The sequence below is a fragment of the Pacificibacter marinus genome, from assembly GCF_018860505.1.
Taxonomy (GTDB): domain Bacteria; phylum Pseudomonadota; class Alphaproteobacteria; order Rhodobacterales; family Rhodobacteraceae; genus Celeribacter; species Celeribacter marinus_B.
The window spans coordinates 1-55,715 of sequence record NZ_JAHKPU010000009.1; the positions used below are offsets into that span (position 1 = coordinate 1).

Sequence of the window (55,715 nt, forward strand, 5' to 3'; positions counted from 1 at the left end):
GACACTTAGAAGGGCGTCCAAAGATCGCAGTTCACAGGTTCAGCTTGGATCACTACTTTGACCGAGGCGGAAGTCAAAATTTCAATGCCTCTCGTGACATTGGCTTTGCCAATGCACTGCCGGTAATAGATGGGCGGGGGCGATATCTGGGCAACATCTTCATCGAACGGCTGTGGCGTTCATTGAAGCAAGAGGCCGTCTACCTGCACGAATTACAGGATGGCTTCCAAGCCAAACGGGTGATTAAAGACTGGATCAGCTTCTACAACTCTGAGCGACCGCACACGGCTCTCGACAAGCGAACCCCAGACAACGCATTCTTTGACACAGAACGAACCCAGAAGGCGGCATGAAATCAACCCGATTACATCTTAGCTGAACCGCAAAACTGTCCGAATAAGTGGGACCACTTTATCTGCGGTCAAATGTGTTATTGTATATGCGCTAAAACCCTTAAAATCTGAATCAACCTTCATGCAATCGGCATTTTATCCACATAACCTGAATTAAATTCACTTGAAATCAGTACCTTAAAATTTTTATCAAAAATCGATATAAAATTATTTAAAATTCACCAATTTACCTGCCGTTATCTCCTCTGAGCCATGTTGTTTCTACGATGAATAAACGACGCATTAAGGAGGCAGAGATGACCAATTCTATTTCACTACAGGGCGGCTTTGACAGCCCATTATCTGCCGCGATAACAGAACGCGATCGAAACACCATGCAAATGGTGCGCGACGCGATCAAAGCAAAGCAGGTCATGTTAGCATATCAACCCATCGTACAAACGCTGCGGCCAGATCGCCCTGCGTTTTACGAGGGATTACTACGCGTTTTGGACAAGAATGGTCGCGTCATACCTGCACGCGAATTTATCGAAATTTCTGAAACGTCAGAAACAGGACGCGAGCTTGACTGTTTAGCCATAGAAGCTGGCTTGCAAACCCTGTTCGAGCAGCCCGATATGCGCTTATCTATAAATATGTCAGCGCGATCCATCGGTTATCCACGTTGGAAAGAAACATTGATGAACGGACTGGCGAAAGATGAAACCATCGCCGAACGCTTGATTCTAGAAATCACTGAAAGTTCGGCAATGATTATGCCCGACACGGTCAGCTTTTTCATGACCGAACTGCAGGCCAAAGGTATATCATTTGCATTGGATGATTTCGGCGCTGGATATACTGCTTTTCGATATTTTAAAGATTTCTATTTCGACATGGTCAAAATCGATGGAGCATTTATCCGTGACATTGCAAATACGCCAGACAACCAAGTACTGACTCAAGCGCTTATCTCAATCGCTCGACATTTTGATATGTATACCGTTGCAGAGTTCGTCGAAACGAAGGAAGATGCGGATTACCTTTCTTCCATTGGGGTCGACTGCTTACAGGGGCATTATTTCGGCGCGGCGACAATCGATCCTCTGTGGAAACACCACTCTGCACATAAAATTGCCAGCTAAACTGGATTTTTATAGCAAGTAAGGCGACCAGACCATTGATTATGATGCAGTCGCGGCATAGTCTTGAGTCGGGGAGTGCGCAACTTTATTGCAAAAAATACGCCTTACAGGCAATCTCCCTCTAAATATTTAGGAGAGATAGCACTATCATGACAAATGTCGTAATCGCCTCAGCCGCTCGCACCGCTGTTGGCAGCTTTGCCGGCTCTTTTGCCAATACGCAAGCACATGACCTTGGTGCCGCAGTCCTTGAAGCCCTAGTCGCACGCGCTGGTATTGAGAAAAACGAAGTCTCTGAAACCATTCTAGGCCAAGTTTTGACTGCAGGCCAAGGCCAAAATCCCGCTCGCCAAGCACATATCCTTGCTGGTTTGCCACAAGAATCCTCGGCATGGAGCATCAATCAAGTCTGTGGATCTGGTCTACGCACTGTCGCATTGGCAACTCAACATATTATGCTTGGAGATGCAGATATTGTTTGCGCTGGTGGACAAGAAAACATGTCCTTGTCTCCCCATGTCGCCAACCTTCGCGCGGGTCATAAGATGGGCGATATGCAGTTCATCGACTCGATGATCAAAGACGGCTTGTGGGACGCATTTAACGGCTATCACATGGGCATCACCGCTGAAAACGTTGCCAAGAAATGGGAAATTTCACGCGAAATGCAAGACGCCTTTGCTGTGGCATCGCAGAACAAAGCGGAAGCTGCGCAGCTGGCTGGTAAATTTGTAGATGAAATTATTCCATTCGCGGTCAAAACCCGTCGTAGCGAAACCATTGTAGACGCGGATGAATACATCCGTCACGGCGCGACACTTGAGAATATGCAAAAACTGCGCCCTGCGTTTGATCGTGAAGGCACCGTGACAGCAGGCAACGCTTCTGGTCTCAACGATGGCGCGGCTGGTGTTTTGCTAATGTCAGCCGAAAATGCCGCCAAACGCGGCATCGAACCACTTGCTCGGATTGCATCCTATGCAACAGCGGGTCTGGATCCCTCCATCATGGGCGCAGGTCCAATTCGTGCCTCACAAAAAGCGCTTGAGAAAGCTGGCTGGAAAGCGGCAGATCTAGATCTTGTTGAAGCGAATGAGGCTTTTGCAGCGCAAGCTTGTGCCGTGAACAAAGACATGGGCTGGAACCCAGAGATTGTGAACGTTAATGGCGGCGCAATCGCGATTGGCCATCCAATCGGTGCCTCTGGGGCGCGCATCCTCAACACCTTGCTGTTCGAAATGCAACGCCGCGATGCGAAAAAAGGTCTCGCGACACTTTGCATAGGGGGCGGCATGGGCGTCGCTCTGTGCGTTGAGCGCGATTAACAATGACATTCACTGCGCAACCGTTTTGCGCAGTGAAACTTTTTAAAAATTGAAACTTACTCGCCGAGGAGGGCACAATGGCTAGAGTTGCACTTGTTACAGGAGGCACACGCGGAATTGGCGCTGCTATCTCGACAAAATTAAAAGCTGAAGGCTACGAGGTTGCAGCGAGTTTTGCCGGCAATGAAGACGCCGCCGCAACATTTACAGCCGAAACAGGCATTCAAACATTTAAGTGGAATGTCGCGGACTATGATGCCTCAACAGCAGGAATCGCCGCCGTTGAAGCAGCCTTAGGTCCAATTGACGTTGTTGTTGCAAACGCGGGTATCACACGCGATGCGCCGTTTCACAAAATGACACCCGAGCAATGGCACGAGGTGATTGATACGAATCTCACAGGCGTCTTCAACACAGTTCACCCTGTATGGCCAGGTATGCGTGAACGCAAATTTGGACGCGTGATCGTTATTTCGTCGATCAATGGTCAAAAAGGTCAGTTCGCACAGGTGAACTATGCCGCGACCAAAGCGGGAGATCTGGGTATTGTAAAATCACTGGCCCAAGAAGGCGCCCGCGCAGGCATCACAGCGAATGCGATTTGCCCCGGCTACATCGCGACCGAAATGGTTATGGCAATCCCCGAAGAGATTCGGAACAAAATCGTCGCGGGTATCCCTGCGGGTCGCCTTGGCGAGCCAGAAGAAATCGCGCGCTGCGTCGCGTTCTTGGCAAGTGATGATGCGGGCTTCATGAACGGGTCTACGATTTCCGCGAATGGCGCACAGTTTTTCGTTTAAGTGAAAAGCCGCGTAATAATTTGGGTCGCCTAAGGGCGGCCCTTTTTGTTGACCTGCATATATTAAGCGGACATAGATCGAATTATGTCTCAACGCTCCGCAACCTTCATTGGATTCATCGCTATTATACTGTGGTCGATGCTCGCACTTTTCACAGTCGGCACAGATCCTGTGCCGCCCTTCCAATTGAATGCGCTCTGTTTTTCAATCGGCGGTATCATTGGACTGGCGTGGATTGCGACAACCAAAAGTTGGGCTGATCTTAAGGGCGTCCCCCTGTCGGTGTATGGCTTTGGCACGCTAGGCCTGTTTGGTTATCACTTTCTTTATTTCTCAGCCCTGCGCGCAGCGCCACCAGCGGAAGCTGGGCTAATCGCCTATCTTTGGCCTTTGCTGATCGTTTTGTTTTCAGGACTGTTGCCTGGCGAGCGCCTACGCTTGCTCCATATTGTTGGGGCAGTCATATCTTTCGTTGGCGCCAGCTTGATTGTCGCAGCAGGTGCCGAATTCGAAATTGAGAGCCTACTCGGATATGGGCTGGCACTGGCCTGTGCGTTTACGTGGTCCGCCTATTCCGTTTTGTCGCGGCGGCTTGGCGACATTCCGACAGCTTCTGTCACTGTGTTTTGTTTGGCAACAGCCCTGCTATCAGCCATCGCGCATGTATTTTTGGAAACCACAGCTTGGCCAACCGCACCTATAGGGTGGCTGTCCATCTTGGCGCTTGGAATGGGGCCTGTCGGAGCAGCGTTTTATGTCTGGGATATCGGGGTTAAGCACGGAAATATTCAAATTTTAGGCACTGCATCCTATGCTGCACCACTGATGTCCACACTTATACTGGTTGTATTTGGCGTCACTGATCCAAAGGGATCACTTATCTTTTCAGCTGTTTTAATCACGTTAGGCGCCGGCTTGGCAGCATATGCGAGCCGCCAAACCGATTAAAAAATCTATGCCGACAGGCGTGAAATTTCTTCTTTGAGACGGAGTTTTTGTTTCTTCATCGCTGCAACCTTAAGGGCATCGATACTTGGTGAACGTTGGGCACTTTCAACGGCATCAGCAAGGTTTTGGTGTTTTTTCTTCAACTCATGGATGTGGGAACTCAATGTCATTTCAAATCCTCTCTCTCGTGTTGACTGGCTCATTTTAAAGCCACACAAAGAGTGCAGCATATTTTTTGAGTCTTGTCACCTATCTGTTACGAAACATGTCAGTGAGCTGATATTGGCACGCAAAACCTTGCCAATTTCTTAATCATCCCAGCGCAAAGCCGCTGAATGTCGCAAAATAGATAACGCTTTTTCGCTGTAACTGTCGCCATCTCGTTCGTGACGCGGCCCATCATGCATGCGCAAAGGGGCCTCGAGCACGAAATCGGCACGCCCCAGTTTGCGCGCTTGAACGATGACCAAACGTGCACAACGGCCTGCCCGTGCTTGAATAGGACGCACCCGAACTGAACCAAGACGCCCTTGGAGCGCAGACAGAATATCAAGCAAACGGTCTGCCTTTTGGATCATGGTGAAATATCCACGCGGACCAAGCCTGCGAGATGCGACATCGACCCAAGTGTCCAAAGGTGTTTCACCGCTGACCGCGACATCCCGTCCCAAATCGTCGGATGCTGTGGATTTTTCTTTCAGGTAATAGGGTGGATTTGCGATAACATGGTCAAAGCGACGGTCGCGCACATGCAAAGGCAAAGCACGAATGTCAGCCTCGACAACTTCCATTTCAGCGTTGTTTTCTGCTGCATTTCGACGCGCCAGATCTGCATAATAAGGCTGAACTTCAACACCAACAAAGGTCATGCCCTTTACACGCGCATTGAGACAAAGCGAGGCTGCACCTGCACCGCAACCAAGTTCTAAAACGGATTGACCCACCTCACCTGGGGTGGCAGCAGCCAAAAGAACAGGATCAACCCCTGCACGGTAACCTCGCGCAGGCTGCCTAAGCTGCACCTGTCCCATCAAAAATGCGTCAACAGTCTCGGACCGGTCCGTCACTCAGGCTCCAACTCGAATTCATTATCGATAAGAATTTGACGCGCTTCAGCAAGATCATCATCAAGCACCATGAGACGGCGCGGCAATATGCCAACGGATCCTTCTAGCACGCTCATATGGACGTCCATTTCAAAGCAGTTTATATCGTCGCCAGCAAGCAGTGCTTTGGCATAGATGATTTTCATCGGGTCAGTTGTGCGTAAGAGCTGTTTCATGTTTCCGATTTAACGGCAGACTGTATGATTTGTCGAGTGAAGGACCTGAAGAATGAGCCTTGATAACGCAACTGTTAAGCCACACGAAAAATTGGCTGCGGCACTCGCCTCAGAATTGGCAGAGGTCAACACGCTCATCAAAGATCGCATGGCTTCCAAACATGCACCGCGCATTCCTGAAGTGACCGCGCATTTGGTTGAGGCAGGCGGCAAACGTTTACGCCCGATGCTGACACTCGCGGCAGCCAAAGCCTGCGGATATGACGGCCCCTATCACATTCATCTCGCCGCCACTGTCGAGTTCATTCATACGGCCACATTGCTGCATGACGATGTTGTTGATGAAAGCGCCCAGCGTCGTGGTCGCCCGACCGCGAACCTGTTGTGGGACAATAAATCATCGGTGCTTGTGGGCGACTATCTGTTCGCACGCTCATTTCAACTGATGACTGAATGTAATTCTATGCGTGTGATGCATATTTTGTCTGGCGCCTCAGCTACGATTGCCGAAGGTGAAGTGTTGCAGCTGACAGCAGCGCAAGATTTGGCCACGACGGAAGACATCTATCTGCAAGTTGTGCGCGGCAAAACTGCTGCGCTGTTTTCAGCTGCGACAGAAGTCGGCGGCGTGATTGCCGAAGCTGATCCCAAGATTACTCAAGCCCTGTACAACTATGGTGACGCCTTAGGCATATCGTTCCAAATCGTTGACGATCTGTTGGACTATGAGGGCACAGGCGAGACAGGTAAGAACGTTGGTGACGATTTCCGCGAACGCAAGCTAACGTTGCCCGTAATCAAGGCCGTGGCCAAGGCTGATGAGGCCGAGCGCGCGTTTTGGGTCAAAACCATCGAAAAGGGCAAGCAAGATGATGGCGATCTAGAGCACGCCATCATCTTGCTTAAAAAGCACGACACATTGGCCGCGACACGTCTTGAGGCACTGAACTGGGCTGAAAAAGCCAAAACAGCGTTGATCACACTGCCAGACAGTGACATTCGCCAAATGTTGAGTGACATCGCGGATTACGTTGTCGCGCGTCTGCGCTGAAATATCGGGTTAAGCAGGCAAGGTGCTCGCCGCCTTCACCCACCACCAAGGATTGCTTTGCGCAATCTGTGCCGCTGCGGCTTCAGCTTTAAACCGGTCTGGATAAATCGCAAAGCAGGTCGCCCCTGAGCCAGACATCCGCGTTAGCAAGACCTCGGGCGAAAGTGCCAAAGCCACCAGAACTGCGGCCACTTCGGGGGCAAGTTTCGCAGCTGGGCTTTGCAAATCATTGCGCTGCGTGCCCAGCCAATCTGTAAAGGCAAGACTGTCAGGCCAGTGCGGCAGCTCTTTGGGCATTGGATCATTATCTTTACGCGCCAACTGCGCAAAGACCGCAGGCGTCGACACTTCGACCCCGGGGTTGACCAAAACAAGATGCAACGATGGCAGTTTAACCGGCGTTAAGACATCACCAATGCCCTGCATGCGTGTCGATTTAGACGCCAGACACACAGGCACATCGGCACCAAGCAGTAAAACATGATCGGAAGTCATCTGGGGACCACCAAGGCGCATTGCTGCGCGAATCGTCGCCGCAGCATCCGCGGATCCGCCCCCTATGCCTGAGGACGGCGGAAGATGTTTATCCAACGACAACTCCATCGGAAAACCGCAAGCTGTTGCCGCCTTCACGACCAAATTACTATCCCCCAAAGGCACGCCCTGCGCAAATGGCCCCGTGACCGTAAGGCGCGTTTTATCGGCGACCTCTGCCGTGATCTGATCGCCAACGTCCACAAAAGCGACAAGACTATCAAGCATGTGATAGCCATCATGACGCTGTCTTGTCACATGAAGTGACAGATTGATTTTTGCTGGCGCAAAGACTTTAACCATCGGTAGGTGTCCGCGTTGGCTCTAGCCCCTCTTCGATCAAAACACGGTCCAATCCGATGGACAGCTTTAAACGTATGCGTTCCGCATCTTTTTCAGTTGGATCAAAGGACAACGCACGGTTCCACTGAAAGCGCGCCTCACGCGTGCGACCAACGGCCCAATACACATCCCCCAAGTGGTCATTCAAAATGGGATCAACGGGCAAAAGCGCTGTCGCCTTTTCCATGGGCGCCACGGCCCCCTCATAATCACGCAGACGGAACAATCCCCACGCCAAACTGTCGGTGATATACCCGTCATCTGGGCGCGCAGCCACAGCGGCGCGGATCATACTCATAGCCTCATCGAGGTTCTCGTTCATTTCAAGAAATGAATACCCCATGTAATTCAAAACCTGCGGTTGGCCCGGTTTCAATTCAAGCGCATGACGGAAATCGGCTTCGGCTTTGGCCCATTGATCATCTCGCTCATAGGCGATGCCCCGCGTGAACAGCAAAGGCCACTCGGCGGCTGTAAATTCAGTCACCTTAGACAGCGCGGTTGAATAGGCCTCGATCGCCTCATCATACATTTCTTCGCGCCGCATCGCATCGCCCAGTGCCGTATAGACCTCGGGCATATCCCTATGGGTTTTGGATAGGGCACGCAAAACCTCAAGCTCTGCATCCGATTTCCCCTCAGCACGCAACGCGGCAGCGCGGCCCAATTCAGCCATGTAAAATGTAGGCGATGCGGGGTCGATGACGCCATAGACTTGTGTGGCCAGATCGTAATGTTGCAAACGTTCCAGAATGCTTGCAACCCTCAGCGCGTAATCTGCTTTATCAGGCCGCAATTCCAACGCGACACGCGCGTATAAAAGCGTGTAACCATCGTCAAACCCGCCATTTACAGCATCTGTGACAGAACTAAAGACTTCGGCGATACCATCTTGTGCATTGGTCACAATATCAAACGGCACGCTTTCGCCAGATGCCAACTGGGCGTCAAGCGCAAGCACTTGTGGGTCGCGGGTCGGCCCGAACGCATCCCGTAGCAAGACGCGCGCATCATCATTGCGTTCTAATTGGCTGAGCATTTGCGCACGAGCGAAAACCACACCCCCAGTTTGCGGCATAGATGGATCGGACAATAACGCCAAGCCACTTTCAAAGTCGCCCACCAAAGCCAAGGCCAAAGCATGACTATAGGGGCCAAAGACTTGAAAACCATCATCACCTTTTGAAAAATCGTCAAACAGCTCCAGCGCTTCGCTCATCTGCCCCTTGCCCACATGGGCCCAAGCACGGCTCAACCCATCAACGATAGACGAAACGCCCTCGCCTGCATCGATGATGGTCAACAGCTTATCCCAGTCGCCAGCTTCAACATAACGGCTAAACAAGATCATCGCGGCAGTTTGGCTGGTCGGATCAATATCCTTGAGCATCGTCGCATAGCCAAGAGCATCGTCAAATGCGCCGACTGAAATTTTGGCTGCGATTAAGGTTTCCAATAAATCTGGGTTGCGCGGATCAGAGACAAGAGATTGGTTCGCATACTGAGCTTGTTCTTGGTAATCACGTTCCATCACAGCCTGACGCGTCGCCAAGTAAGACCCTGCATCAGCGAAACTCGCCGTGGTCGAAGACAGTGTCAGACCAACGGACAGGCCCATGGCGGCAAGTTTTAAAATCGCGAACTGTTTCACACGCATCTCCCTATGTGTTGACATAAGCCTAGCGCGCACATTCGGGGGCTGCAATGGATCGGGGGCCCGCAAAGGCCCCCTAAACTGTTCAATTAAACTATGTCGCGGCAAAACGCTTACATATTAGGATAATTCGGCCCATCCCCGCCCTGCGGTACGGTCCATGTGATATTTTGACTCGCTTCTTTAATGTCGCATGTTTTGCAATGCACACAGTTTTGGAAGTTCACAACAAACTTGGGATCTTGGCCTTCTTCCGTCAGATATTCGTAAACACCTGCGGGGCAGTAACGCGCGGCCGGGCCGCCGAAGATGTTATAGTCTGTTGAAACAGCAACAGCCGGATCTGCCAATTGCAAATGGCTTGGCTGGCTTTCCTCGTGATTGGTTGCTGCGAAAGACACGTTCGTCAAGCGATCAAAGGACAACACACCATCCGGTTTTGGATAGTCAATCATCGGGTAATCGCTGGCTTTACCCGTGCTTGCCGCATCAGATTTACCGTGTTTCACTGTACCAAACAGTGACGTCCCAAGGATCGTGTTGCACCACATATCAAAGCCCCCCAGCGCCAATGACGGGAACAAGCCTAACTTGGACCAGAGCGGTTTTACATTACGCACTTTTTTCAGGTCTTTGCCAACAGCGCCGCTGCGCAGCTCAGACTCGTACGCTTCAAGTGTATCGCCAGACCGCCCCTCTTTAAGCGCTGAAACAACAGCCTCAGCAGCCGCTTTGCCTGACAGCATTGCGTTATGATTGCCTTTGATACGCGGCACGTTCACCAAACCGACGGAACAGCCCAGAAGCGCCCCCCCGGGGAAGGCCGCTTTTGGCATCGATTGATAACCGCCTTCGGAAATCGCGCGCGCGCCATAGGCCACGCGCTTACCACCTTTAAGCAATTCAGCGATCATCGGATGATGTTTGAACTGTTGGAATTCCATATAGGGGAATAGGTTCGGGTTCTTATAGTTCAAGTGAACCACGAAGCCGATAAACATCTGATTGTTTTCAGCATGATACACGAAAGCACCGCCACCAGCTTTGCCGCCTAAGGGCCAACCCATTGTATGGGTCACTGTGCCCTCGACGTGTTTGGATGGGTCGATTTCCCAAATTTCTTTCATGCCAAGGCCGTGCTTTTGCACGTCGCGCCCAGCAGACAGGTCGTATTTCGCGATGACCTCTTTAGACAAAGACCCTCGCACGCCTTCAGACAGCAGCACGTATTTGCCATGCAATTCCATGCCCGGTTCTGAATCAGGGCCAAGCGTGCCATCCGCCTCAAGACCAAACACACCCGCGACCACGCCTTTAACTTCGCCGTTGTCGCCATAAATGAGTTCAGAACACGACATGCCGGGGAAAATTTCGACGCCCAATTCTTCGGCCTGCTCAGCCATCCAACGACAAACATTGCCCATCGACACGATGTAATTGCCATGATTGTTCATCAAAGGTGGCATAGGAAAGTTGGGAATGCGGATTTGACCAGCGGCACCGAGCATATAGAAGTTGTCGGTTTTCACAGGCGTATTCAGCGGTGCGCCTTTGGCTTTCCAATCAGGAATCAATGCATCAAGGCCGCTTGGATCAAGCACAGCGCCTGACAAAATATGCGCGCCCACTTCTGAGCCTTTTTCCAAAACAACAACGTTTAGGTCAGCATCGAGCTGCTTCAATCGGATCGCGGCGGATAGACCAGCAGGCCCCGCCCCAACGATAACGACGTCATATTCCATCGCTTCGCGCTCAATATTTGACATAAAATTGCTCCCTCGATCAGTCAATCGTTTGACCTTCCTATCCTTTAAAAGTGGGCATGGTCAATTTCTGGAAGGCCATTTTGTCCTTTATCAGCAATTATTTTTTGAACAATTGCCGCAAAGCAGCATAAAGCACCAAGACGCAGACGATAGATGCATAGCCATCCACCGCATAATGCCAGCCCGTATAGACCGACAAAAACAAAATCGTCACGGCAAAAGCAATCGCGACAGGCGCAAATAACCAGCTGCGCTCTGTCATATAAACCGCCCAAACTACGGCAATAGCCACATGCATAGACGGAAACGCGGAAATGGCCGCCCCGCCGGTATTCATGCCATCATCTGTAACAAGCGCCTCCCAAAGCCGCGTTTGTAAAACGTCCACAGAGGTTCCGGGGAATGTTAAATCTTTGAGCGATGCAATCATCGGCGCAAAAGCGTCACCACCATAAAAGCGATCAATGTAAATTGGCCCCACAGATGAAAACGCCGTGGCGATCACATTACCGATCACGATCCAAGCCAAAGCGTAGAGCACCAAAAACCGCGCCTTACGGTTCGGATCTTGATCACTCAACGCCAAAAACGCTGGAAATGAAAAGGCAAAAGCCCCCCAAAAACCTGAATAGGTCCGCACGGCACCATCCGTATCGATGTAAGCGCTCAACCGATGCGACAGTTCCCACGGCGCCACGCCGCCATGCAATGCCAGATCCCATTGCGCAAACATCCCATCAGCCCAATAAGGCACCAATACGGGAATGGCCCCCTTCATCACAGTGTAACCACACACCAAGGCAATCGTGGCGATAAACCCATATAGCGCCTCAGAAATACGCGTGGGGTGACGCACAACGTAGTAAATAAGAATGGGCGACAACCACAAAACCCATGGGCCAGCGCCCATATATTTAATCAGTTCGATGGCCAAGAAACCGATTACGGCCAGATGATCAAAGGAAAACCCATAAAGCACCACGGTCGTGGCAATAGCAAAGACAAGATAAAGAATGGAAAATCTCGCAAAAACAGTCATTTGATCTTGGCTCGCTCAGGATTGTTTACGTTTGATCGAAGTATTGTTCGCGAATGCGGCACAATTATGGAAAACAACACGGATTTTTTCCGCCGCTCGCGCCTCGTCAGCCGTGTCTGCTCTTGCAATCTGGGCGCGTTCGGGGTCTGGTGTTTGAACCAAATCAACAACCAGACGCACAGCACTTTTTGTTGTGACGTCTTTTTCGTGCGAATGAGTGCTATGGAAAAAATTCTAATGACCCGCGCAGGCCACGCCGCGCTGAGTGCTGAGCTCAAAAACCTCACATCAGTTGAGCGCCCTGCAATCATTCAAGCGATTGCAGAAGCGCGCGAACATGGCGATTTGTCAGAAAACGCTGAGTATCATTCAGCACGAGAGAAACACAGCTTCATCGAGGGCCGCGTTAAAGAGCTCGAAGGCATCTTGTCTTTGTCTCAAATCATCGACCCCCAAAGCCTGTCAGGCTCTGTTAAATTTTCTGCGACGGTTACGATTGTTGACGAAGACACCGATGAAGAAAAAACCTATCAAATCGTCGGCGAACACGAAGCTGACATTGAAAACGGTTTGCTGAACATCAAGTCGCCAATCGCACGCGCTTTGATTTCCAAAGAAGAAGGCGATAGCGTCGACGTTCGCACCCCCGGGGGCTTGAAAAGCTACGAGATTCTCAAAGTTGAATACATTTAGTCCGCAAGGGCTGTCTGCTTAAAATATTTCGCTGGGAGGCCACTTTGGCTCAAGACGGCAAACAAACCATCGAACTTGGCGTGTACACCCGCCCAGAAGATGATGCGCGCATCACGACGATTGAAATTATAGCTGGCACGTTGTCCATTATCTGGTTGGCAATGACAGCTGGTTTTTTCATCGTTGTCGACGGCGGTGACAACGAGTCTGACTTTGACAGCATCCACTTTGTCATGATGCTGATCGCTATTTTTATGCCGATCGCCATGATTTGGGTCGGCGCACTTGCCGTGCGTGCCTCTCGGACGATGCGAGATGAAAGCAGGCGTTTGCAGGCTGCTATTTCTGCAATGCGCCAAAGTTATCTTTCTGGTCAAGGCAGCGGTGCCTCTGCATCGGTTGAAAAAAAGCTCGAAGAAATCGTGGCAGCGCAGCGCAAAACGCAGACGACGCTGGCAACCTTTACCTCAACCCGCCCCCAAGAGACCCCACCCGAAGACAGACTTGCGATTGCATCGCCGGTCTTGGCCGAAGACCAAGCCTCATTGGCGTTGGGGACGCCATCAGAAAATCTGGCACCGCCCTTGTCTGTTGCAGACTTTATCCGCGCGATGAACTTTCCCGAAACGGCCGAAGACAAAGAAGGCTTTCGCGCCCTACGTCGTGCATTGACTGATCGAAAAGTCAGCCAGCTTATTCACGCCGCACAGGACATTCTGACCCTGCTCAGTCAAGACGGCATTTATATGGACGACTTGCGCCCAGACCGTGCCAAGCCAGAAATCTGGCGCCACTTTGCCAAAGGCGAACGCGGTCGCGTTGTGGCGTCTTTGGGCGGCGTGCGTGATCGATCCAGTTTGGCGCTGGCCTCAGGGCGGATGAAACAAGACGCTATTTTCCGCGATGCAGTACACCATTTCTTGCGCAAATTCGATAAAACCTTTGCCGAATTCGAAGCCACAGCTACGGACGAAGAAATCGCCGCTTTGTCGGATTCACGCACGGCACGCGCCTTTATGCTATTGGGTCGTGTCGCAGGGACTTTTGACTAGATCGATACAAATCGCCCCCCCCTTACGATACCACTGGCGATCAGATCGACCATTGATTCAGATACTTTTGGAAACAGACCATGCAGCAGCCCAATCACCGCAGGCCGTTCACTCAAGGCGTTTTAGACAGTCTGCCATTTTTTATCGTCATCGTGCCATTCGGGGTCTTGTTTGGCGTTATTGCCACCGAAGCCGGCATGAATTTGGCCCAAGTTATGGGCTTTTCCATACTGGTCATTGCTGGGGCGTCGCAACTGACTGCGTTACAGCTTTTGACAGATCACGCCCCGACCTTGATCGTTATCGTTACAGCCTTGGCCGTGAACCTGCGCATGGCAATGTATTCAGCATCCCTCGCGCCGCACCTTGGTGCCGCCCCGTTGTGGAAACGCGCTTTTGCCGCCTACGTCCTTTTCGATCAACCCTATGCCCTATCGACCATTGAATTCGAGAAACGCCCCAACCTCAGCACCGCAGACAAGCTGAGCTATTTTTTTGGTGCAGGTGTACCGTTGGGGCTAACTTGGTACATGGCCACGTTTGGCGGAGCCGTTCTAGGAGAAAAAATCCCTGCCGATCTTGGTGTTGATTTCGCCGTGCCCATCACTTTTCTAGCGGTTGTCGCGCCTATGCTTAAATCGTTGGCTCATGTCGCCGCGGCGACGACCTCCGTCGTCTTAGTGCTTGCGCTTAGTTTTATGCCTTACGGCACAGGCCTATTGGTGGCGGCTATCGCAGCGCTTGTGGTGGGCTCACTGGTCGAAACATGGGTTGAAACGCAAAGGAACACAAAATGATTGAGGCCAGCACCGCACAGATCTGGATCATCATCATTGCGATGGGGATCGGAACATATGTGATCCGGTTTTCATTCTTGGGATTGATCGGAAATCGAGACCTACCGAGCTGGCTCTTAAAAATGCTCAGGTTCACGCCTGTAGCAGTTTTACCAGGAGTGGTTGCGCCTATGCTGATCGGCAGTAACGCTGCGCATTCCGCAGACCCGCTGAGGTTGTCAGCGGCCATGGTCACACTTGTTGTGGGCTTGTTGACCCGCAATGTACTCTACGCGATTATTGCAGGTTTGGGTGTCTTTTTTGGTCTGGGCGCTTTGATCGGCTGATCAGTTGAGCCGCAAGTGCGGCGCATCTACGAAGTGACCGTTTTGTGCCGGAGAATCGTCAGAATGGGATATGGTTGTGACATTTGGCAATTCATCAAACCATGTCATCACCTTTTTGGGGAACATGGTTTGCGGCGCATCTTCAAATCCGGGCAGGCCTGCCAAAATGTCCGTAATGCTATCCGCACATTGCGCCTTAGCCACAGCACCATACGCTTGGATCCGCGCCAAAGCCAATTCTGCAACCTCGGGGCTAACCAGAACGGTTTGCTCGACCACATCGTAGGTCACACGAGCATGGTAATCGATGTAGAATGCGACGGCGGCATCTGACATGCCAAAGATCACATCGTTGCGTTCAGGCAGATGCGGGTGATTGAATGTGCCTGCAGGGTCAAACATAGCGCGTTGGGACGGCGCATTGACCATCAAGCCAGAATGCGCACCCGCACCAGATCGGGCACCAACAACTGTGAAAAGCGTGATCGCGCTTGGCCCATCGTGACGATAGACAGAGCGAGAAACTTCGGAATCGGGCGCCCAAACAGGCTCAGCCGCACCGCAAGCCGTCAAAACAACCGCTGCTAGAAACAACACCCCTAGCCGCAGACCGCGCAACGATCCACTCCCCACACGTTTACTCATACTTAGGTTCTGAAGATCGCGAGGAAAACCAACACGAGAATCGAGAAAACGCCAACGCGCGTTGACCACTTCATGAAGCCTTCAAAAGACTGTTCTTGAACGGAAATATCCATTTCACCGTGTTTATGTTCGGACATGTTCTTTGATCCTTATCGCTATTTTTGGAATGAATTAAAGGAAATGCACGCCTGTGTCACCTGCTCTTCGCATCCTGTGTGAACTTATGTCTCACTGTTGCTTTCCAGATCGTCGACCAAACGAAACCCAATACGCCTTGCAGCGACTTCTGGCTTTTGCTTTGGCAAGGCGCGCAGCATGACGTTCAATTGGGTCACGTGTTGCACAAGCTGGGTTTTGGTGCCCGCCTCGTCTGATCCATAGAATGTGACGAGATCCGGATCAAAAAATCCCATACCCTCGATGCGCAACGCGCCTGTGCTAGACCCCGTATAGCCCATTGCAATTTCGTGCTCACCATCGAGTTGTTCTTCGAAATTTTTGATATACAAAATCAAACGCTCATAGGCCCATTCCGCAGGGCTTTTTTGATCGACAGGTTTGCGAGACAAGACTGCCGGAAGGGGCTTTTGCTCAGGCGATTGAGGGGCGTCCGGATCGCTGTGAACCACCCGCGCACGCGGCATTGCAGCGGCTTCTGCAGCTTCGGCCGACGTTTGAATTTGATCTGTGTCGTTCATTTTGAATCCTTACGTTGCCATGCAATTGCACCATCCTCACGCAGGCTGCGCGTGACAAGCCCATTGTGATACAAATGCACGCAATGCGCCATGGCTTCAACCATAGCCAATCCGTATTCGCCACCTTTGATCTCGCGCTTAAACAAGGGCATGAAACACTCGCAAGCTGCATACGGTATTTCCAAAAACACAAGCAAGCGATCCAGCGCTGAGTGATGATTGGCAATCAATTGCGCAAGTCGCGCGGGCAATCCCATATAGGGCAACTTATGTCCCGTCAGCACCAACTGACTGCCCAGCGCATGGTTTTGGAACGCAGCACAAGAGTGCATCCACTCGCCCACAGGGTCAGCAAAAGGTTCTGTGGCACTGACGCCAAGGTTGGGCGAGATTGATCCCAAAAGTTGATCGCCGCCCAAAACAAGCGCCTGATCTCGTGACCAAAACGTCGCGTGCTCTGGCGCATGGCCATCGCCACAGTGCACGTCCCAAAGACGCCCGCCGATAGTTATTTCGTCGCCTTCTTTGATCCGCGTATATCCCAAAGGCAGGGGACCAACGACATCAGCGGTGTTGAATGGACGCTCGGCTATTCGCTTTGACAGAATATCCGGAGCCATACCGCAGGACCGCCAAAAGGCGATCATTTCAGGCGTTGGCGCGTCTTGCACATCAAGTTGCAACATACGGGCCATCAAATAAGCGTTGCGCGTCATCACAAGCTCTGCGCCATGCTCGGTCGCAAACCAGCCAGCCAACCCCACGTGATCTAAATGGTGATGCGTGACAATCAATCGTTTGACCGGCTTAGCGCTCAATGGTCCAGACAAAAGTTCGGCCCACAGACGGCGGGACAGCTTTGTGTCTACGCCTGTATCCACCACCGTCCAACCATCGCCGTCGTCCAAAATGTAGACGTTCACATGGTTCAAGGCGATCGGCAAAGGCATCCGCGCCCAAAAGACGCCCTGCGCCACCTCGATCACTTCGCCCTGTTTTGGGGCTTCAAATGGCATACGTATAGGTGCGGTCATCCAGCGCTAAGCTCATCCATAGAAAAGGCATAAAGGTCAGTCGCACCCTGGCGTGCCTGTGTCAACAAGGCGCCATGCTCAGGCAAAAGCCGTCGAATGTAGAAGGCCGCCAATTTGGTACGTTTGCCTTCGCCCTCTTCTGCGATGGCAGCCTTGAGGTGATAGTGCCCCCCCAAGACGCGTGCAAACGCTCGCAAAAACGGGACAGCGCCAGCAAAGCGATCATTCAACGGCAAGGCGATCATGGCCTCAACACCTTCGCGTAACGTTTCTGCGGCACTCCAAACCTCTTTGGCCAAACTGGGCATTTGCCCCCGAGCAGCTTCTGCAAAGCTTTCGATTTCATCTAAAATCGCAAAGGCTGCATCGCCGCCATCATTGAGTTTTCTTGACACCAAATCCATCGCCTGAATACCGTTAGTTCCCTCATAGATCGACGTGATCCGCGCATCGCGTGCATATTGCGCAGCCCCTGTTTCCTCAATGTAGCCCATGCCGCCATGAACCTGAACACCCATCTGCGCCACTTCATGCCCTATATCCGTCCCAAAGGCTTTGGCGATGGGAAGCAAAAAGGCACCTCTCGCGGCCAGATCGGCATCATCAAGCGCCATATCAAGCGCAACGCCGCAAGCCAGCGCGATTGAGCGCGCGACAAAAGTTTCAGCGCGCATTGTCGCCAACATCCGTCGCACATCCGCGTGGTCGCAAATAGCACCATTTTCGCCAGCCAGAGGCACGCCTTGCACACGATCTTGTGCATAGCTCAGCGCGCGTTGCGTTGCCGCTTCAGCCACGCCAACACCTTGGGCCGCGACGCCCAAACGCGCATTGTTCATCATCGTGAACATGCACTTGATGCCTTCGTGTTCGCGTCCGATCAGCCAGCCCTTAGCACCGTTATAGTCCATCACGCAGGTCGGTGACCCGTGTATGCCAAGCTTGTGTTCAAGACTGACAACGCTGACTGCATTCGCCTCGCCCAGACTGCCATCCGCATTAGGAACGATTTTAGGCACCATGAACAGAGAAATCCCTTTCGTGCCCTCAACCCCATCCGGCAATCGCGCGAGCACCAGATGGCAAATGTTTTCGGCGAAATCACTATCCCCCCAAGAGATGAAAATCTTTTGCCCTGTAATAGAATAAGTGCCGTCCGAATTGCGTGTTGCTTTGCTGCGCAATGCACCAACATCTGATCCCGCACCAGCTTCCGTCAGGTTCATCGTGCCGCACCATGACCCATCCATCAATTTGGGCAAATAGAGCGCTTTGATCTCGTCGCTGGCGTGATGCTCAAGCGCCTCAATCTGACCTTGTGACATCAAAGGATTGAGAGACAGCGACAGACAGGCCCCAGACAGCATATCATTCACAGCCGTCCCAATAGACAATGGCAATCCCATGCCCCCGTTCTCTGGCGAAGCCAACATACCGATCCAACCGCCTTTGGCGAGAGTTGCGAAACCATCTGCAAACCCAGGCGATGTTCTCACAGTACCGTTTTCCAATGTGGCGCCCTGCTGATCACCGCCACGATCCAATGGCGCGATCACATCACTGGCAAGCTTTGCCGCCTCAGACAAAATTGCTGCGGCAACGTCTAAATCAACACTGGCAAAGCGTTCCATGTCAGACAGACGCCCAAAGTCAACAACCTTGTCCAGAATGAACTGAAACTCATCGGCGGGCGCGCGATATGGCATGTGGATCTCCTGGGCGTGCCATCCTTGGCCCGACGACAAGCGTCAAGGGGAAGGCTGATATAAATGAACTGTGCACTTAACTGTACTCAACCTCACGGCCGCGACCAATCTGAACGCTGCGTCATAACTTTTAAGCGCGTCCAAATTCAGCAGACAAAAGCGCTGCACTGACACCCAAGGTTTCTAAAGCAGCGGCCCATTTTTGATCACCGCTCAGATCAAAAACGATTCGACTGTCCGCATCACAGGTCAGCCAAGCGTTTTGCGCAATCTCCGCATCGAGTTGCCCGGGTGACCACCCCGCATACCCCAAGCACAACAGGCGCTGATTTGGCCCATTGCCCTGTGCAATATCACGCAGAATGTCTTTCGAGGCCGTCATGGAAAACGTATCATCAACTGGCAAAGATGTATCGCCATCGCAGTAGTCCGTACTGTGCAACACAAAACCGCGCGCCATTTCAACTGGACCGCCATAGCACACATCCAAAACATCCATCGTCTCACTGGGCGAGATATCCAATTGTTCAAAAACATCTTTGGCGGAAATTTGCGTCGACACCTTGTTGATGATCAGCCCCATCGAGCCTTCATCAGAATGCGCGCATAAATAAACCAAGCCCCCCTCAAAACGAGTGTCTTGCAATCCGGGCATCGCGATCAAAAGCTTGCCGGTGAGGTCATGTGATAGTGTTTGAGCCATAAGATCAACTCACCCGATCTGGGCCGTAAGCGCAAGAGGATGACGATGGAAAAGGGACGATTTGAGCGACCCACGCGTATCTCTCTCAAATGTGAGTTTCCCGTCAGCACCTTCGAGGCTATATCATCCTCATGAAATTCAAATCCGCCCCCAGCCTTTTCGCACTCTCATTTGTCGCAGGTCTAAGCCTGTCAGGCCTCTCGGCCGTGGCCGATGAACCTATTGGAACAATGGCAGAGGTGACCCTTTTGCCAGGGTGGGGCATGAGCAACGGCCACTACATGGCCGCGTTGCGCGTCAAACTGGCCCCCGGCTGGCATACCTATTGGCGTGCTCCCGGTGCGGCGGGCATCCCCCCGCAATTCGACTGGACTGGCTCGCAAAATATCTCTGGTGCGCATTTTCACTGGCCGGTGCCTGACATCTACGAACAAAACGATATGCGTTTTCTCGGCTATGAAAACGAATTGATCTTGCCGATCGAATTCGCGACGTCAGACACAGGCACCCTCATCGTTAATGGCGAAATCATGATGGGTGTTTGTGAAGACGTCTGCATGCCCTACACCGCCCGTTTTCAAGGCGCGTTTGATATGGCGGCAGCGGCAGCCAATACCAGCAAAATTGAAACAGCCCTGAACAATCAGCCTAAACATTTGTCGGGGGTGCGCTGCGCAGCTGCCGCCATCGACGACGGGATGAAAATCACCACTACCCTGCAAGCGCCCCATTTAGGTGATTTGGAAATGGCCGTGGTTGAACATCCAGACTCAAGCGTTTGGGTATCGGAATCGATGCACACACGGACTGGTCGCACTGTCACAATTGAAAGCGAAATGGTCCCACCAGAGGCCGCGCCATTCTTCGTGGACCGCTCGCAACTGCGCATCACTCTCATCGGAGCAGGCGGCAAAGCCTATGAAGCACAGGGCTGCACAGGCTCTTAATTCATTTTTACAGCACGGTGATGCACCAATAAACCAAAATCATTTTGCCGCGATCTATTTGCGGCGCATGTGCTCATCAAGTCGCGGCAGAATTTGCACGAAATTGCAGGGTTTGTGACGGTAATCAAGCTGGAGCTTTAAAATTTCGTTCCATGCATCCTTGCAAGCCCCCGTTGATCCGGGCAAAGCAAATAAATACGTCCCCTTAGCAACCCCCCCCGTCGCGCGACTTTGCACAGCAGAGGTCCCAATTTTTTGCATCGACACGATCGTGAACACAGTTCCGAAAGCGTCGATTTCTTTCTCATACACATCACGGTGCGCCTCGACAGTTACATCGCGACCTGTCAGCCCCGTGCCGCCCGTTGAGATCACAACATCAACATCAGCGCGCTCGATCCACGCCGTTAGTTGGTCACGAATGAGAGGGCGGTCATCGGTGATGATGGCACGATCCGCTATGACATGCCCCGCCTCTTCGATCATCTTGACCAAAGTTGCACCTGATTTGTCGTCATCCAACCCGCGCGTGTCAGAGACGGTCAAAACGGCGATGCGCACTGGGATAAATTCCAAAGAAGTATCGAGTGTGGACATGCGTATTCTCGCTTGTGTTAATAATTCAGGTGAGGTTCGCAAGCTTGGCACGCAGATCCAAAAGGTCCGCCCAAGCCTCACGTTTGGCAATGGGGGTGCGCAACAGGTCACGCGGCGACATCATCGGCAAAACGGGCTTGCCCAACACAGTCTGCCAATTGCCCCGTAAGCGGGTGATCCCTGCGCGCCCTAAAACGGTCATGCAGGCGGCGTTGCCCATCAGCACAACCACATCTGGATTGGCCAGCTCGATATGCTTAAGTAAAAATGGCTTGAGCATCGCAATCTCTGTGGGACTTGGGTCGCGGTTTTCAGGTGGCCGCCATGGCAGCGCCGTCGTAATATACAGACCCTTGATAACATCCTCGGCTGCGCGATCCAGATCAATAGCGGCAAACATTTTGTCAAACAATGCGCCGACAGGCCCCGTGAAAGGCTTACCCTCAATATCATCTTCGCGACTAGGACTGTCCCCGACAACCATGACCCGCGCACCGACATTGCCGTCTTGAAACACAAGATTACGCGCCCCACGACGCAGGTCGCACAACTCAAAGCCCATCAGGGCCGATTTCAAATCATCAATCGAGGTGACGCCGCTGACAGCTTTTTGCGCTTCATCAACAGAATCAACCTCTGGGGCCTTAACCGGCGCAGGCGGCGTTTTCGCATCGACGGCTGCGGCAGGTTTGGGCATCGTTTGTGGCGTTTCATAACGATTCACAGGGGTTTCGCCGATGGCTTCGCTCACGCCAAGCTCGACTTGCCACTCTAACAGAGCATACGCATCCCAATAATCGATCTGAGTCTCCATACCCGTAAGCTACGCGTCCTTTGCACGAAGGTAAATCGCAAGAAAGCGCCAACGCAGCATTGCCGCACCCTTCGCGAGTTTCTATAAGCACTTCAGCGGCATTCTATCGTCGCAAAGCATTCACGGGGGCACCATGGCATTTCGGCAAAAACACCTTCTCGGCATCGAGCCCCTGCACCCCACAGAGATCACCACGATTTTAGATGTGGCTGACAGCTATGTTGACCTCAACCGCCAAGCCCACAAACATTCCGATGCTCTGGCGGGAATGACCCAAATCAACATGTTTTTCGAGAATTCCACCCGCACGCAAAGCTCATTCGAATTGGCAGGCAAGCGCTTGGGCGCGGACGTAATGAACATGTCAATGCAGGCGTCATCGATTAAAAAGGGCGAAACCCTGATCGATACGGCATTGACGTTGAACGCCATGCACCCAGACCTGCTGGTCGTGCGCCATCCACATTCGGGCGCTGTTGATTTGCTGGCTGAAAAGGTCAATTGCGCGGTCTTGAACGCAGGCGATGGCAAACATGAGCATCCGACGCAAGCTTTGCTGGATGCCTTAACCATTCGCCGTGCCAAAGGGCGCCTGCATCGCCTGTCCATCGCGATTTGTGGTGACATTGCCCATTCCCGCGTTGCGCGATCGAACTTGATTTTACTGGGCAAAATGGAAAACCGTGTACGCCTTGTTGGTCCACCGACTTTGATTCCGACTGGCATGAACGAGCTTGGCTGTGAGGTCTATGAAGACATGGAAGAAGGGCTTAAAGACGTCGATGTCGTGATGATGTTACGCCTGCAAAAAGAACGCATGGATGGTGGCTTTATTCCGTCCGAACGTGAATACTTTCACCGTTATGGTTTGGACGCAGCCAAACTGGCCCACGCCAAACCCGACGCGATTGTCATGCACCCCGGCCCTATGAATCGCGGTGTCGAAATTGACGGCAGTATTGCGGACGACATCAACAGGTCGGTCATTCAAGAACAGGTCGAAATGGGCGTAGCCGTGCGCATGGCCGCGATGGATTTGTTGGTGCGTAATTTGCGTGCTGAAAAAGCTGCGAACCATGATGGTGTGATGGCATGAGCGCCGCGCTCGACATAACAACAGCCCCACATCGTTCGGTTTGGATTTTTGCGATTGATCTACCTGACAGTGAAATTGATGCGTTTTCTCACGAAACAGACAACGGCAATGAGGGTCGCAACTGGCCACTGGGTGACGCGCTCGGCGTGACGCCCTATCCAGATCAGGATTTTGTCGAAGTCCTAGATTTGGAAGCCCTGCGCGCTTACGGGTTTTCCAATTACCTGACCGAAGGCAATGGGGTGGACATCGGCGATGACGCATCAATGCTGGACGCATTGACCGGGCATATTTTGTTGGTGTTTTCCCAAGGTGTTGAAAATGCCCAGACCGCATTTGTGCCACAAGCGCCTCTGAGCTTCGTTGCACGCTATAGTCAAGTGACGGAACATTCCTTGCATGAACCTTTGACCAGCGATGCAGCCAAAGGGCAATTGCCCCAAGGCAAGGCGCCAAAATCAGATGCCCGCATCGGCGGTATGGTGGCGACCTTTGTTTTGATTTTCTTGTTTATCTTTGTCGGCGTGTTCGTCTGGATGGCTGGATGATGACACAGCGCTCACCCGACCAATCGATCTGCATCTGCCCACATGACTGCACACTCCGATTCTGCATAAGAGGCCGCATATGAGTATCTTTATCAACGCCCGTCTCATCGATCCTGAAACACTCACCGACACGCTTGGCTGGCTGCATGTCGAAAATGGCGCGATTGCGGCGATCGGAACCGGTACAGCCCCAACTGACCTTTTGGGCGAGATCATCGATTGTGCTGGCAAATGTTTGGCCCCTGGGATTGTCGATCTTGGGGTAAAAGTGTCTGAACCGGGCGAACGTCACAAAGAAAGTTTTGCCTCGGCAGGTCGCGCGGCCGCCGCTGGCGGTGTCACAACAATGGTGACCCGCCCCGACACATTAAGCGCGATTGATACGCCTGAAGTTCTGGAATTCGTGGAACGCCGCGCCGCAACGGATGCTATTGTGAACGTCAAACATATGTCTGCATTGACCAAAGATCGCGCGGGCAAAGAGATGGTCGAAATCGGCTTTATGAAAGATGCAGGTGTGGTGGCCTTTTCCGATTGCGATCATGTGGTAGAAAACACCAAAGTTCTGCAACGCTGCATGACCTATGCGCGCTCTCTCGGTGTTCTTGTGATTGGCCATCCACAAGAACCGACATTGACCAAAGGCGCGGCAGCCACATCTGGTAAATTCGCATCCTTGCGTGGTCTGCCTGCCGTGTCGCCAATGGCCGAGCGCATGGCCGTGGACCGTGATATCGCTTTGGTGGAAATGACAGGTGTGAAATATCACTTTGATCAGCTGTCCACTGCGCGCGCTCTTCCCGCTTTGGAACGCGCTAAAAATAATGGGCTTGATATCACCGCGGGGGTTTCGATCCATCACCTGACATTGAATGAATATGATGTCGGAGACTACCGCACGTTTTTCAAAGTCAAACCGCCGCTTCGTTCAGAAGACGACCGTTTGGCTATGGTCGAAGCTGTAGCCTCAGGCCTGATTGATATCATTTCATCGATGCACACACCGCAAGATGAAGAAAGCAAGCGCCTGCCATTTGAGGAAGCCGCCTCTGGCGCTGTGGCCCTTGAAACGCTGTTGCCTGCGGCGATGCGCTTGGTGCACGCAGGTCAACTGACGCTGCCGGAACTGTTTCGCGCGATGTCTTTGAACCCCGCCAACCGTCTTGGTCTGGAGTGTGGGCGTTTGACTATCGGCGCGCCTGCGGATCTGGTTTTGTTCGATCCCGATGCGCCTTTTGTGTTGGATCGCTTTAAATTGCAGTCCAAATCCAAGAACACCCCATTTGATGGGGCGCGGATGCAGGGCAAGATCAAAGGCACATGGGTGGCAGGCGCCCGCGTTTTCAACGCCTAACTCCGTTTCACAATTAGGATAAACACATGACGATGTTCTTGCTGCTTTTCACCGCTGCCTTGGCTTATCTTCTTGGGTCAATCCCTTTTGGCATCGTCATGGCAAAGCTCTTTGGACTGGGGGATCTACGTGCCATCGGGTCGGGAAACATCGGTGCGACGAACGTTCTGCGCACAGGCAATAAGCTGGCGGCATTTTTCACGCTTTTGGGCGATAGCGGCAAAGGGGCTGCGGCGGTGCTGCTGGCACGGGCACTGATTGGCGAAGAGGGCGCTGGCACGGCTGCGCTTTTTGCGATGCTCGGGCATCTTTACCCTGTATTTTTAAAATTCAAAGGCGGCAAAGGCGTCGCGACATTCTTAGGCACGCTGTTGGCCTTGTCATTTCCCGTAGGCTTGGCCGCTTGCGCGACCTGGCTGGTGACGGCTGTGATCTTTCGATACTCAAGCCTGTCCGCACTGGTCGCCGCTTTGTTTGCACCAATTTACACCATTCTTTTTTATCACCAGCACGGCGCGATTTTAGTGGGTATATTGTCAGCTTTGATATTCTATAAACACCGCGAAAACATTGCGCGCTTGCGCGCTGGTAACGAGACAAAAATCGGTCAAAAGTAACGAGGAACTTATTATGGATTTTCAAACTGCAGTCAAAACCTGCTTCAATAAATATGCGACATTTTCAGGCCGTGCGAGCCGGTCTGAATATTGGTGGTGGACCCTGTTCATCATCGTCGCCAGTATCATTTTGCAAGCGGTGGATTTTGCCATTGGCTTTGGCGATTGGGGCTTGCTCAGCAACATTTTTAGCCTTGCGACGATTGTTCCATCCATTGCCGTGGCCGCGCGTCGTCTGCACGATGTAAACAAATCAGGCTGGTGGCAACTGTTAGTGATTGTCCCACTGGTCGGCTGGATCATTTTGCTGATCTGGGTCATCAAAAAAGGCAGCACAGATGTGAATCGTTTCGGTCCTGCTGTCGTGACTGTCAGCGATTTTGTTTCTGCAGACTAAATAAATCACATCGCAAAACACGCAAAAGCCCCGCACGTCGTGCGGGGCTTTTTTTATAACCGCATCACAGTTGATTAATAAGAATACTCGCCAAAAACACGTGTCGCGTCGCCGTTCCATTCGCCCTCAAATTTGGCGATCAATTCATCTGCTGGCGCTTGGCCTGAATCCAAGCTGTCTTTGAGAGCATTAAGGAAATGGGTTTCATTGGCAACCAAGCCACCAGCACCTTCGCGCGCACGCGCCACAAGACCCGCTTCGGAAATCGCTACCGTCTCGCGTGCCAGATCCATCATTTTAACGCCTTGCACTTCGGCTTGCAGACCATCGACGGAGGCTGCAACACGCAGCTCTTCGCGGAATTCTGGCGTCCAGTCTTTGGCAATATCCCATGAGGCATCCAGCGCGGATTGGTCATACATCATGCCAACCCAGTAAGCTGGCAGCGCACATAAGCGACGCCAAGGGCCGCCATCGGCACCACGCATTTCCATGTATTGCTTGATCCGCGCCTCAGGAAAGATCGTTGTCAGGTGATCGGCCCAATCAGACATCGTCGGCTTTTCACCAGGCAAAGCTGGCAGTTCACCTTTGAGGAAGTCACGGAAGGACATGCCCAGCGCGTTGATATATTTGCCATCACGGTACACAAAGTACATGGGCACATCGAGGGCGAAATCGGCATAGCGTTCAAAGCTCATGCCGTCCTCAAACACAAAAGGCAACATGCCGGTGCGACTGTCGTCCAAGTGACGCCAAATCCGTGAACGCCATGATTTATGGCCATTAAGTTTGCCTTCAAAGAAAGGCGAATTGGCGAAAAGCGCCGTGGCCACGGGCTGCAACGCCAAAGCCACACGGAACTTTTGCACCATGTCCGCTTCAGAGGCAAAATCAAGGTTCACCTGAACAGTACAGGTGCGGCGCATCATTTGAGTGCCTGCGGTGCCAACGGTGCCCATATAGGCGTCCATCAACTTGTAACGCCCTTTGGGCATCAACGGCATGTCGTCATGCGTCCAATGTGGAGCCGCGCCCAGACCAATGAATTTTGCGCCGATTTCATCAGCCACGGTTTGCACCTCGTGCAGGTGCGTATGCACCTCGCCGCAAGTTTGGTGGATGTTGTCCAAAGGCGCACCAGACAATTCAAGCTGACCACCAGGTTCCAAGGACACATTCGCCCCCTCTTTGGTCAAACCAATCAGGTGTTCGCCCTCAAAAACAGGGTTCCATTGATACTTGTCTTGCAGACCTTCAAGGATCGCTTTGATCGAGCGGTCACCATCATAGGGAATGGGCTTGAGCGTGTCTTTACAGTAGCCGAATTTCTCATGCTCTGTGCCGATCTTCCAATCTTGCTCGGGCTTACAGCCTTCGGCAAAATAATTGACCAAGTCATCATAGCTTTCGATCAGGCCGCCGCCGGATTGTGGAATGGACATATCGGGTCTCCGGTGGAGTTAAATAAGGTCTCTACAGTTGTGCGAACCGCCCCGCGAAGTCAATGCAGAGCAAGTGTGCGTTTTCGCCATATCACCACTGGCGATTTTGGCGTTTCCTTGATTTGCCTCAACATGCGTTCGGTTTCGATGCCATCAAGCGAAACAAACACGTCGAACAACTTTTCGGCATCCACCGCATTCAGCGGGATTGTCAGCGGGATTTGCCCCGAGGCTTCCAATTGCCAATGCGCGATACCTTTACCTGCGGGAATCAAAATCACCGATGTGAGCATTTCAATTTCCACCTGCCCGCCTGTGTAGGCAGTCAAATAACTGATAATACCCTCATCGATTTCAACAACACCAACCCCCTGCCCGCGCGAGGCAAAGCGGGCGCGCTGAAACGCGGCAAAGGCCAGAAATATACAAATAAGCGCAAGGCCAATGGCAAGCCAACGCATAAATCCAAAACTCGACATCGCCCACCACAGGCTCAAGACCATCAACCCCAAGGCAGCGATCACTTCACGCAGGCCCCAGATTTGCTCTCTCACTTCAGGGCGGATCATGACCAATCTCCCAGTTGTTGTTGCCAGACGGTCATCGCCGCCACCGCTGCGGTGTCAGCGCGTAAAATACGTGGTCCCAAAGACACAGGATGCGCATAGGGCAAGGCATGTAGTTTTTGCCGCTCCGCATCCGAAAACCCACCCTCAGGTCCAATCAGAATCGCCCATTTTTCGCCTTGAACAGCCCCCAAAACCTCAGCTATGCCAACAAGTGCCTCGTCGCAGAACATGATCTGTCGCGTCTCATCCCACTCTGCCAGCAAGCGATCAAGTTTGTGTAAATCGGTCACCTCGGGCACATAGGTCCCCCCGCATTGCTCTGCCGCTTCCAAAGCATGGGCTTGCAATCGGTCTTGGCGAATGCGTTCAGAATTGGTGAAATCCGTGTTCACAGGGATAATCTTGGCAGCCCCCATTTCAGCGGCTTTTTCAACAATAAAATCCGTACGGGCCTTTTTGATTGGCGCAAAAATGAGCCACAAATCGGGGGGCATTTGCAAAGGTTTGCTTTGTGCATGACAGATCAAAGCCCCGCCACGTTTGTTCGCGGTGGTGACCTCGGCCTGATATTCACCATCCACACCGTTGAACAGCGCGACAAATGCACCGATTTGCAACCGCATGACCGCAAAAAGGTAATTAGACTGGTCCTTATCGAGGGGAACAGTTTGCCCTTGGGACAAAGGGTGATCTACAAAGAGTCTGACTTTAGCTTGAACCATGGACAATACATATGACCGACAAAGCCCAAGCACCAGACCCGCAAGACGAAGAAATGTCAGGACAGGTTGCGGACGCCGTCAAAGGCAACTGGGTTGACAGCCGCGCCCCCGCTTGGACACGGCCCTATTTGCGCCTATCACGCGCGGATCGCCCCATTGGCACATGGCTTTTATTACTACCTTGCTGGTGGGGCGCGCTTTTGGCCGCGTCTATCACAGGGCAGCTAACGTTGCGTATAGTTTGGGTGTTGATCGGTTGCGCGGCTGGAGCTTGGCTGATGCGCGGTGCCGGATGCACATGGAACGACATCACAGACCGCGATTTGGATGCCGCAGTCGCACGGACCAAAAGCCGCCCCATCCCATCGGGGCAAGTCACCACCAAACAAGCCGCCATATGGATGGCACTGCAATGCCTGCTGTCCTTAGGTATTTTGTTGAGTTTTGGCACACTCGCGATTGTATTGGGGATTGTCTCTTTGATCCCTGTGGCGATTTATCCTTTTGCCAAACGCTTTACGTGGTGGCCGCAGGTGTTTTTGGGTGTCGCCTTCAACTGGGGCGCTTTGCTGGCCTATGCTGCCGTCGCAGGCGAGTTAACCGCTGCGCCTGTGTTCTTATATCTATCTGGTATCGCTTGGACGCTGTTTTACGACACGATCTATGCACATCAAGACAAAGAGGATGACGCCCTGATTGGTATAAAATCCACCGCGCGTCTTTTTGGCGATAACACGGCTGTTTGGCTTAAACGTTTCATTGTTGTGTCCGTTGTGTTGTTTGCCGGCGCCGTGATCGAAGCACTGATCGATGGATCGATTTTGTCTATACTGGTGGCGATTGGCGGCGCTTGGGCTATGGGCTGGCACATGACTTGGCAGTTGAGCAGACTTGACATTGACGACCCAGAAAAATGCATGGTGTTGTTTCGCTCAAACCGTGACACTGGACTGTTGGCTGCGCTGTTTCTTGCCATCTCTGTCTTCCTGTGATTGCAGCTTAGGCTCAGACGTCCTAAGACATTCACCAAATGCGATAAAATCGGACAGCAGCTCATGCGCCTTTCCTCTATACTTCCCATCCTCGGCGCCTTCAGCGGTGCTGCACTCTTGTCCGTCGGGGCAGCGGCCATTAGTGCGAATGCGATTCAACGCACATCGCAGAAAGCTGTATCCACTCAGCTTGAGCTTGAAGGCTTTGAATGGGTTGACGTTGATGCTGATGGCTTGCAGGTCATTTTAACAGGCGATGCACCAAACGAGGCCGCACAACTTGCTGCCCAGCGCACCGCAGGTCATGTGGTCGATGCAGCGCGCATCATGAATGTGATGACCATTGCAGAGCAGGACGCGACACCCGCTCCGCGCTTTTCCATTGAAATCCTACGCAATGATCAAGGCATTTCCTTGATTGGTTTGGTTCCAACGGCTTGGGATCGTGAAGAATTTATAGAGACGCTGAAAAAGGCTGGCGGCACCGGTTCTGTTGCAGATTTGTTGGAACATGCCGACTACACAGTGCCCGAAGATTGGGATGCGGTCATGCAATATGGCGTCGCGGCGATCAAACAATTGCAGCGGTCCAAGATTTCTTTATCCGCAGACCGTATCGACATCACGGCTTTGGCGGACAGTAAAGAACAACAAGCAAGACTTGAGCGATCCTTGAACGCGAGCGCCCCCAAAGACGTGGAAGCTTTGATCAACATTTCATCCCCACGGCCAGTGATCACGCCGTTTACAGCGCGCTTCTTGATCGATGAAGATGGCGCCCGCTTTGACGCCTGTACAGCTGAAACCCCCCAAGGCCACGCACGCTTGCTTGCGGCGGCTAAGGCATTGGGGGTTGAAAATCCAACTTGTGTAGTGGGCTTAGGCGCGCCGACCACAGCATGGGCCAGCGCAGTTGAAACTGGCATGCGTGCGGTTGAGCAACTTGGCGGCGGCTCTATCACGTTTTCCGACACTGATGTGTCGTTGATCGCGCCCGAAGGTACCAGCACCTCGACGCTTGATCGTGTTGCTGGTGACTTGGAAGCGACTTTTCCTGATACATTTTCGCTGCATGCCAGCGTGCCGCCAAGCGCGAACAATGAGGCCAGTGACGAACAACCAGAATTCGTCGTGCTGCGGTCCCCCGAAGGACAAGTGCAATTACGTGGGCGCATCACGACCGAACGCAATCGCATCGCAACCGAGGCTTTGGCCAGCGCAACATTCGGGTCACAAGCGGTCTATTCCGCGATGCGTGTCGACGACAACCTGCCACGCAACTGGGCCACCCGTGTTATGGCCTCTATTGATGCGCTCGGTCACCTCAACCAAGGCTCTGTCACCGTCACCGAAGACCTCATCTCTGTGCGCGGTGAAACAGGTGACCCCACCGCCAAAGCAGAAATCACGGGACTTTTGGCGTCTCGATTGGGCGATTCACAAACCTATGACATCACTGTGAATTACGTTCGAAAACTGGACCCCATTCTCAACCTGCCAACGCCGCAAAAATGTGTTGATGCTGCCAACCAAGCCATCTCTAGCGGTAAAATCGAATTCGCACCGGGTTCCACCGATGTTGATGACAGCGCCAGTGACACGCTTGACCGGATCGCAAAGGCACTTAGCGACTGTGAAGATATGCAAATGGAAATTGGCGGTCACACTGACAGCCAGGGCGGCGAAGAAATGAACCAGCAACTCAGCCAAGCGCGAGCCAATTCGGTACTGGACGCCTTGCTGGCGCGCCGCGTCACAGGGGTCAGATTCACCGCCAAAGGCTACGGCGAAATCGAACCGATCGCTGATAATGATACAGCCGAGGGTCGCGACGCAAACCGTCGGATTTCCTTCAAACTCATAGGCGAGCCTGCGACAGAAGACACGCCAAACGACGACAACACATCACCGGACACCAGCGCCGCACCAGAGACAAACGAGGAAAACAATGAATAGAATAGAACTTATCATCGCAACGGCGATCGTTCTTTTCATCGCCTTTTTGATGGGTTGGTTTACGCATTGGGTGATCCATCGCTTCGTACGTGTGGGTGACGCCGACATGTCTGACCTCGACACAATGGCGCAGCAATTACATGAAGCCGAAGAACAACGCGACCAAGCCGTGACCTATTACCAGCAGCGCGAAGCCGAGATGAGCAATCATCAGACGCAAACCGAAGCAGAGCTACGCGCCGCCATGGAGGGCCTGCGTGAAGCCCGCCATGAGGCCGAAGAACTACGCGCCTACATTGATCGCAATTCTGCTGAATAGAGCCAAGATTGTATCATAGGAAATGTGACAGGGCCGTCAGGTTACGGCTGTGGCTTACCAACGCGTTAAAGCATCTTCGTCACTGTCTTTTGCAGACACCCATTGTGCCACAGTCCCGTCTCGGCTGATTTCTTTTTTCCAAAAAGGCGCGCGGGATTTTAGGTAATCCATAAGATACTCGGCGGCCTCAAAGGCCTCGACCCGATGCCGCCCCGCTGTTGCCACCATCATGATTTGCTCACCCACATGCAGCTTGCCATAGCGGTGAATTACCAAACAATCGGTCAGCGCCCAACGCATTGCTGCCTCATCTGCAATCTTAGCAATCGCCCGTTCGCACATGCCAGGATAGTGTTCAATTTCGAGGCAATCCAGAACGCCTGTGTCATCGCGAACAAGCCCCGTAAACGTCACCGTGGCGCCAGTGTTGGCCGCTTGCCCAAATCCTGCCAGTTCTGCCGCAAGATCGAAATCATCAGATTGAACACGAACTTTCATTGCTTATCCGCCTGTCATCGGTGGGAAAAAGGCGACCTCGCGCACGCCAGCCAAAGGCGCATCAAAGTCAACGAGTTCTTGATCCACAGCCACGCGTAAAGACTCCAAATCCGCAAACGCAAGATCATAGCGCTCTTCGCGGGCTTTCAATTCATTCACGAGATCCATCACGGTTTCGGCCGTGGTTTCGATTTGCTCAGACGGTAAGCCGATGCGTTCACGCACCCATGCAAAATAGACAACATCAATCATCACGCATCCTCAGATAAAAATGGCATGGCTTTGCGCAAATAATCGACTCCCGTGATCACCGTCAAACACGCCGCGATCCACAGTAAAATGATCCCGCCGTTGTAGGACAAGATCGTTCCATAATAACTGAAACGTAATCCTGTTTCGTCAGATAACTCGCCGGCCATAATGGCATCAATCGTCGCGCCATCCATGCCGAATGAGCCCATGCCAAGGTAATGCGAAAACACCCCAAAAGAAAACAGCACCGCAATGGCGACCATCTGGGCCGTGGTTTTCCATTTGGCCAATTTTGTCACTTTCAACAACCCCGCCGTTTCCCCCAAAAATTCGCGCAATCCAGACACAAATGTCTCGCGCAACAAAATGAAGGCGGCTGGCAAAATGATTAAGGGATTAGGACCAAAGTTCATCGCCAAAACTGCAATCGCTGTGATCACCATCGCCTTATCAGCAATGGGGTCCAGCATGGTGCCGAACTTGCTCATTTGGTTCCACTTGCGCGCCAGATAGCCATCGAACCAATCGGTGATGGATGCGCCAGCAAACAGGATCAAAGCCACCCAATCTGAAAAGGGGTGCGGCAAAAAAATAAAGGCGATCGCGACGGCAGGCGCGCAAAGCAGCCTGAAGACGGTGAGAATATTAGGGATGTTCCATGTCATAAGACTACCTTTACCTGTTCAATCGCCTTCATGGAAGAAGTCATAAATAGTTTGGGCCACCTTACTCGAAATTCCGTCTACTGCGGTCAGATCGGCCAAATTGGCATTGGCCACAGCTTTCGCGGACCCAAAATGCGCCAACAGCGCCCGTTTTCGGGTCGCGCCAACACCGGGCACACCGTCCAGCGGATTGGCAATCAGCGCCTTGGACCGTTTGGCGCGGTGCGTGCCGATCGCAAACCTGTGTACTTCATCACGGATACGCTGAATGAAATACAACACTGGATCGTTGCGCTGCAACGCTATGGGGCGCTTGCCCGTGCGATAGAATTCCTCTTTGCCGTGGTCGCGAAACTCGCCTTTCGCCACGCCGACCATCGCGATATCAGCCACACCCAGATCGTCCATGATTTCTTGCACCGCAGACACCTGCCCCGCGCCGCCATCGATCAAAAGCAGACTGGGCCAAGTGTCGCCTTTACGCTCGGGGTCATCTTTCAACAAGCGCTGGAACCGGCGCGTCAGCACCTCTTTCATCATGCCAAAGTCATCACCTGGGGTCAGCGTATCGTCTTTGATGTTGAACTTGCGGTACTGGGATTTGATAAACCCGTCTGGCCCCGCGACAACCATTGCCCCAACAGCGTGTGCGCCTTGGATATGAGAGTTGTCATAGGCTTCGATACGCGTGGGCACCTGCGGCAAATCAAAAGCCTCGGCGACCCCTTTGAGCAAACGGGCCTGCGCGGCACTCTCGGACACTTTGCGTCCAAGGCTTTCACGCGCATTGCGCAGAGCAAAGCTGACAAGATCAGCTTTTTCGCCCCGTTGCGGGACTATAATTTCGACCTTTTGACCCAGCTTGTCAGTGAAGGCTTCTTGCAGCAATTCGCGGTCTTCTATGTCATGCGACAGGATGAGTTGCTTTGGCGGTTCTTTTTGGTCGTAGAACTGCCCCAAAAAAGCGGTCAAAACCTCGCTTGCATTATTGTCAGCTGCGACACGTGGATAGAAATCTTGGTTGCCCCAGTTCTGATTGGCGCGGATGAAAAACACCTGAACGCAGGCCTGCCCGCCATCCATATGCAAACCGATCACATCCGCCTCGGTCACGGTACGCGGGTTGATTCCTTGGGCGGTTTGCACTTGGGTCATCGCCTTGATGCGGTCGCGCAAGGCTGCCGCGCGTTCAAATTCCATATCGTCAGACGCGGCTTGCATCTGCGCCGCCAGACGTTGCTGCATGCCCTTGTCTTTGCCTTGCAAAAACTTTTCCGCATCCGACACCATCTCAAGGTAATCCTCTTTCGAGATTTTGCCGACGCAAGGCGCGGTACAGCGTTTGATTTGATATTGCAGACAAGGCCGCGTGCGCCCTTCAAATTCACTGTTGGAACAATTGCGCAACAAGAACACCCGTTCAAGCTGGTGCAGAGTGCGGTTCACAGCACCCGCAGACGCGAAGGGGCCATAATAGGCAGCTTTGCGGGATTTCTTACCGCGATGCTTTGAGATTTGTGGGAACTCGTGATCCTTGGTGACCATAATGTTCGGAAAGCTTTTGTCATCGCGCAACAGCACATTGTAGCGCGGCTTCAATTGTTTGATCAGGTTCTGCTCAAGCAGCAAAGCTTCTGTTTCAGTGCGCGTGGTCAAGAACATCATCTGGCTGGTTTCAGAGATCATCCGCGCGATGCGTGCACTATGCCCGTGGGGACGCGCATAGCTTGATACACGATTCTTCAGGTGCCGTGCTTTGCCAACATAAAGCACGTTATGTTCAGCATCGAGCATCCGGTACACCCCCGGCGATCCATCAATCTGGCGCAGATATCCTTCGATAACCTTATGGCCTTTAGGGATGCCCTTGATGGGATGAGATGGGGTGTCTTCAGTCATGCTCAATCTCTTATGATTCCCACAGTAGCTGCAACCTTATGGCATCGAGGGCAAGAGGAAACAAATCCACCATTTCTGTGGATAAGTCTGCTGATAACTCTCAGTGGACGCCACTTTTTCCTTTGTTTCAGGCGATTTCCTCCGACTGCCTTAAAAATAGGCAAAAAACTAAACCATTGAAATGCAATGTTATTTTTTACGACCATTGGTCAAATCATTGAATTTATTTACATTTTGGTCATATTTGGCTCAGAAGACACCCACAAGTGCACAACTTTAATCTGAATCGGGCCAAATTATCCCCGAGGCGCCCCATCCACATCAATCGTCTGCCACCCCAAATGTTGACCGCCGTCGGTGCAAATCAACTGTCCCGTCACACTAGGGGCGTCCCAAAAGTACCCCAAGGCAACGTTAATATCGTCTGGATTGGACCCGCGTCCCAAAACTGTTGCACTGCGCTGCTGCGCAAAGGCTTCGGCCGTTTGGTGCGTGCCTTGTAATGTTGGACCAGGCCCAATTGCATTCACACGCACGCGCGGCGCCAACGCACGCGCAGCCGTCTGCGTAAACGCCCAAAGGCCCATTTTGGCAATGGTATAGCTCATAAAATCGGGAGTTAGCTTGCGCACACGTTGATCAATTATATTGACCACCAAGGCCTGCGCCATCGCTTCACCCCGCTCATCAACCAAAGCCTCTGGCACTTGCGTGGCAAAATTTTGCGTTAACACCACAGGCGCGCGCAAATTGCTTTCGATATGACGATCCCAACTGTCACGGGTCGCGGTCTCGATGGTGTCCTGTTCAAAAATAGAGGCGTTGTTGACCAGCAAAGTCAAAGGCCCGCCCAGTGCTTGCGATGCACGCGGCACCAAGGCTTGCATATCAGCCTCGATCAACAAATCCGCTTGCAGCGCCTCGGCTTTGACGCCCAGAGTATGCAACTGGCTGACGACCTCTTCTGCGCCATCGCGCGAACTGGAATAATGCACAGCGACATCAAACTCGCGTTGCCCAAGGTATAACGCCATAGCACGACCAATACGTTGACCCGCGCCTGTGACCAATGCTTTTCGCCTATGCATCACGCCTCCTTACAGCAAGACATTTACGATGAGAGTAAAACTCTCAAGACATAAGCAACATATAGCCCGCTAAAGACAAATCCCCAGAACCGCGTGATATCAATACGCTTGAAGACAAAAACACCCAGCAAAAGCGATGCCGCCAGCATGATCCAAATGTCAAAAGACATCAGCTCGGTTCCGACGGGCAAGTTACCCACAAGACTGGACACGCCAATGATGCCAAGCAGATTGAACATATTTGACCCGATGACATTGCCAAAGGCCACATCAGCTTGTTTGCGCAGCGCGGCCATAACTGTGGTGGCCAATTCAGGCAAGGATGTGCCAATGGCCACGAGCGTCAAGCCAATAATTTCATCGGACACGCCGTAGGCAGTCGCGATGTTTGTTGATGCATCGACCAATAGCTTGGCGCCCAAAGGCAAACCAATCAGACCTGCGACCAAAAAGGCGATAATTTTCCACCAAGGAAGATCAGGGTCAGCCCCTTCCAAATCTTCGATGACGATCTCGTCGCAGGCTTCTTTTACCGCATCAGCCGCAGCCGTGTCACGACGGTGGCAGCGCGCCTGAAACACGGCATATCCAAGCATAGCCGCCAAAGCAGCCAATAAAATCAAACCTGAAACCCAAGTGAACGTCCCGAAACTGGCCAAACCAATAAACAAAGCCGTGCCTGCGATCATTTGTAGATAGCTAGAACGTGTGGAATTGTCTGTCACATGTAACGTGGTGATCAGCGCAGGAATGCCCAAAACCAGCAAGATATTGGCAGTATTTGAGCCGATCACATTGCCCAGAGCCAATCCCGGTACACCCTCGTGAATGGCAGAGACTGAGATCAGTAATTCTGGCGCAGAGGTCCCGAAGGCCACGACCGTTAAGCTGACGATCAAAGCAGGAATACCGATCCGCAGCGATAAGTTGACAGCACCTCGCACCAATGCGTCGCCCGCAAGCAACAATAGAACCAAGCCAACGCAGGCAAGAATAAAATCCATCAACGCTTTCCTTTTTCGCAGGCACAGGGGCCCTTGCCGATCTTATACCGACCGCATGTTTTGCAAGTCAGTGCCTTGAGTTTGTCTTGTCCGGGAAACCGAAACTTCCCCACGAGGGCTAACACCATCATACCAACAAGAAACAGGGTGATTATTTTGAAAATCACGTCATAAACCGAACCGCGCCCAAAGTACGTGTTCCTCAACAGATGATGTCAGCGCAGAACTCAGTTGCGCGCCAAAGCGTGACAGAAGCGGCTTTTTCGGGCCGTAGACAGACAGTTGGACTTTATCGCCGTAGATATCCTTCATCATGGGCACAAGATGTCCGATCCCGTCAGCCAAGCCGAGAGACACACCAGTTGTGCCGGTCCAGAACGAGCCGTCAAACAATTCAGTCTCGGTACTCAAACGCCCCTCTCGTGAGGCGCGCACATGTGCGACAAAGGCATCATGAATTTCGACCTGCAGCGATTTGATGCGTTTCACATCAGCTGCATTTTCTGGCTTGAACGGGTCCATCTGGCTTTTGGATTTACCAGCAGTATAGACGCGGCGCTCAACACCATGCTTTTCGATCAGCTTGTCAAAACCAAACCCAGCCGAGATCACGCCGATAGATCCAACGATAGAACTGTGATCGACAAAGATTTTATCAGCCGCACAGGCCAACCAATAGCCGCCTGAGGCAGCGACATCTTCGACGAAAGCGTAAACAGGGATTTCTTTTTCCGCCGCCAATCGACGAATACGCGCGGCAATCAGCGAGGATTGCACCGGCGATCCACCCGGGGAATTGATTGACAGAGCCACCGCGTCAGGCTTGCCGCGCCTGAACGCACGCTCGATAGCTGAGGCTATAGATTGATCATTCAGCCCGCCTTGACGGGTCATAATCGCACCATTTAACCGCACCACACTCACGCGTGGAGCAGACTTCACAAAAGGGATCCATTTTTTCATAAGTTGGATGTAAAGACGCCCAGCCCTACAAACAAGGGCTGGGCGCAAGGTAACGTGGAATTATCTGCAGGCATCAAAGCTGTCAGCCACGCCTTGAATCAGTTTTCCATAAAAATCAGAACCAAGATCGATGTCTCGACCCAAAGGATCGATCACACCACTATGTGCTGATGTGCCTTCCAAAATCGTTTTCACAAGCCCCGCATTAAACTGTGGTTCCGCAAAGACGCAATCGACACCTTCATCTTTGATCATGTGCTGCAACTCTGAAATACGCGCAGGGCTTGGTGCCGCCCCATCGCTCAAAGAGATCGCACCCGCGGCGTTCAGGTCAAAACGTGATTCAAAGTAGTGATAGGCATCATGGAACACGACAAATTTGAGATCGTGTTCATCTGCCAATTGCTCTTGCAGACGCTCAGTCAGTGCGGTCAGTTGAACAGCTCCTTCAGCGGCGTTTGCAGCATATGTCTGTGCATTTTCGGCATCAAGATCACTTAGAGTTTTGGCGATAACATCCAACCATGCAATAGCGTTTTGTGGGTCGAGCCATGCGTGCGGGTCCAGTCCAGTGTGGTCATGACCTTCATGTCCTTCATCCGCCGCGTGATCGTCATGATCGTGATCGTCGTGATCCTCATCCGCCGCATGGTCCTCATGATCGTGGTCGTCGTGATCCTGATCCGCCGCGTGGTCGTCATGATCGTGGTCGTCGTGATCCTGATCCGTCGCGTGATCGTCATGATCGTGGTCATCATGATCTTCATCTGCCGCATGGTCGTCATGATCGTGGTCATCATGGCTTTCATGCCCATCATGATCAGCATGATCAGCATGATCGTGCGCTTCGAAGGTCGCTCCTTGACGGAACTCAAGCTTGATGCTCGCCTCTTCCTCAATCAACGGCACAGACACCGCATTAGGGGCCAGCGTATCAATCGCGCCCCCCAACCAAGGCGTCAAAGCATTGCCAGACCAAAACACCACACCAGCCTGCTGCAAGTTTCTCGCTTCAGAAGGGCGCATGGCATAGCTATGTGGTGATGCGCTCTGGTCCATTAAAAGGGTTGGCTCACCCAAATCACCCATCACTTGTGCAACCAAAGAGTGAATAGGCGCAATGTCGGTGGCAACGGTTGGCACCTGCGCCATCACGGGTGAGGTAGAAAGCATTAAGGCCGCGAAAGCGGAGATGTAGCGTGTCATGTTAATCATCCTGTTATACTATAACACCCGCTTGATATATGTCATAATATAACATATCAACCCCAAATAATAAGACAGTAAGGAGTGCCCATGCCCCTCAACAGCGACCCCATCGGATTCGCCCACCACGATCACGCCACTTGCGTCACCGATGCCGTGGCCTCAGTGGAAGCACGTTGTATCGCTGCCGGGTTGCAGTTCACACCTGTGCGCAAACGCGTGCTCGAAATCTTGCTCGAAGAACACCGTGCTCTTGGAGCTTACGAAATTCTAGATCGCTTGCGTGACGAAGGACTTGGGTCTCAGCCCCCCGTTGCCTACCGCGCCTTGGACTTTCTCACCAAACATGATTTCGTGCACAAGATCGAACGCCTCAATGCTTTTATCGCCTGTGCGCACCCGCATGAGGTTCACACCCCTGCATTCCTAATCTGCCGCGACTGTAATGCTGTGGCCGAAGCCGAAACCAATTTGACACAAGGCCGCTTGGCAAAAATTGCATCTGCCACAGGGTTTATCATTGAACGCGCTATTTTAGAGGCCGAAGGTCTTTGCCCCAATTGTATCCCCAAAAGCGAACCAGCCTGATGTCCGACACTCTTATATCTCTCAAAAACGTCTGTGTTCATATCGGGGCGAAAGTCGCGCTTCATGATGTAAATTTGGCGATCAAATCTGGCGAAATCGTTACTGTTGTCGGCCCGAACGGGTCGGGCAAATCCACCCTATTGCGCACGCTCGTGAGCGCGATCAAACCCACGGGCGGCCAGATCACCCGCATGCCAAATTTGCGAATCGGCTACGTGCCGCAAAAGCTGCACATCGATCCGACACTGCCGCTCACCGTGCGTCGCTTCCTCAGTCTTCCGCGCCGCGTCAATGACGCAGTGGCCGAAAAAGCGCTGAATGATGCCGGTGCAGGTGATCTTGGCAAACGCCAAATGACTGGCCTATCTGGCGGGCAATTTCAACGCGTTTTGCTGGCGCGCGCCTTACTCAATAATCCGCATATTTTAATTTTGGATGAGGCGACACAAGGCCTCGATCAACCAGGCTCTGCTGATTTTTACGCCCAAATCGCACAAGTCCGCCAAAACTTCGGCTGTGCCGTGCTGATGGTCAGCCATGAATTGCATGTTGTGATGGCCGCCTCGGATCGCGTGATCTGCTTGAACGGTCATATTTGCTGTGAAGGTGCCCCCGAAATTGTGGCCTCCGCCCCTGAATATCGCGCCCTGTTTGGCTCTGGCACCCAAGGTGCTTTGGCCCTGTACCGCCATGAGCATTCACACACACATGATGAAACCTGCGCGCATGATCACGCGCAAAGCCATCACAACGAAAACAGCCACGACAACTCTGAGGCCACGTTATGACCCTGTTTGATGACTTTATGGTCCGCGCCACCCTTGCTGGACTTGGCGTGGTTTTGGCCGCAGCCCCTTTAGGCTGTTTTGTCGTCTGGCGGCGCATGGCCTATTTCGGCGATGCCACCGCCCATGCCTCGATCTTGGGTGTGGCGCTGGCTTTGGCCTTCAACGTGTCCATTTTGGGTGGCGTATTGTCCGTTGCATTGATTATGGCTTTGACCGTCTCCGCCTTAGGCGGGCGTGGTTATGCGATGGACACGCTGCTTGGCGTTATGGCGCACAGCTCGTTGGCGTTCGGCCTTGTGGCGGTCTCGTTCATTGACGGCGTGCGTGTTGATTTGATGGCCTATCTGTTTGGCGACATTTTGGCAGTTGGGCGTGTGGATCTGCTGGTGATTTGGGGCGGTGCGGCTTTGGTCTTGCTATTGCTGCTTGCACGTTGGTCAGCGCTTTTGACCTCGACATTGAACCCTGATTTAGCGAGTGCTGCGGGCATTTCGCCACGTCGCGAACAACTCATCCTATCTATTGCACTTGCCATGGTTGTTGCCGTCGCGATCAAAGTGGTCGGCGTTCTGCTCATCGCTGCGATGTTGTTGATTCCGGCAGCCGCCGCACGCCCCTTTGCGCGCACGCCCGAACGCATGGCCTTGATCGCAGTCGTGATAGGCGCTGTGTCGGTCTTATCGGGTATCCAATTGGCATTTCAATTTGATTCCCCAACAGGGCCGACCATTGTATGCGTCGCAGCCGTGTTGTTTTGCGCCGCCAGCGTATTGGATTATCTACGCCCGAACCGCGCATAAGTTTAAGTATCTGAGGCGATAGCCACAGTTTTCACGATTGCAAAACATGGGACGCCAACATCCAATGCCATCGCAGCAACTGACCGTCGCGTCACCCGTGCAAGCACAGCGCCTGCACGGGTCGACACCGTGACAATGGCGCTGGATGCACCGGTATGCTGGACCGCCTCGACCCTGCCCGCAACGATATTAAGTGCGGACAGCCCCGAGGGCCGCGTTGTCGCCAACATGACATCAGAGGCAGGCAATCGCACTCGCAGATTCGTGCCTATGTTCGCCGTCACATGCGGCAAGAAATACGAATCGCCGCTCGCATCAAGTTCTGTCAAACCGTCTTGGTGATGCGCTCTGATTCGCACATTCAAAACCGCCCCGACTTGACCAACGCCCATGGGCATCGTGGTTGGATCGGCCAAAACATCGAGCGCGGGGCCTTTGCGAAGAACCTTGCCCGCTTCAAGCGCAACCACAGTGGTGGCCAAGCGCGCGACCTCATTGGCGGAATGACTAACATAGATGATCGGAATACCGGTCTCGTCACGGATACGTTCAAAATAAGGCAGGATCTCGGCTTTGCGCGCAGCGTCCAAGGATGCCAAAGGCTCATCAGCAAGGATCAATTGCGGGTCGGCTAAAAGCGCCCGCCCGATGGCAACCCGTTGTTTTTCACCGCCCGATAATCCAAGCGGCCTGCGATCAAGCAGATTGCCAATGCCCAACATTTCGATGACCCGCTCACGCTGCGCCTTGTCCATGCTACGTTTTGCAGCTCTCTCGCCATACTCCAGATTGCGTGCAACAGTGAGATGCGGAAAGAGGCGGCTATCTTGGAAAATATACCCCAATTTACGCTTGTAAGCGGGCATAAAAATGCCTGCACCACTGTCTTGCAGCACCTGCTCGTCGATGGAAATTTTGGCATTATCTGGCCGCATCAATCCAGCAACGGCATTGATGATCGTACTTTTGCCTGAGCCTGAGCGCCCATACAAAACAGTTAAGCCTTTAGGCGCTTCAAAGGACACGTCCAACGCGAAACCGTCAAAGCTGTGCTGTATCGAAATAGACAGACTCATACGCCAGTCATCCGCTTCATAGTCCGACGCGCCAGCACTTCTGATAAGAGCAAGGCCCCCATTGCCAAAACGACCGACACCAGAACAAGTCGCAGTGCCGCGTCTTCCTGACCCGGCACCTGTAATAACGCGTAGATGGCCGAAGGCACCGTTTGCGTTTGCCCCGGAATCGCGGACACAAATGTAATCGTCGCGCCAAATTCGCCCAAGGATTTGGCAAACCCCAACACCGTCCCGGCCAGAATGCCGGGCACAGATAGGGGCAAGGTGATGGTCAAGAAAATCCACACAGGCGACGCCCCCAAAGTGGCCCCTGCCTGTTCCAATTTTGGATCAACAGCCTCCAACGACAATCGGATCGCCCGCACCATCAAAGGAAAGGCCATAATGGCCGCAGCCAGTGCGGCCCCTGTCCAGCGAAAGGCGAAAACAAGACCCCAATCTTGCAAAAAGGCCCCGACAGGCCCACGCGTGCCAAAGACCACGAGTAGCACATATCCCGTCACCACGGGCGGCAAGACCAAAGGCAAATGCACCAGCCCGTTCAAAAATTGTTTGCCGAAAAAATCCCAACGCGCCAATGCATAGGCGGCAGTTAGAGCCAAAGGCAGACTGAACAGAGTTGCCACGAAAGACACTTTGATCGACAGCGCTATCGCTTGCCATTCTGCGGGCGAAAAGTCCAAAAGCATCAGTGGTCCACGTTCCCGAACCCATGCTCATCAAAAATCGTGCGGGCCTCTGGTGACGCAAGATATGCAGCGAATTCAGAGGCTGCCGCTGTCGCGGGCGCAATCACAGCGGCGGGATAAACGATGGGAGCATGGCTGGCCTGAGGAAAGCGCGCAACGACAGACACGCGCGTCTCGCTTAACGCATCGGTTGCGTAGACAATCCCCAATGGAGCCTCCCCCCGCGCCACCAAAGCCAAGGCACTTCGCACATTATCTGTTTGTGCAACATGCGTCGATAGGCTGTCCCAAAGCCCCAAACTAACCAATGCCGACTTGCCGTAAATGCCCGCGGGCACGGCCTCGACAAACCCCATCGCCATAGGGCCTGTTTCAAGTAGATCTGCAAAATCGATGTCATCGATGGACGTTTGGGGCATGTCAGCATCTTTAGGTGCGATCAGCACAAGTTGGTTGGTCAACAAGGCGACGCGACTATCTGCTTCTAGCAGACCTTCAATGGCAAGTTGATCCATCCATTCGGTGTTGGCACTGATAAAGACATTGGCGGGTGCGCCCCGTTCGATTTGACGCGCAAGGGCGGACGAGCTTGCGAAAGACAGCAGTATCTTATGATCAGATACGTGTTCGAACTCTACCGCAACATCATCCAAAGCCGATTTAAGACTGGCGGCTGCGAACACTGTCACAGTCTCAGCCTGCGCGGCCCCCAGCCCTACCACCAGAACACAGGCAGCGCCTTGGATCACAGAGCGGATGAAACGTTTGGGCATAGGGTCCCTCATCAAGTTGCGCGGCCTCATTGCCTTCCCATACATCACAAGCCAAAGAGCTGCAAAGCAAGGCCTATTTACAAATGGTCTAGATCAACGTCGCGAAAACACCTGAATTTAGGTTCGTGTTTTAAGACCCAAGATCGTCACGCCAACAAAATTTGAAGCTTTCGCCCTATGAATCGTCATGTCTGCGCAGTAACATTACGCCTATACCTATCATCAAGACGAACACTTCACTCTTTTACTTTTCCTGCTTTGCAGCTGCTGAGGACGCATTCGAAGATGAAACAAGTGCCTAAAGAAACGACCGACGACGCCTTAATCCGTGAATTTTTGGAAAAAGGCGGCAACATCAGCAAGGGTAAAACCAAGCCTATGCCAAATGAACTGCGCATCAGCAACAACGCGTGGAACAACAAGCTGACCAAAGAGGAAAAAGCATCTTTGGCCGCGCCAACCGGACCGGTTCCTAAAAGCCCAAAAAAATAAAAGCACGACATCTCAGCGCGAGATTGAGTGCCAACCACATCCGCCAGATTTACGAATAGAAAAAGCCGAGCATTTGACCGCTCGGCTTTTGAATTTTAGACCTTCGTGCGCATCTTAGCCTTTGCGTTTTGGGGCCGCAGCACCACCCTTAGGCTTGCCGTATTTCGCAGCAGGTTTACCGCCAGGCTTGCCGCCACCGCTGGGTTTACCAGCATAAGGCTTGCCGCCACCCGGTTTTCCACCGCCAGCAGGTTTCTTGCTGTACACACGTTTGGAAGGATCGCCTGCCCCAGCAGCAAATGATTTCTTCTCGTAAGGCTTTTTCGCTTTGTCGCTCACAGCGCCATCGCGAGTTGGGTCTTCGAACTTTTTCTTAAACGGCTTCTTCTCGTATGGTTTCTTATTGCCATCTGAGGATTTCGCATAAGGCTTCTTGTCGCCATACGGTTTCTTGTCACCGTATTCTTTTTTCTCATAAGGCTTTTTGTCGCCAAATGATTTCTTTTCATACGGCTTTTTATCACCGTAAGATTTCTTTTCGTAGGGCTTTTTCTCGTAAGGTTTTTTGCCGCCACCAGACCGATCACCACCCAAATCAGGCATGGTTGCCAGACGGGTCGCTTTCACATTTTCTTCCAAGATACCGTTATCGAGTGCAGCCTCGAAACCATCTGCGGCAGCTTCTTTCAACTCAACAAAGCTCTGCGTGTCGCGAATACGGATCGCCCCGATAGAGGTTTTGTCGATGTTGCCAGCGCGACAAACCAACGGCAAAAGCCAACGCGGCTCTGCACGGTCATCACGACCAACAGACAGCGCGAACCAAACGGATTTTCCAAAATCTTCACGTGGGGCGCGCTCTGGTCGCTCGCCTGGTTTGGGTGCAGGACCAAGCTCCTCTGGCGCAGAGACACCAGCGCGGTACAAACGCAAGTACGCGGCAGCGATTTTCTCTGGCGAATGTGTTTCTAACATTTTGGCCGCAAATACAGCTTCTTTTTCAGACGGTTCAGCCATCAAGGCCTCGTCTGTCAAAAGCTTCTCTTCATCTTTCGCCAAAATCATCTCGGCGCTTGGCGCCTCAACCCATTCCGCCTGCAATTTGGCCCAACCAAGCAAACGTGTGGCCTTGCTTTTCATTTTAGGTGGAACAATCAGCGCAGAAATCCCTTTGCGCCCAGCGCGGCCGGTACGGCCAGAACGGTGCAACAAAGTTTCCGCATTGGTTGGCAACTCAGCATGGATAACCAATTCCAAGTTCGGCAAATCGATCCCGCGTGCAGCAACGTCAGTCGCCACACAGACACGAGCGCGACCATCACGCATGGCTTGCAAAGCGTGGCTACGCTCAGATTGGCTCAATTCACCAGACAGGCAGACAACCGAGAAACCACGATTGGCAAAACGGGCTGTCAGACGCGCCACAGACGCCCGCGTATTGGCAAACACGATGGCGTTTTCCGCATCGTGGTAGCGCAACATATTGATAATTGCGTTTTCTTCGTCCCGTGGAGACACGGACAACGCTTGGTAAGAAATATCAGCATGCTGCTTCGCGCCACCTGTGGTGTTCACACGCACAGCATCACGTTGGTATTGTTTCGCAAGCTTGGCGATCATAGCAGGCACAGTGGCCGAGAACATCAACGTACGACGGTCTTCAGGCGCTTCGCCCAGCATGAATTCCAAATCTTCGCGGAAGCCAAGATCCAGCATTTCATCGGCTTCATCAAGAATAATCGCGCGCAAGCCCGACATATCCAAAGAGCCACGTTGAATGTGATCGCGCAAACGACCTGGTGTGCCGACAACGATATGCGCGCCACGCTCAAGGGTGCGGCGTTCATCACGATAATCCATCCCACCCACACAAGAGGCCAATTTCGCACCCGCTTTGGCGTAGAGCCATTCAAGCTCGCGTTTGACTTGAAAGGCCAATTCGCGCGTTGGCGCGATGACCAAAGCCATCGGCGCTTCGGCGCGATCAAAGCGTTCTGCTTCACCCAAAAGAGTGTGGGCAATCGCCAAACCGAACCCGACAGTTTTACCGGACCCTGTTTGCGCAGAGACCAAAAGATCCGCGTCTTGCAACGCAGGATCGTTCACTGCCTCTTGAACTGGCGTGAGGGTGTCATAGCCGCGCTCGGCAAGGGCGTCGGAAAGGGCTGTAATCATGGGAGATGCGTGTCCGTATTGGGCAATCGCCGCGTACGCGGAAAGACCGGAGGTAAGAAAGATGCCCTGATAAGGCAAGAATACGTGTTTGTATAGGGGCAAAGCATGTCATCGGCTTAACATCGCTATACGGTTATGTGTGGATGGAATACTCGGTTCTAGACCAAACAAAGGACTTCGCTTCTTAAAATAGTGTTGACAACTTTGACCGCGCCGCCCTGCCCCGATTTCAAATCTGCGCATCCACCCGTAGATGTCCTGCTTGAGGCAGTCGATGCAGCAGGCAAGCCCTGCAAAATCGCTTGAATTGCAATGAAAACTCTCTTGAAGCGAAATCGCGTCAGAAAATGAACTGGCTGCAAGGTCATTCATCTGCACTTGCGGCGCCTCAGAATAAATAGAACTTATTCTGAAAGTTAGAATAATGAATTTGATTTATAAAGCAATTTCAACGCTAATACATTTGAACAACGAAAAGGATCGCTCCGATGACAACAGCACTTGACGTAAAAACACCAGAAACCTCAAGCGCACCACTGCCGGAGACGGATTCTTCAAAACTAACGGAAACTACAGAGTTCAAACATCTCTTAAAAACCATTGCCGAACGTCGCGGCGAAATAGAACAAAAACGACACGTCCCCAAAGACATCATCGGACTGATGAAAAAGGCACGAATTTTTCGATCAGCCACACCAACACGCTTTGGCGGCGATGCGATTGCCCCGCATCATTTTTTGAAAATGGTCGACAAAATTGGCACTGTTGATGGATCTGCAGCTTGGGTTTCTGCGTTTGGCTCAGCCAACACATATACAGCCGCCCTACCCGTCGAAGCGCAAGAAATCATGTATGCGAACGGACCTGATCAAGTGTTCGCGGGTGGATTGCACCCTGTGCAAAAGGCCACACGCGTAGACGGTGGTTGGTCTGTCTCAGGTCGTTGGAAGTTTGCGTCCGGCTGCATGGGCGCCGATTGGATTGGCGTCGGCATAGAAGGCAGCCCTCAGGGTAATGAGCCGAATGCCCCGCCCACCGTGATGATGGCCGTAGCACCAGCGGATGAAGTAGAGATCATAGAATGCTGGGACGTTTCAGGCATGCAAGGCACAGGCAGTCATGACACCACAGTCACCGACAAATTCTATTCTGACACATGGATCTGTGAACGCGGTGCCCCTGGGCTCTTTGACGAGCCTCTGTACCGGTATCCTGCGATGGCGTACCAAGCGCAAGTTCACGCTGCCTGCAACCTCGGTCTGGCCCGTGCGGCAATCGAACATGCAAAATCCGTATCGGGCGCTGCAAAACTTATGGCAGGACATGCCCGTCTTTGTGACCGCGGGTATTTTTTGACAGGAATAGCAGAGGCAGAAGCAGCCTTGCGTGGTGCACGGGCATTTTTCTACGAAGCTGCGGAAGAGGCTTGGGATTATCTGCTACAAGGAGACCCTGTCCCGCTTGAACACATCAATTTATTGCGCTTGAGCGCTTCAAACGCGGCCAAATCCGGCGCTCAAATTGTACAGAAATGCTACACGATTTCGGGTATGGGTGTGATCGCAAAAGGGAACCCAATGCAGCGTTATCTGCGCGATGCAATGGTTGTGACCCAACATGCGGCAGTGACTGATATGACGATTGAAAATGCAGGGCGGGTACTGGCAGGCCTAGATGCACCTCGTGGATATCCTTAAAGCGCAGCTTAAACACTTTCCACTTTCCTTACGGGTTGGACAACCTTCATGAGAAACTTCAACTCTAGCCATTTCGACCTGAACCTCATCAAGGTTTTTCTTGCGATTTGGGAGATGCAAAGCCTTACAGATGTAGCAGAGCGCCTTGGCCTGACACAGCCCGCGGTCAGTCATTCGTTGCGTAGATTGCGGGATCAGTTTTCCGACCCCCTTTTTCAACGTGTTGGAAATCAGATGTTGCCAACAGCAACCGCGACACGACTACATGGCCCGTTTGAGGCAGCACTGTCGCTGCTGGAACAAACGGTACAGGACACTCACAGTTTCGTACCCGAAACCACTACACGCCGTTTTCGTATCGCGATGACGGACACGGGTGAGTTTTTCTCTATGCCGCGCATTCTAGCTGCCTTGGAAAAAGCCGCCCCCGAAGCGAGCATCACATCCGTTCGCATTGATCCATCTGAGATCGCAAGCGCATTGCGCAGTGGCCATGTGGATCTGGCCATAGGTTATCTACCGAAACTAGACACAGCACAGTGCCAAGGGGATCTGTTGCTCAAAGATTACTTGGTATGCCTGATGCGCGACAACCATCCCGCACTGACGCAAGAGTGGTCGGAAGAGAGTTTCGCGCGTTTATCATTTGTCGATGTCAGCCGTGCGGCCACTGGATACCAAATGGCACAAGACAGTTTTAAGCAGCGCGGCCTGCGTATAAACGCAAAAGCCCGCCTTGATCATTTTACGGTCGTTCCAGAAGTCGTACGGCAAACAGACTTTGTCGCAATTTTTCCGCATTCCATCTTTATTCGCCTTGAGGGGCGCGGAGGATTTTTTGCCCGCGACCTTCCGTTCGAGTTGCCATCCTATGACATCAAACTTTGGGTGCATTCCAGCTTTGCTGAAGACCCAGCATTACTTTGGCTTCGCACACTTATTCAGACGGCCCTCAAATCACCGGAGATCATTTCACATGACCATTAGCACCGATCTATTTCGCCAAACCATGTCCCTTTTTCCAGGGGCTGTGACACTTGTCACAGTGGGGCAAGGCGATGGTCGACGCGGCATAACGGCCACGGCTGTGTGCTCTGTTACCGACACGCCACCAAGCCTTTTGGTTTGCGTCAACCGCACAACGGACACCTGCTCAGAGATTACTCGACTGAAAAGCTTTAGTGTGCAGCTTCTTGATCATACTTCCGACGATATCGCCCTCGCTTTTGCAGGTGTCGCAGGACTACAGGGCGCTCAAAAGTTTTCCGTTGGGGCATGGGAAGAAACCGATCGTGGTTTGCCGCAACTGACCACCGCCGTTGCCTCAGTGTGTTGTGAGGTGAGTTCTTACAACGACGTCGGAAGTCACAGAGTATTCATCGGTGAAATTATAGACTCTGCCCTCGAAGTTGGTGATGCTTTGATTTATGCGCGCGCCCAGTTTGGACGCGCACAAGCAACACTTTAAAAGACGGCATCAAAATGGTTGCAGCGGCACAGCCTAGTCCAAAGCCGCTGCGGCCGCATCACTGGCTAGCGTGAGAAACACTGCGTCCGAACCTTCGATCACAAAAGACAAACGCGCAAGCCAACGCTTACTGGCACAGCGATCAGCGGTAAAAATGCCAACAGGCACGTCCGCCGCTTGCGCAGCAGACACCAAACGCTCGATCAAAACGTCAACAGTATCATCACTGGCATGAGCTGCAGCATCCACGCCAAGATCACCGGGGCCAATAAAAACCAGATCAATCCCTGCAACAGCTAGAATTTCTTCGACATTCTCAACCGCCTGAAGCGTCTCAAGTTGAATTGCCACAAAAGTTTCCTTGCGCGCGCGTTCAATCGATCCAGATATGTTGCGCAGGTAGGATGCGGCGCGTCCAGGCCCTGCGCCGCGTGCACCATGCGGAGCAAATCGAGCAGCTTTCACAACGGCTTTTGCCTCTGCAGCGGATGAGATATGCGGTACAAGAACACCGCAAGCACCAGCATCAAGAGCAGCCGAAATATTTTGCGGCAAATTGCTGCGCACGCGCACGATTGCTGGGATGCGAGCCACGTCCGCCGCCCGCAACATATCCGTCAACAGCCCGTCTGAAATTGGACTATGCTCCGTATCGATGCAGATAAAATCGGGCTTTGCACCTGCCACGATTTCGACAGACACAGGTGTCGGAATGGCGACAAAAGGCCCACGTAAAGGAACGCGTTTTGTAACGGCATCACGCAAATCGTAAAGCTGCGCTAAACTCATTCTTTCGTGCCCTTTGCAATCCGTGCTTCAAACCGACACACATCAGCGCCCATTGCTGCACATGTTGTTTCAGTGACGCATGTTGGTGCGCCAAAAATCATCCCTGATACTGCTGTCAACATTCCGACAATAAGGGCACAGACAGGCACATCCGAGGCCCCATACCCTGCCGCAAAGGGAGAATTTCGAACCGTCACATCGAGGCTATCTTCTGTTAAAACCGTATCCCAATCGCCCCAACCCAATTGGCCTGACGTTTCACGGATCACACCAAGCAGTGCTTCTGAGGCCCCCGCTCCTGCGTCTTTATAGCTTTGCGCCGATTTCCCACCATTTGTGAACACCGAACGGATCATCGCCTCGAACACCGCTGGGCGTTGCTCTGGCGCCATCTCTAGAACGATCCCCATGACCGCCTCTGGTTTGATGAAAATATAACGCATATCGCCATCGAAATAGGTGCCAGCCGTGGCATCATAAGAAAGTCTGTCGCGAAAACTCATTGGTTTGTCCTTTTTGTACATGGGGCAGCTTGCTTACATCAGCGAAGGAATAAAGGTCGCTAAAGATGGCACTAAGATCACCAAACCGATTAGCAAAAACACACATAGAATATAGGGCAAGGCCGCTTTCGCCACTTCTGGCAATGTCGTTCCGGGAGGACTGACGCCATGCATCACAAACAACAGCAATCCAAAAGGTGGCGTTGTAAAGGAAACTTCAAGCATCAAAAGCATGATCAGTCCCCACCAAATCATGTCGAAATCCAAAGACAGCGCAAGCGGGACAAAAAGAGGCAGCGTGATGAGCATCATCGACACCTGATCCATAAACATTCCAAGAACGAGCAGGATCAACGCCATCACCAAGAGTGTCTGAGTTGGTCCCATTTCGAGCGCCGTAGCCCAGCGAACTAAGCCAGATGAAGCACCTGAGAACGCCAAAAGCTGTGCGAAAGTCGACGACGCAGTGATCAAAAGGAACGTCATTCCCGTCACACGGGCCGCATCAGCAATCGCGGTCCTAACGGCTTTGAAATCGAGAGCTTTGAACAGCAATGCAAGAGCGGCCACAGCAACAATTCCAAGAGCACCACTTTCAGTGGGTGTCGCAAAACCAGTTAAGATTGATCCCACAACCGCCATCATAATCACGACCATCGGCAAAATATCTCGGCAAAAAATACCAACGCGCTTGGACAAAGGCACAGGTTCAAAATCGTAAGACGGCGCAGCATCGGGATCAATTTTGACCTGAACGAAAATTAAGATTGAATAGAAAATTGCGAGAACGAGCCCCGGAAGTAAGCCAGCCACAAGAAGACCGCCAATATCAATCCCCGCCAAGGACCCAAAGAGCACGGCCAATGTTGATGGCGGAATGATCACAGCCAAGCCACCCGACCCAAGAATGGGGCCTATGGCCATATGCTTTTTGTACCCGCGCTTCATCATCTCGGGCACCATTAACGTGCCGAGCATCCCTGTATTGGCAAGCGATGATCCAGACAAAGCAGCAAACACAGTCCCTGACGTGATCGTCAGATAGGACAATCGCGCAGGCAAGCGGCCAATCAGGACGTCAATCGCATCCAAAACACGGCGTGCAAGACCTGAGTGAAAGAACAACGATCCCATAACAAGAAAGAGTGGGACGGGCGCCAAGGCATAGGTCGAGACCGCCATCGTCCCATTTGAGAGCATCTGGTCGATACCACGCGCCCCCCCCATGAATAAAAATACGCCGACCACGTTGATCAAAAAGAAGCCAAGCGCCACAGGCAATCCGATGCCCATTGAAAAGATGAGGCCACCGATGAGGATCGCAATCGAAATGCTCCAGTCCATCATATCAAAATTCCTTACATTCCTGCGTGCGCTTCGGGAGCAGCACCAAAGAAGCTTTCGCCGCGCGCAATAAAGGACAGGAACTGAGCGCCCCCAAATCCGAAACCAAGCGGCATTGAGGCATAGAGCGCCCACATCGGAGCATCAAAACTGCGCACCTCGTAGGTGCCTTCGATGATCGACGTGACGAAGCTCTTTCCTGAATACCATGCGAGGTAGAAGCAAATCAGAGCTGAGATGATATGCAGCATGAACTCCCAAGCTTTGCGAACGTTGTTTGGAAGGTAGGTCAAGACCACTTCGACACTGACATGCCCTCGTGTCATCACAAGATAGGGAAGGCACAAAAACGTCACATAAAGCATCGAGTATTCGACGGAATTAACCGCCCATACAAACATCGGAAGGCCAAAGTTTCGGGACAACACATCATATGTGACAATCAAAACAATCGCGACAATGAAAAGGCATGCGAGACGAAACAACAGGTTCGACACCGCATCGAGGCATCTGAACATCAAAGACATGACAGTGTCCTTTCAAGTGGGAATTTATCGGCGAACAATACGAGCATTCAAAATGGCGGGATCAATCATCAGACCCCGCCAAGAGACGATTTTAGAAGTCTGTAAAGAAGACCGCCTTGAGTTCATCATGCATTGTCGGGTCACGATCTTTCAGGCGCTGCCAAGAAATATCATATGCTTTTTCAAGAAAGATTTGACGCTGCTCACCGGTCAACTCGATATTCTCGATGCCTCCCTCCAAAAGAATTTGGCTCTCGGATTCGTTCAGCGCAATACTCGCCTCATAGGAAGATATTTCGTGATCGATCGCGGCTTGATTGACAATTTCCTTTGCTTCGTCAGACAAACCATCCCAGCTATCCAAGTTCATAGACACCAGAACGTCTGTCTGAAAGAAGCCTGGATTCACACGGTATTTCAGAAACTTATCCCAGCCGAAATCACGAAGCCCCGTAACTGGAAAAGCGGTTCCATCAACGACCCCACGCTCTAAAGATGTGTACACCTCGCTTGCACTTTGAACGACATTCGTCGCGCCAAGCTCTTCTAGAAATGATCTAAATAAGGGCGACGAACGCATACGAATGCCATCTAAATGTAGCTGACCATTCTCATCTGCACCCGGTTTTTCAGTCGTCCACAAAAAGAAGTTTGCACCACCGTCAACATGCGCCAGCACATGGGCATTGCCTTTTTCGTGGAAAGGCTTGTTGACCAATTCCATACCGCCAGCGGCCCTAAGCGTCATTGGATCAAGATTGGATCCAGCAAAGGCTTCGCCCTCTGGAACGAGATTTAGATACAGACCTGCGGGCAGCAGGAACATATCAGCGATACCGTTCTTTTGCGCCTCGCCCATCCGCTCTGCAGGGATAGTTTCGGGTCCTCCAATGACCTGAATTTGAACAACACCTTCGCCGCGCTCATTCACAAGATCAACAAAGCCTTGAAAGTTGCGCGCAAACGATACCTGCGCAGGCACAAATGTCACAGCACGGATTATGTCTTCGGCTTGAGCGGCCATAGATGACAATCCGAAAGCCGCTGCAGCGGCAAAGCCTTTGAGTGTTAAAAGTTTTGTCATGTTTTCCTCATTGTTGGTTAAGAAACCCCACCGTTTAGTCGGTTTTTATGGGTCTATTTTTTGTTAAACGTTATTTTCGACGTCGATTTTGGACCGCCGGCATTTCAGACGAAACAGCTTCAAAAATCACAAGAGCCGCATCAACAAACTGTGTCATTGATTTTTGCGCAGCATCCCTGTCGCGCGCCCAGTAGCTTTCAGCCAATTTGCCCGCACCAATGCGCGCCGTGTCACGACCATTTGATAGCTTCAGCGTTGCAGCGCGGACCAAATGGACCTGCATATGAAACCGAGACAGTGTTTCTTGCAGACGACGGTTTTGAATTCGGGACATCCAGAAATTGCGAAAGGCAATATTTGAATGCGCGGCATCTTTGGGTGTCTGTGCGGCTTGAACATCTGCAAGAAGTAACCGCAACTCCGCATCATCATCGTCGGTGGCGAATTCAATCAGGCTTGAAAACGCCAAAGGCTCCAGCGCGCGACGGATCGCAAAAATTTCCCGTATATCTTCGACCGTAGGCGTTATGATGACATGCCCATACGGCTGCACGCTTTCAATCAAACCATCGTTTTCGAGCCGTCCAAGCGCTTCGCGCACAGGCGTTCTGGAAACATCCCTTTCACGCGCAATGGTCGCTTCCACCAAGCGGTCGCCAGCCTGAAGGCGGTCTGCCGAAAGATCCGACAGCAAATCATCATAAACACGCTGAACAAGGGACTGCGTCATACTTTTCTGAGACATTGGCGTCACACCTCTTTACGACTTCTTACGGTATACCTTTAAGTTTAAAATATTTATTGCAAGGGAAATTGATGAAAAGCACTCAAATACACTATTAGTGATCATAAAATGTGCAAAAATGGATGAATTTACTGAAATTAGACCGCTTAAAGTGACGACAACTATTTTATGCAAAAAGCGATTCTGTCCTAAAAGTAGGATTTTCGATTCAGATTGTGGGAACTGAAGAGGTCCAGCGAAACTGGACAGCGCGCGAAGCTGCATTCAACACAAACGAATAGATACGAGACTGGCAGAACGACGGCCCCCTCAGGCCGCCTCAAAGCCACAGTAGTGGTCTTGCCACGGTTTAGT

At 52.3% G+C, this 55,715-nt stretch carries 62 protein-coding genes; 26 read left to right on the top strand and 36 right to left on the bottom strand.

The features are described 5' to 3' along the window. The 5 genes from KO503_RS18060 to yddG form a co-directional block, all read left to right on the top strand. A partial coding sequence (locus KO503_RS18060; RefSeq protein ID WP_215989761.1) for an integrase core domain-containing protein occupies positions 1-353 on the top strand: 353 nt, incomplete at its 5' end. Positions 354-649: 296 nt separating this feature from the next. Beyond that, entirely contained in the window at positions 650-1,477 is an 828-nt protein-coding gene (locus tag KO503_RS01130) for an EAL domain-containing protein (RefSeq protein WP_215989762.1), read from the top strand. Between the two features lie 149 nt (positions 1,478-1,626). Continuing rightward, positions 1,627-2,802: an acetyl-CoA C-acetyltransferase gene (locus KO503_RS01135; RefSeq protein ID WP_215989763.1), complete on the top strand. Its 1,176-nt coding sequence runs from the start codon at positions 1,627-1,629 to the stop codon at positions 2,800-2,802. Between the two features lie 77 nt (positions 2,803-2,879). Further along, positions 2,880-3,602: an acetoacetyl-CoA reductase gene (gene phbB, locus KO503_RS01140; RefSeq protein ID WP_215989764.1), complete on the top strand. Its 723-nt coding sequence runs from the start codon at positions 2,880-2,882 to the stop codon at positions 3,600-3,602. A gap of 84 nt (positions 3,603-3,686) precedes the next feature. Next, on the top strand, positions 3,687-4,550 hold the full coding sequence (gene yddG, locus KO503_RS01145) for an aromatic amino acid exporter YddG (protein ID WP_215989765.1): 864 nt from the start codon (positions 3,687-3,689) through the stop codon (positions 4,548-4,550). Between the two features lie 5 nt (positions 4,551-4,555). Here yddG and KO503_RS01150 read toward each other — a convergent pair whose 3' ends face one another. The 3 genes from KO503_RS01150 to KO503_RS01160 all read right to left on the bottom strand — a co-directional run bounded on the left by KO503_RS01150 (position 4,556) and on the right by KO503_RS01160 (position 5,832). After that, positions 4,556-4,720 carry a YdcH family protein gene (locus KO503_RS01150; RefSeq protein ID WP_215944339.1) on the bottom strand — a complete coding sequence of 55 codons (165 nt, stop codon included), beginning with the start codon at positions 4,718-4,720 and terminating at the stop codon, positions 4,556-4,558. Between the two features lie 138 nt (positions 4,721-4,858). Next, positions 4,859-5,617, bottom strand: a complete 759-nt coding sequence (locus KO503_RS01155; protein ID WP_354667570.1) for a tRNA1(Val) (adenine(37)-N6)-methyltransferase — start codon at positions 5,615-5,617, stop codon at positions 4,859-4,861. Beyond that, on the bottom strand, positions 5,614-5,832 hold the full coding sequence (locus KO503_RS01160; RefSeq protein WP_215989766.1) for a putative signal transducing protein: 219 nt from the start codon (positions 5,830-5,832) through the stop codon (positions 5,614-5,616). The genes KO503_RS01155 and KO503_RS01160 overlap by 4 nt, the downstream gene beginning before the upstream one ends. Positions 5,833-5,884: 52 nt before the next feature. Here KO503_RS01160 and KO503_RS01165 point away from each other — a divergent pair, with 52 nt between their 5' ends. After that, positions 5,885-6,883, top strand: a complete 999-nt coding sequence (locus KO503_RS01165) for a polyprenyl synthetase family protein (protein ID WP_215989767.1) — start codon at positions 5,885-5,887, stop codon at positions 6,881-6,883. 9 nt (positions 6,884-6,892) lie between these two features. On the opposite strand, the gene KO503_RS01170 is transcribed toward KO503_RS01165, so the two are convergent. The 4 genes from KO503_RS01170 to KO503_RS01185 all read right to left on the bottom strand — a co-directional run bounded on the left by KO503_RS01170 (position 6,893) and on the right by KO503_RS01185 (position 12,218). Further along, the gene (locus tag KO503_RS01170) at positions 6,893-7,720 is read right to left on the bottom strand and encodes a 4-(cytidine 5'-diphospho)-2-C-methyl-D-erythritol kinase (RefSeq protein WP_215989768.1); all 828 of its coding nucleotides are present in this window, start codon (positions 7,718-7,720) and stop codon (positions 6,893-6,895) included. After that, complete coding sequence (locus tag KO503_RS01175; protein WP_303506798.1) at positions 7,713-9,410, bottom strand: tetratricopeptide repeat protein; 1,698 nt, start codon at positions 9,408-9,410, stop codon at positions 7,713-7,715. Before KO503_RS01175 ends, KO503_RS01170 begins: the two co-directional genes overlap by 8 nt. A gap of 116 nt (positions 9,411-9,526) precedes the next feature. Then, on the bottom strand, positions 9,527-11,179 hold the full coding sequence (locus KO503_RS01180; protein WP_215989769.1) for an electron transfer flavoprotein-ubiquinone oxidoreductase: 1,653 nt from the start codon (positions 11,177-11,179) through the stop codon (positions 9,527-9,529). Positions 11,180-11,276: 97 nt separating this feature from the next. Further along, positions 11,277-12,218: a phosphatase PAP2 family protein gene (locus KO503_RS01185; protein WP_215989770.1), complete on the bottom strand. Its 942-nt coding sequence runs from the start codon at positions 12,216-12,218 to the stop codon at positions 11,277-11,279. A gap of 222 nt (positions 12,219-12,440) precedes the next feature. Here KO503_RS01185 and greA point away from each other — a divergent pair, with 222 nt between their 5' ends. The 4 genes from greA to KO503_RS01205 all read left to right on the top strand — a co-directional run bounded on the left by greA (position 12,441) and on the right by KO503_RS01205 (position 15,086). Beyond that, a complete protein-coding gene (gene greA / locus KO503_RS01190) occupies positions 12,441-12,911 on the top strand; it encodes a transcription elongation factor GreA (RefSeq protein ID WP_215989771.1) in 471 nt (156 codons plus the stop codon). A 44-nt stretch (positions 12,912-12,955) separates the two neighbouring features. Next, positions 12,956-13,963, top strand: a complete 1,008-nt coding sequence (locus KO503_RS01195; protein WP_252730892.1) for a hypothetical protein — start codon at positions 12,956-12,958, stop codon at positions 13,961-13,963. Between the two features lie 80 nt (positions 13,964-14,043). After that, positions 14,044-14,760, top strand: coding sequence for an AzlC family ABC transporter permease (locus KO503_RS01200; protein WP_215989772.1), 717 nt, complete (start codon positions 14,044-14,046; stop codon positions 14,758-14,760). After that, positions 14,757-15,086, top strand: a complete 330-nt coding sequence (locus tag KO503_RS01205; RefSeq protein ID WP_215989773.1) for an AzlD domain-containing protein — start codon at positions 14,757-14,759, stop codon at positions 15,084-15,086. Before KO503_RS01200 ends, KO503_RS01205 begins: the two co-directional genes overlap by 4 nt. Here the strand turns inward: KO503_RS01205 and KO503_RS01210 are convergent, their stop codons facing one another. The 6 genes from KO503_RS01210 to KO503_RS01235 form a co-directional block, all read right to left on the bottom strand. Continuing rightward, entirely contained in the window at positions 15,087-15,731 is a 645-nt protein-coding gene (locus KO503_RS01210) for a hypothetical protein (protein ID WP_215989774.1), read from the bottom strand. A gap of 2 nt (positions 15,732-15,733) precedes the next feature. Beyond that, the gene (locus KO503_RS01215; RefSeq protein WP_215944216.1) at positions 15,734-15,868 is read right to left on the bottom strand and encodes an aa3-type cytochrome c oxidase subunit IV; all 135 of its coding nucleotides are present in this window, start codon (positions 15,866-15,868) and stop codon (positions 15,734-15,736) included. A gap of 84 nt (positions 15,869-15,952) precedes the next feature. Beyond that, positions 15,953-16,429 (bottom strand): DUF6173 family protein, encoded by a 477-nt coding sequence (locus KO503_RS01220; RefSeq protein WP_215989775.1) that lies wholly within the window; start codon positions 16,427-16,429, stop codon positions 15,953-15,955. Further along, on the bottom strand, positions 16,426-17,463 hold the full coding sequence (locus KO503_RS01225) for an MBL fold metallo-hydrolase (protein ID WP_215989776.1): 1,038 nt from the start codon (positions 17,461-17,463) through the stop codon (positions 16,426-16,428). Before KO503_RS01225 ends, KO503_RS01220 begins: the two co-directional genes overlap by 4 nt. Next, positions 17,460-19,169, bottom strand: a complete 1,710-nt coding sequence (locus KO503_RS01230) for an acyl-CoA dehydrogenase (RefSeq protein WP_215989777.1) — start codon at positions 19,167-19,169, stop codon at positions 17,460-17,462. The genes KO503_RS01225 and KO503_RS01230 overlap by 4 nt, the downstream gene beginning before the upstream one ends. Positions 19,170-19,299: 130 nt before the next feature. After that, on the bottom strand, positions 19,300-19,872 hold the full coding sequence (locus KO503_RS01235) for a YqgE/AlgH family protein (RefSeq protein ID WP_215989778.1): 573 nt from the start codon (positions 19,870-19,872) through the stop codon (positions 19,300-19,302). 131 nt (positions 19,873-20,003) lie between these two features. On the opposite strand from KO503_RS01235, the gene KO503_RS01240 reads away from it, so the two are divergent. Further along, positions 20,004-20,819 carry a protein-disulfide reductase DsbD domain-containing protein gene (locus KO503_RS01240; protein ID WP_215989779.1) on the top strand — a complete coding sequence of 272 codons (816 nt, stop codon included), beginning with the start codon at positions 20,004-20,006 and terminating at the stop codon, positions 20,817-20,819. Positions 20,820-20,873: 54 nt separating this feature from the next. Here the strand turns inward: KO503_RS01240 and moaB are convergent, their stop codons facing one another. Continuing rightward, entirely contained in the window at positions 20,874-21,416 is a 543-nt protein-coding gene (gene moaB, locus KO503_RS01245; RefSeq protein ID WP_215989780.1) for a molybdenum cofactor biosynthesis protein B, read from the bottom strand. Positions 21,417-21,441: 25 nt separating this feature from the next. Then, on the bottom strand, positions 21,442-22,230 hold the full coding sequence (locus KO503_RS01250; RefSeq protein WP_215989781.1) for a uracil-DNA glycosylase: 789 nt from the start codon (positions 22,228-22,230) through the stop codon (positions 21,442-21,444). Positions 22,231-22,363: 133 nt separating this feature from the next. On the opposite strand from KO503_RS01250, the gene KO503_RS01255 reads away from it, so the two are divergent. The 5 genes from KO503_RS01255 to KO503_RS01275 all read left to right on the top strand — a co-directional run bounded on the left by KO503_RS01255 (position 22,364) and on the right by KO503_RS01275 (position 26,242). After that, complete coding sequence (locus KO503_RS01255; protein ID WP_215989782.1) at positions 22,364-23,326, top strand: aspartate carbamoyltransferase catalytic subunit; 963 nt, start codon at positions 22,364-22,366, stop codon at positions 23,324-23,326. Beyond that, positions 23,323-23,874: a hypothetical protein gene (locus KO503_RS01260; protein WP_215989783.1), complete on the top strand. Its 552-nt coding sequence runs from the start codon at positions 23,323-23,325 to the stop codon at positions 23,872-23,874. Before KO503_RS01255 ends, KO503_RS01260 begins: the two co-directional genes overlap by 4 nt. Positions 23,875-23,953: 79 nt before the next feature. Next, positions 23,954-25,228 carry a dihydroorotase gene (pyrC, locus tag KO503_RS01265; protein WP_215989784.1) on the top strand — a complete coding sequence of 425 codons (1,275 nt, stop codon included), beginning with the start codon at positions 23,954-23,956 and terminating at the stop codon, positions 25,226-25,228. A gap of 26 nt (positions 25,229-25,254) precedes the next feature. Then, positions 25,255-25,845 carry a glycerol-3-phosphate 1-O-acyltransferase PlsY gene (gene plsY, locus KO503_RS01270; RefSeq protein ID WP_215989785.1) on the top strand — a complete coding sequence of 197 codons (591 nt, stop codon included), beginning with the start codon at positions 25,255-25,257 and terminating at the stop codon, positions 25,843-25,845. 13 nt (positions 25,846-25,858) lie between these two features. Beyond that, positions 25,859-26,242, top strand: coding sequence for a DUF805 domain-containing protein (locus tag KO503_RS01275; protein WP_215989786.1), 384 nt, complete (start codon positions 25,859-25,861; stop codon positions 26,240-26,242). Positions 26,243-26,316: 74 nt separating this feature from the next. Here KO503_RS01275 and KO503_RS01280 read toward each other — a convergent pair whose 3' ends face one another. Genes KO503_RS01280 through KO503_RS01290 form a run of 3 tightly spaced genes read right to left on the bottom strand, consistent with a single transcriptional unit; the run spans position 26,317 to position 28,978 of the window. Further along, positions 26,317-27,687: a glutamate--cysteine ligase gene (locus KO503_RS01280; RefSeq protein WP_215989787.1), complete on the bottom strand. Its 1,371-nt coding sequence runs from the start codon at positions 27,685-27,687 to the stop codon at positions 26,317-26,319. Positions 27,688-27,746: 59 nt separating this feature from the next. Further along, positions 27,747-28,256 (bottom strand): hypothetical protein, encoded by a 510-nt coding sequence (locus KO503_RS01285; protein ID WP_215989788.1) that lies wholly within the window; start codon positions 28,254-28,256, stop codon positions 27,747-27,749. Continuing rightward, the gene (locus KO503_RS01290) at positions 28,253-28,978 is read right to left on the bottom strand and encodes a 16S rRNA (uracil(1498)-N(3))-methyltransferase (protein WP_215989789.1); all 726 of its coding nucleotides are present in this window, start codon (positions 28,976-28,978) and stop codon (positions 28,253-28,255) included. The genes KO503_RS01285 and KO503_RS01290 overlap by 4 nt, the downstream gene beginning before the upstream one ends. 11 nt (positions 28,979-28,989) lie before the next feature. On the opposite strand from KO503_RS01290, the gene ubiA reads away from it, so the two are divergent. From ubiA to KO503_RS01305, 3 genes are all read left to right on the top strand, one after another. After that, on the top strand, positions 28,990-29,970 hold the full coding sequence (ubiA, locus tag KO503_RS01295; protein ID WP_215989790.1) for a 4-hydroxybenzoate octaprenyltransferase: 981 nt from the start codon (positions 28,990-28,992) through the stop codon (positions 29,968-29,970). A gap of 63 nt (positions 29,971-30,033) precedes the next feature. Further along, positions 30,034-31,926: an OmpA family protein gene (locus KO503_RS01300; protein WP_215989791.1), complete on the top strand. Its 1,893-nt coding sequence runs from the start codon at positions 30,034-30,036 to the stop codon at positions 31,924-31,926. Then, positions 31,919-32,245 (top strand): hypothetical protein, encoded by a 327-nt coding sequence (locus KO503_RS01305; protein ID WP_215989792.1) that lies wholly within the window; start codon positions 31,919-31,921, stop codon positions 32,243-32,245. The genes KO503_RS01300 and KO503_RS01305 overlap by 8 nt, the downstream gene beginning before the upstream one ends. A 54-nt stretch (positions 32,246-32,299) precedes the next feature. Here KO503_RS01305 and KO503_RS01310 read toward each other — a convergent pair whose 3' ends face one another. The 8 genes from KO503_RS01310 to KO503_RS01345 form a co-directional block, all read right to left on the bottom strand. Further along, entirely contained in the window at positions 32,300-32,743 is a 444-nt protein-coding gene (locus KO503_RS01310; RefSeq protein ID WP_215989793.1) for a molybdenum cofactor biosynthesis protein MoaE, read from the bottom strand. Between the two features lie 3 nt (positions 32,744-32,746). Continuing rightward, complete coding sequence (gene moaD, locus KO503_RS01315) at positions 32,747-32,995, bottom strand: molybdopterin converting factor subunit 1 (protein ID WP_215989794.1); 249 nt, start codon at positions 32,993-32,995, stop codon at positions 32,747-32,749. After that, complete coding sequence (pgsA, locus tag KO503_RS01320) at positions 32,995-33,660, bottom strand: CDP-diacylglycerol--glycerol-3-phosphate 3-phosphatidyltransferase (RefSeq protein WP_215989795.1); 666 nt, start codon at positions 33,658-33,660, stop codon at positions 32,995-32,997. Before pgsA ends, moaD begins: the two co-directional genes overlap by 1 nt. Before the next feature lie 18 nt (positions 33,661-33,678). After that, positions 33,679-35,559, bottom strand: coding sequence for an excinuclease ABC subunit UvrC (gene uvrC / locus KO503_RS01325; protein WP_215989796.1), 1,881 nt, complete (start codon positions 35,557-35,559; stop codon positions 33,679-33,681). Positions 35,560-35,855: 296 nt separating this feature from the next. After that, positions 35,856-36,647 carry an SDR family oxidoreductase gene (locus KO503_RS01330; protein ID WP_215989797.1) on the bottom strand — a complete coding sequence of 264 codons (792 nt, stop codon included), beginning with the start codon at positions 36,645-36,647 and terminating at the stop codon, positions 35,856-35,858. Positions 36,648-36,670: 23 nt separating this feature from the next. Further along, on the bottom strand, positions 36,671-37,651 hold the full coding sequence (locus KO503_RS01335) for a calcium/sodium antiporter (RefSeq protein WP_215989798.1): 981 nt from the start codon (positions 37,649-37,651) through the stop codon (positions 36,671-36,673). A 168-nt stretch (positions 37,652-37,819) separates the two neighbouring features. Beyond that, a complete protein-coding gene (locus tag KO503_RS01340; RefSeq protein WP_215989799.1) occupies positions 37,820-38,614 on the bottom strand; it encodes a S49 family peptidase in 795 nt (264 codons plus the stop codon). 60 nt (positions 38,615-38,674) lie between these two features. Further along, positions 38,675-39,820, bottom strand: a complete 1,146-nt coding sequence (locus KO503_RS01345) for a zinc ABC transporter substrate-binding protein (protein WP_215989800.1) — start codon at positions 39,818-39,820, stop codon at positions 38,675-38,677. 90 nt (positions 39,821-39,910) lie between these two features. Here KO503_RS01345 and KO503_RS01350 point away from each other — a divergent pair, with 90 nt between their 5' ends. Genes KO503_RS01350 through KO503_RS01360 form a run of 3 tightly spaced genes read left to right on the top strand, consistent with a single transcriptional unit; the run spans position 39,911 to position 41,996 of the window. Beyond that, positions 39,911-40,408 carry a Fur family transcriptional regulator gene (locus KO503_RS01350; protein WP_215989801.1) on the top strand — a complete coding sequence of 166 codons (498 nt, stop codon included), beginning with the start codon at positions 39,911-39,913 and terminating at the stop codon, positions 40,406-40,408. Beyond that, positions 40,408-41,196 carry an ATP-binding cassette domain-containing protein gene (locus KO503_RS01355; RefSeq protein WP_215989802.1) on the top strand — a complete coding sequence of 263 codons (789 nt, stop codon included), beginning with the start codon at positions 40,408-40,410 and terminating at the stop codon, positions 41,194-41,196. Before KO503_RS01350 ends, KO503_RS01355 begins: the two co-directional genes overlap by 1 nt. After that, complete coding sequence (locus tag KO503_RS01360; protein WP_215989803.1) at positions 41,193-41,996, top strand: metal ABC transporter permease; 804 nt, start codon at positions 41,193-41,195, stop codon at positions 41,994-41,996. The genes KO503_RS01355 and KO503_RS01360 overlap by 4 nt, the downstream gene beginning before the upstream one ends. A gap of 2 nt (positions 41,997-41,998) precedes the next feature. On the opposite strand, the gene modC is transcribed toward KO503_RS01360, so the two are convergent. Genes modC through modA form a run of 3 tightly spaced genes read right to left on the bottom strand, consistent with a single transcriptional unit; the run spans position 41,999 to position 44,537 of the window. Continuing rightward, a complete protein-coding gene (modC, locus tag KO503_RS01365) occupies positions 41,999-43,072 on the bottom strand; it encodes a molybdenum ABC transporter ATP-binding protein (protein ID WP_215989804.1) in 1,074 nt (357 codons plus the stop codon). Beyond that, on the bottom strand, positions 43,069-43,764 hold the full coding sequence (modB, locus tag KO503_RS01370) for a molybdate ABC transporter permease subunit (protein ID WP_215989805.1): 696 nt from the start codon (positions 43,762-43,764) through the stop codon (positions 43,069-43,071). Before modB ends, modC begins: the two co-directional genes overlap by 4 nt. Further along, positions 43,764-44,537, bottom strand: coding sequence for a molybdate ABC transporter substrate-binding protein (modA, locus tag KO503_RS01375; RefSeq protein WP_252730893.1), 774 nt, complete (start codon positions 44,535-44,537; stop codon positions 43,764-43,766). The genes modB and modA overlap by 1 nt, the downstream gene beginning before the upstream one ends. 285 nt (positions 44,538-44,822) lie before the next feature. On the opposite strand from modA, the gene KO503_RS01380 reads away from it, so the two are divergent. Further along, entirely contained in the window at positions 44,823-45,029 is a 207-nt protein-coding gene (locus KO503_RS01380) for a hypothetical protein (RefSeq protein ID WP_215989807.1), read from the top strand. Positions 45,030-45,143: 114 nt separating this feature from the next. Here KO503_RS01380 and KO503_RS01385 read toward each other — a convergent pair whose 3' ends face one another. Beyond that, positions 45,144-47,204, bottom strand: coding sequence for a DEAD/DEAH box helicase (locus tag KO503_RS01385; RefSeq protein ID WP_215989808.1), 2,061 nt, complete (start codon positions 47,202-47,204; stop codon positions 45,144-45,146). A gap of 488 nt (positions 47,205-47,692) precedes the next feature. On the opposite strand from KO503_RS01385, the gene KO503_RS01390 reads away from it, so the two are divergent. From KO503_RS01390 to KO503_RS01400, 3 genes are read left to right on the top strand one after another with little or no spacing between them, the layout of a single operon-like run. Next, positions 47,693-48,901 (top strand): acyl-CoA dehydrogenase family protein, encoded by a 1,209-nt coding sequence (locus KO503_RS01390; RefSeq protein ID WP_215989809.1) that lies wholly within the window; start codon positions 47,693-47,695, stop codon positions 48,899-48,901. Positions 48,902-48,949: 48 nt separating this feature from the next. Beyond that, a complete protein-coding gene (locus tag KO503_RS01395) occupies positions 48,950-49,888 on the top strand; it encodes a LysR family transcriptional regulator (protein WP_215989810.1) in 939 nt (312 codons plus the stop codon). Next, complete coding sequence (locus tag KO503_RS01400; RefSeq protein WP_215989811.1) at positions 49,878-50,369, top strand: flavin reductase family protein; 492 nt, start codon at positions 49,878-49,880, stop codon at positions 50,367-50,369. The genes KO503_RS01395 and KO503_RS01400 overlap by 11 nt, the downstream gene beginning before the upstream one ends. Before the next feature lie 33 nt (positions 50,370-50,402). On the opposite strand, the gene KO503_RS01405 is transcribed toward KO503_RS01400, so the two are convergent. The 6 genes from KO503_RS01405 to KO503_RS01430 all read right to left on the bottom strand — a co-directional run bounded on the left by KO503_RS01405 (position 50,403) and on the right by KO503_RS01430 (position 55,361). Further along, positions 50,403-51,158: an HpcH/HpaI aldolase family protein gene (locus KO503_RS01405; RefSeq protein ID WP_215989812.1), complete on the bottom strand. Its 756-nt coding sequence runs from the start codon at positions 51,156-51,158 to the stop codon at positions 50,403-50,405. Then, on the bottom strand, positions 51,155-51,661 hold the full coding sequence (locus tag KO503_RS01410) for a V4R domain-containing protein (protein ID WP_215989813.1): 507 nt from the start codon (positions 51,659-51,661) through the stop codon (positions 51,155-51,157). The genes KO503_RS01405 and KO503_RS01410 overlap by 4 nt, the downstream gene beginning before the upstream one ends. A 33-nt stretch (positions 51,662-51,694) precedes the next feature. Further along, positions 51,695-53,008 carry a TRAP transporter large permease gene (locus KO503_RS01415; protein ID WP_354667571.1) on the bottom strand — a complete coding sequence of 438 codons (1,314 nt, stop codon included), beginning with the start codon at positions 53,006-53,008 and terminating at the stop codon, positions 51,695-51,697. Positions 53,009-53,019: 11 nt separating this feature from the next. Next, complete coding sequence (locus tag KO503_RS01420) at positions 53,020-53,532, bottom strand: TRAP transporter small permease (protein ID WP_215944875.1); 513 nt, start codon at positions 53,530-53,532, stop codon at positions 53,020-53,022. A 91-nt stretch (positions 53,533-53,623) separates the two neighbouring features. Then, complete coding sequence (gene dctP, locus KO503_RS01425; protein ID WP_215989814.1) at positions 53,624-54,616, bottom strand: TRAP transporter substrate-binding protein DctP; 993 nt, start codon at positions 54,614-54,616, stop codon at positions 53,624-53,626. Positions 54,617-54,686: 70 nt separating this feature from the next. Beyond that, positions 54,687-55,361, bottom strand: coding sequence for a GntR family transcriptional regulator (locus tag KO503_RS01430; RefSeq protein ID WP_215989815.1), 675 nt, complete (start codon positions 55,359-55,361; stop codon positions 54,687-54,689). Between the last annotated feature and the right edge of the window lie 354 nt (positions 55,362-55,715).

Coding starts and splice junctions, on each gene's coding strand:
- KO503_RS01415 (WP_354667571.1), bottom strand. CDS start 53,008: ATGATGGACTGGAGCATTTCGATTGCGATCCTCATCGGTGGCCTCATC.
- KO503_RS01350 (WP_215989801.1), top strand. CDS start 39,911: ATGCCCCTCAACAGCGACCCCATCGGATTCGCCCACCACGATCACGCC.
- KO503_RS01235 (WP_215989778.1), bottom strand. CDS start 19,872: ATGGCTCAAACACTATCACATGACCTCACCGGCAAGCTTTTGATCGCG.
- KO503_RS01205 (WP_215989773.1), top strand. CDS start 14,757: ATGATTGAGGCCAGCACCGCACAGATCTGGATCATCATCATTGCGATG.
- KO503_RS01400 (WP_215989811.1), top strand. CDS start 49,878: ATGACCATTAGCACCGATCTATTTCGCCAAACCATGTCCCTTTTTCCA.
- modA (WP_252730893.1), bottom strand. CDS start 44,537: ATGCCCAAACGTTTCATCCGCTCTGTGATCCAAGGCGCTGCCTGTGTT.
- modB (WP_215989805.1), bottom strand. CDS start 43,764: ATGCTTTTGGACTTTTCGCCCGCAGAATGGCAAGCGATAGCGCTGTCG.
- uvrC (WP_215989796.1), bottom strand. CDS start 35,559: ATGACTGAAGACACCCCATCTCATCCCATCAAGGGCATCCCTAAAGGC.
- KO503_RS01420 (WP_215944875.1), bottom strand. CDS start 53,532: ATGTCTTTGATGTTCAGATGCCTCGATGCGGTGTCGAACCTGTTGTTT.
- KO503_RS01255 (WP_215989782.1), top strand. CDS start 22,364: ATGGCATTTCGGCAAAAACACCTTCTCGGCATCGAGCCCCTGCACCCC.
- KO503_RS01240 (WP_215989779.1), top strand. CDS start 20,004: ATGAAATTCAAATCCGCCCCCAGCCTTTTCGCACTCTCATTTGTCGCA.
- KO503_RS01200 (WP_215989772.1), top strand. CDS start 14,044: ATGCAGCAGCCCAATCACCGCAGGCCGTTCACTCAAGGCGTTTTAGAC.
- KO503_RS01340 (WP_215989799.1), bottom strand. CDS start 38,614: ATGAAAAAATGGATCCCTTTTGTGAAGTCTGCTCCACGCGTGAGTGTG.
- dctP (WP_215989814.1), bottom strand. CDS start 54,616: ATGACAAAACTTTTAACACTCAAAGGCTTTGCCGCTGCAGCGGCTTTC.
- KO503_RS01165 (WP_215989767.1), top strand. CDS start 5,885: ATGAGCCTTGATAACGCAACTGTTAAGCCACACGAAAAATTGGCTGCG.
- pyrC (WP_215989784.1), top strand. CDS start 23,954: ATGAGTATCTTTATCAACGCCCGTCTCATCGATCCTGAAACACTCACC.
- KO503_RS01390 (WP_215989809.1), top strand. CDS start 47,693: ATGACAACAGCACTTGACGTAAAAACACCAGAAACCTCAAGCGCACCA.
- KO503_RS01280 (WP_215989787.1), bottom strand. CDS start 27,687: ATGTCCATTCCACAATCCGGCGGCGGCCTGATCGAAAGCTATGATGAC.
- pgsA (WP_215989795.1), bottom strand. CDS start 33,660: ATGACATGGAACATCCCTAATATTCTCACCGTCTTCAGGCTGCTTTGC.
- yddG (WP_215989765.1), top strand. CDS start 3,687: ATGTCTCAACGCTCCGCAACCTTCATTGGATTCATCGCTATTATACTG.
- KO503_RS01185 (WP_215989770.1), bottom strand. CDS start 12,218: ATGACTGTTTTTGCGAGATTTTCCATTCTTTATCTTGTCTTTGCTATT.
- KO503_RS01395 (WP_215989810.1), top strand. CDS start 48,950: ATGAGAAACTTCAACTCTAGCCATTTCGACCTGAACCTCATCAAGGTT.
- KO503_RS01405 (WP_215989812.1), bottom strand. CDS start 51,158: ATGAGTTTAGCGCAGCTTTACGATTTGCGTGATGCCGTTACAAAACGC.
- KO503_RS01360 (WP_215989803.1), top strand. CDS start 41,193: ATGACCCTGTTTGATGACTTTATGGTCCGCGCCACCCTTGCTGGACTT.
- KO503_RS01335 (WP_215989798.1), bottom strand. CDS start 37,651: ATGGATTTTATTCTTGCCTGCGTTGGCTTGGTTCTATTGTTGCTTGCG.
- KO503_RS01290 (WP_215989789.1), bottom strand. CDS start 28,978: ATGGTTCAAGCTAAAGTCAGACTCTTTGTAGATCACCCTTTGTCCCAA.
- KO503_RS01260 (WP_215989783.1), top strand. CDS start 23,323: ATGAGCGCCGCGCTCGACATAACAACAGCCCCACATCGTTCGGTTTGG.
- KO503_RS01250 (WP_215989781.1), bottom strand. CDS start 22,230: ATGGAGACTCAGATCGATTATTGGGATGCGTATGCTCTGTTAGAGTGG.
- KO503_RS01160 (WP_215989766.1), bottom strand. CDS start 5,832: ATGAAACAGCTCTTACGCACAACTGACCCGATGAAAATCATCTATGCC.
- KO503_RS01385 (WP_215989808.1), bottom strand. CDS start 47,204: ATGATTACAGCCCTTTCCGACGCCCTTGCCGAGCGCGGCTATGACACC.
- plsY (WP_215989785.1), top strand. CDS start 25,255: ATGACGATGTTCTTGCTGCTTTTCACCGCTGCCTTGGCTTATCTTCTT.
- KO503_RS01130 (WP_215989762.1), top strand. CDS start 650: ATGACCAATTCTATTTCACTACAGGGCGGCTTTGACAGCCCATTATCT.
- KO503_RS01410 (WP_215989813.1), bottom strand. CDS start 51,661: ATGAGTTTTCGCGACAGACTTTCTTATGATGCCACGGCTGGCACCTAT.
- KO503_RS01355 (WP_215989802.1), top strand. CDS start 40,408: ATGTCCGACACTCTTATATCTCTCAAAAACGTCTGTGTTCATATCGGG.
- KO503_RS01220 (WP_215989775.1), bottom strand. CDS start 16,429: ATGAACGACACAGATCAAATTCAAACGTCGGCCGAAGCTGCAGAAGCC.
- KO503_RS01305 (WP_215989792.1), top strand. CDS start 31,919: ATGAATAGAATAGAACTTATCATCGCAACGGCGATCGTTCTTTTCATC.
- KO503_RS01225 (WP_215989776.1), bottom strand. CDS start 17,463: ATGACCGCACCTATACGTATGCCATTTGAAGCCCCAAAACAGGGCGAA.
- ubiA (WP_215989790.1), top strand. CDS start 28,990: ATGACCGACAAAGCCCAAGCACCAGACCCGCAAGACGAAGAAATGTCA.
- KO503_RS01230 (WP_215989777.1), bottom strand. CDS start 19,169: ATGCCATATCGCGCGCCCGCCGATGAGTTTCAGTTCATTCTGGACAAG.
- KO503_RS01135 (WP_215989763.1), top strand. CDS start 1,627: ATGACAAATGTCGTAATCGCCTCAGCCGCTCGCACCGCTGTTGGCAGC.
- KO503_RS01430 (WP_215989815.1), bottom strand. CDS start 55,361: ATGTCTCAGAAAAGTATGACGCAGTCCCTTGTTCAGCGTGTTTATGAT.
- moaD (WP_215989794.1), bottom strand. CDS start 32,995: ATGATTGATGTTGTCTATTTTGCATGGGTGCGTGAACGCATCGGCTTA.
- modC (WP_215989804.1), bottom strand. CDS start 43,072: ATGAGTCTGTCTATTTCGATACAGCACAGCTTTGACGGTTTCGCGTTG.
- greA (WP_215989771.1), top strand. CDS start 12,441: ATGGAAAAAATTCTAATGACCCGCGCAGGCCACGCCGCGCTGAGTGCT.
- KO503_RS01330 (WP_215989797.1), bottom strand. CDS start 36,647: ATGCATAGGCGAAAAGCATTGGTCACAGGCGCGGGTCAACGTATTGGT.
- KO503_RS01380 (WP_215989807.1), top strand. CDS start 44,823: ATGAAACAAGTGCCTAAAGAAACGACCGACGACGCCTTAATCCGTGAA.
- KO503_RS01210 (WP_215989774.1), bottom strand. CDS start 15,731: ATGAGTAAACGTGTGGGGAGTGGATCGTTGCGCGGTCTGCGGCTAGGG.
- KO503_RS01170 (WP_215989768.1), bottom strand. CDS start 7,720: ATGGTTAAAGTCTTTGCGCCAGCAAAAATCAATCTGTCACTTCATGTG.
- KO503_RS01285 (WP_215989788.1), bottom strand. CDS start 28,256: ATGATCCGCCCTGAAGTGAGAGAGCAAATCTGGGGCCTGCGTGAAGTG.
- phbB (WP_215989764.1), top strand. CDS start 2,880: ATGGCTAGAGTTGCACTTGTTACAGGAGGCACACGCGGAATTGGCGCT.
- KO503_RS01275 (WP_215989786.1), top strand. CDS start 25,859: ATGGATTTTCAAACTGCAGTCAAAACCTGCTTCAATAAATATGCGACA.
- KO503_RS01215 (WP_215944216.1), bottom strand. CDS start 15,868: ATGTCCGAACATAAACACGGTGAAATGGATATTTCCGTTCAAGAACAG.
- moaB (WP_215989780.1), bottom strand. CDS start 21,416: ATGTCCACACTCGATACTTCTTTGGAATTTATCCCAGTGCGCATCGCC.
- KO503_RS01150 (WP_215944339.1), bottom strand. CDS start 4,720: ATGACATTGAGTTCCCACATCCATGAGTTGAAGAAAAAACACCAAAAC.
- KO503_RS01310 (WP_215989793.1), bottom strand. CDS start 32,743: ATGAAAGTTCGTGTTCAATCTGATGATTTCGATCTTGCGGCAGAACTG.
- KO503_RS01300 (WP_215989791.1), top strand. CDS start 30,034: ATGCGCCTTTCCTCTATACTTCCCATCCTCGGCGCCTTCAGCGGTGCT.
- KO503_RS01345 (WP_215989800.1), bottom strand. CDS start 39,820: ATGACACGCTACATCTCCGCTTTCGCGGCCTTAATGCTTTCTACCTCA.
- KO503_RS01180 (WP_215989769.1), bottom strand. CDS start 11,179: ATGTCAAATATTGAGCGCGAAGCGATGGAATATGACGTCGTTATCGTT.